Annotated in this window: 41 protein-coding genes and 1 pseudogene; 21 read left to right on the top strand and 21 right to left on the bottom strand. The window is 67.0% G+C overall.

Features of this window, described 5'->3' with window-relative positions; all coding sequences use genetic code 11:
• The coding region (locus tag CXZ05_RS21430) for an enolase C-terminal domain-like protein (protein WP_308411013.1) at nt 1-676 on the top strand (676 nt) is incomplete at its 5' end.
• Nucleotides 677-708: 32 nt separating this feature from the next.
• On the opposite strand, the gene CXZ05_RS21425 is transcribed toward CXZ05_RS21430, so the two are convergent.
• The 3 genes from CXZ05_RS21425 to CXZ05_RS21415 all read right to left on the bottom strand — a co-directional run bounded on the left by CXZ05_RS21425 (nt 709) and on the right by CXZ05_RS21415 (nt 2,989).
• Nucleotides 709-2,295, bottom strand: coding sequence for an alkaline phosphatase (locus tag CXZ05_RS21425; protein WP_102974475.1), 1,587 nt, complete (start codon nt 2,293-2,295; stop codon nt 709-711).
• Nucleotides 2,296-2,422: 127 nt separating this feature from the next.
• On the bottom strand, nt 2,423-2,620 hold the full coding sequence (locus tag CXZ05_RS21420; protein WP_076800319.1) for a hypothetical protein: 198 nt from the start codon (nt 2,618-2,620) through the stop codon (nt 2,423-2,425).
• A gap of 126 nt (nt 2,621-2,746) precedes the next feature.
• Nucleotides 2,747-2,989 carry a hypothetical protein gene (locus CXZ05_RS21415; protein ID WP_102974474.1) on the bottom strand — a complete coding sequence of 81 codons (243 nt, stop codon included), beginning with the start codon at nt 2,987-2,989 and terminating at the stop codon, nt 2,747-2,749.
• Nucleotides 2,990-3,113: 124 nt separating this feature from the next.
• On the opposite strand from CXZ05_RS21415, the gene CXZ05_RS21410 reads away from it, so the two are divergent.
• Both CXZ05_RS21410 and CXZ05_RS21405 read left to right on the top strand, forming a co-directional pair.
• Complete coding sequence (locus CXZ05_RS21410; RefSeq protein WP_258006679.1) at nt 3,114-3,890, top strand: phosphatase PAP2 family protein; 777 nt, start codon at nt 3,114-3,116, stop codon at nt 3,888-3,890.
• A 4-nt stretch (nt 3,891-3,894) separates the two neighbouring features.
• The gene (locus CXZ05_RS21405) at nt 3,895-4,200 is read left to right on the top strand and encodes an MmcQ/YjbR family DNA-binding protein (protein ID WP_102974473.1); all 306 of its coding nucleotides are present in this window, start codon (nt 3,895-3,897) and stop codon (nt 4,198-4,200) included.
• Between the two features lie 10 nt (nt 4,201-4,210).
• On the opposite strand, the gene CXZ05_RS21400 is transcribed toward CXZ05_RS21405, so the two are convergent.
• Complete coding sequence (locus CXZ05_RS21400; RefSeq protein ID WP_102974472.1) at nt 4,211-4,525, bottom strand: MerR family transcriptional regulator; 315 nt, start codon at nt 4,523-4,525, stop codon at nt 4,211-4,213.
• A 139-nt stretch (nt 4,526-4,664) separates the two neighbouring features.
• Here CXZ05_RS21400 and CXZ05_RS21395 point away from each other — a divergent pair, with 139 nt between their 5' ends.
• The 3 genes from CXZ05_RS21395 to CXZ05_RS21385 all read left to right on the top strand — a co-directional run bounded on the left by CXZ05_RS21395 (nt 4,665) and on the right by CXZ05_RS21385 (nt 5,940).
• A complete protein-coding gene (locus CXZ05_RS21395) occupies nt 4,665-5,087 on the top strand; it encodes an Hsp20/alpha crystallin family protein (RefSeq protein WP_102974479.1) in 423 nt (140 codons plus the stop codon).
• Nucleotides 5,088-5,178: 91 nt separating this feature from the next.
• A complete protein-coding gene (locus CXZ05_RS21390) occupies nt 5,179-5,517 on the top strand; it encodes a J domain-containing protein (protein ID WP_102974471.1) in 339 nt (112 codons plus the stop codon).
• A 33-nt stretch (nt 5,518-5,550) separates the two neighbouring features.
• A complete protein-coding gene (locus tag CXZ05_RS21385) occupies nt 5,551-5,940 on the top strand; it encodes a hypothetical protein (RefSeq protein ID WP_102974470.1) in 390 nt (129 codons plus the stop codon).
• 44 nt (nt 5,941-5,984) lie between these two features.
• Here the strand turns inward: CXZ05_RS21385 and CXZ05_RS21380 are convergent, their stop codons facing one another.
• Nucleotides 5,985-7,496, bottom strand: coding sequence for an ATP-binding protein (locus CXZ05_RS21380; protein ID WP_102974469.1), 1,512 nt, complete (start codon nt 7,494-7,496; stop codon nt 5,985-5,987).
• Between the two features lie 367 nt (nt 7,497-7,863).
• On the opposite strand from CXZ05_RS21380, the gene CXZ05_RS21375 reads away from it, so the two are divergent.
• Nucleotides 7,864-9,432 carry a GH1 family beta-glucosidase gene (locus tag CXZ05_RS21375; protein ID WP_102974468.1) on the top strand — a complete coding sequence of 523 codons (1,569 nt, stop codon included), beginning with the start codon at nt 7,864-7,866 and terminating at the stop codon, nt 9,430-9,432.
• A gap of 14 nt (nt 9,433-9,446) precedes the next feature.
• On the opposite strand, the gene CXZ05_RS21370 is transcribed toward CXZ05_RS21375, so the two are convergent.
• The 3 genes from CXZ05_RS21370 to CXZ05_RS21360 are packed head-to-tail and all read right to left on the bottom strand — an operon-like array spanning nt 9,447 to nt 12,007.
• Nucleotides 9,447-10,520: an App1 family protein gene (locus CXZ05_RS21370; protein WP_180987490.1), complete on the bottom strand. Its 1,074-nt coding sequence runs from the start codon at nt 10,518-10,520 to the stop codon at nt 9,447-9,449.
• A 52-nt stretch (nt 10,521-10,572) separates the two neighbouring features.
• Nucleotides 10,573-11,310, bottom strand: a complete 738-nt coding sequence (locus CXZ05_RS21365; RefSeq protein ID WP_102974467.1) for a DUF72 domain-containing protein — start codon at nt 11,308-11,310, stop codon at nt 10,573-10,575.
• A 10-nt stretch (nt 11,311-11,320) separates the two neighbouring features.
• Nucleotides 11,321-12,007 (bottom strand): GAF and ANTAR domain-containing protein, encoded by a 687-nt coding sequence (locus tag CXZ05_RS21360; RefSeq protein WP_102974477.1) that lies wholly within the window; start codon nt 12,005-12,007, stop codon nt 11,321-11,323.
• 195 nt (nt 12,008-12,202) lie between these two features.
• Here CXZ05_RS21360 and CXZ05_RS21355 point away from each other — a divergent pair, with 195 nt between their 5' ends.
• The 3 genes from CXZ05_RS21355 (at nt 12,203) to CXZ05_RS21345 (ending at nt 15,179) form a co-directional block, all read left to right on the top strand.
• A complete protein-coding gene (locus CXZ05_RS21355) occupies nt 12,203-14,008 on the top strand; it encodes a glycoside hydrolase family 15 protein (RefSeq protein ID WP_102974466.1) in 1,806 nt (601 codons plus the stop codon).
• A 120-nt stretch (nt 14,009-14,128) separates the two neighbouring features.
• Complete coding sequence (locus CXZ05_RS21350) at nt 14,129-14,464, top strand: hypothetical protein (RefSeq protein WP_102974465.1); 336 nt, start codon at nt 14,129-14,131, stop codon at nt 14,462-14,464.
• Nucleotides 14,457-15,179, top strand: coding sequence for an HAD family hydrolase (locus CXZ05_RS21345; protein WP_102974476.1), 723 nt, complete (start codon nt 14,457-14,459; stop codon nt 15,177-15,179). Before CXZ05_RS21350 ends, CXZ05_RS21345 begins: the two co-directional genes overlap by 8 nt.
• 17 nt (nt 15,180-15,196) lie before the next feature.
• Here the strand turns inward: CXZ05_RS21345 and CXZ05_RS21340 are convergent, their stop codons facing one another.
• Nucleotides 15,197-15,484 (bottom strand): hypothetical protein, encoded by a 288-nt coding sequence (locus CXZ05_RS21340; RefSeq protein ID WP_102974464.1) that lies wholly within the window; start codon nt 15,482-15,484, stop codon nt 15,197-15,199.
• A 196-nt stretch (nt 15,485-15,680) separates the two neighbouring features.
• Between CXZ05_RS21340 and CXZ05_RS21335 the strand changes: the two genes are divergently transcribed.
• Complete coding sequence (locus tag CXZ05_RS21335) at nt 15,681-16,856, top strand: zinc-dependent alcohol dehydrogenase (protein ID WP_102974463.1); 1,176 nt, start codon at nt 15,681-15,683, stop codon at nt 16,854-16,856.
• A gap of 121 nt (nt 16,857-16,977) precedes the next feature.
• On the opposite strand, the gene CXZ05_RS21330 is transcribed toward CXZ05_RS21335, so the two are convergent.
• The 6 genes from CXZ05_RS21330 to CXZ05_RS21305 form a co-directional block, all read right to left on the bottom strand.
• The gene (locus CXZ05_RS21330; RefSeq protein WP_102974462.1) at nt 16,978-17,775 is read right to left on the bottom strand and encodes an SDR family oxidoreductase; all 798 of its coding nucleotides are present in this window, start codon (nt 17,773-17,775) and stop codon (nt 16,978-16,980) included.
• A 17-nt stretch (nt 17,776-17,792) separates the two neighbouring features.
• Nucleotides 17,793-18,149, bottom strand: a complete 357-nt coding sequence (locus tag CXZ05_RS21325) for a VOC family protein (RefSeq protein ID WP_102974461.1) — start codon at nt 18,147-18,149, stop codon at nt 17,793-17,795.
• Nucleotides 18,150-18,285: 136 nt separating this feature from the next.
• Nucleotides 18,286-19,098 (bottom strand): bifunctional allantoicase/(S)-ureidoglycine aminohydrolase, encoded by an 813-nt coding sequence (locus tag CXZ05_RS21320; protein ID WP_102974460.1) that lies wholly within the window; start codon nt 19,096-19,098, stop codon nt 18,286-18,288.
• Nucleotides 19,099-19,109: 11 nt separating this feature from the next.
• A complete protein-coding gene (locus CXZ05_RS21315) occupies nt 19,110-20,384 on the bottom strand; it encodes an aldolase (protein ID WP_102974459.1) in 1,275 nt (424 codons plus the stop codon).
• A 3-nt stretch (nt 20,385-20,387) separates the two neighbouring features.
• Nucleotides 20,388-21,986, bottom strand: a complete 1,599-nt coding sequence (gene aceB / locus CXZ05_RS21310; RefSeq protein WP_102974458.1) for a malate synthase A — start codon at nt 21,984-21,986, stop codon at nt 20,388-20,390.
• Nucleotides 21,987-22,009: 23 nt separating this feature from the next.
• Complete coding sequence (locus tag CXZ05_RS21305; protein ID WP_258006678.1) at nt 22,010-23,485, bottom strand: NAD-dependent malic enzyme; 1,476 nt, start codon at nt 23,483-23,485, stop codon at nt 22,010-22,012.
• Between the two features lie 212 nt (nt 23,486-23,697).
• On the opposite strand from CXZ05_RS21305, the gene CXZ05_RS21300 reads away from it, so the two are divergent.
• Nucleotides 23,698-24,453: an IclR family transcriptional regulator gene (locus CXZ05_RS21300; protein ID WP_102974457.1), complete on the top strand. Its 756-nt coding sequence runs from the start codon at nt 23,698-23,700 to the stop codon at nt 24,451-24,453.
• Nucleotides 24,454-24,571: 118 nt separating this feature from the next.
• On the opposite strand, the gene CXZ05_RS21295 is transcribed toward CXZ05_RS21300, so the two are convergent.
• Entirely contained in the window at nt 24,572-26,053 is a 1,482-nt protein-coding gene (locus CXZ05_RS21295; RefSeq protein ID WP_102974456.1) for a nucleobase:cation symporter-2 family protein, read from the bottom strand.
• A 260-nt stretch (nt 26,054-26,313) separates the two neighbouring features.
• Nucleotides 26,314-27,222 (bottom strand): factor-independent urate hydroxylase, encoded by a 909-nt coding sequence (pucL, locus tag CXZ05_RS21290; RefSeq protein ID WP_102974455.1) that lies wholly within the window; start codon nt 27,220-27,222, stop codon nt 26,314-26,316.
• Between the two features lie 372 nt (nt 27,223-27,594).
• On the opposite strand from pucL, the gene CXZ05_RS23230 reads away from it, so the two are divergent.
• Nucleotides 27,595-27,768 (top strand): hypothetical protein, encoded by a 174-nt coding sequence (locus CXZ05_RS23230; protein WP_172411654.1) that lies wholly within the window; start codon nt 27,595-27,597, stop codon nt 27,766-27,768.
• A 109-nt stretch (nt 27,769-27,877) separates the two neighbouring features.
• On the opposite strand, the gene ligD is transcribed toward CXZ05_RS23230, so the two are convergent.
• Together ligD and CXZ05_RS21280 are read right to left on the bottom strand one after the other, a co-directional pair.
• Nucleotides 27,878-29,134 carry a non-homologous end-joining DNA ligase gene (gene ligD, locus CXZ05_RS21285; RefSeq protein ID WP_102974454.1) on the bottom strand — a complete coding sequence of 419 codons (1,257 nt, stop codon included), beginning with the start codon at nt 29,132-29,134 and terminating at the stop codon, nt 27,878-27,880.
• Nucleotides 29,135-29,179: 45 nt separating this feature from the next.
• The gene (locus CXZ05_RS21280) at nt 29,180-30,568 is read right to left on the bottom strand and encodes an 8-oxoguanine deaminase (protein ID WP_102974453.1); all 1,389 of its coding nucleotides are present in this window, start codon (nt 30,566-30,568) and stop codon (nt 29,180-29,182) included.
• A 417-nt stretch (nt 30,569-30,985) separates the two neighbouring features.
• On the opposite strand from CXZ05_RS21280, the gene CXZ05_RS21275 reads away from it, so the two are divergent.
• From CXZ05_RS21275 to CXZ05_RS21245, 7 genes are all read left to right on the top strand, one after another.
• Nucleotides 30,986-31,480: a nucleoside deaminase gene (locus CXZ05_RS21275; protein WP_003806330.1), complete on the top strand. Its 495-nt coding sequence runs from the start codon at nt 30,986-30,988 to the stop codon at nt 31,478-31,480.
• 15 nt (nt 31,481-31,495) lie between these two features.
• Nucleotides 31,496-33,052 (top strand): NCS2 family permease, encoded by a 1,557-nt coding sequence (locus tag CXZ05_RS21270; RefSeq protein WP_180987489.1) that lies wholly within the window; start codon nt 31,496-31,498, stop codon nt 33,050-33,052.
• 165 nt (nt 33,053-33,217) lie between these two features.
• The gene (locus tag CXZ05_RS21265) at nt 33,218-34,468 is read left to right on the top strand and encodes an XdhC family protein (protein ID WP_102974451.1); all 1,251 of its coding nucleotides are present in this window, start codon (nt 33,218-33,220) and stop codon (nt 34,466-34,468) included.
• Complete coding sequence (locus CXZ05_RS21260) at nt 34,459-35,370, top strand: xanthine dehydrogenase family protein subunit M (protein WP_102974450.1); 912 nt, start codon at nt 34,459-34,461, stop codon at nt 35,368-35,370. Before CXZ05_RS21265 ends, CXZ05_RS21260 begins: the two co-directional genes overlap by 10 nt.
• A gap of 2 nt (nt 35,371-35,372) precedes the next feature.
• Complete coding sequence (locus tag CXZ05_RS21255) at nt 35,373-38,249, top strand: molybdopterin-dependent oxidoreductase (RefSeq protein WP_102974449.1); 2,877 nt, start codon at nt 35,373-35,375, stop codon at nt 38,247-38,249.
• 56 nt (nt 38,250-38,305) lie between these two features.
• Entirely contained in the window at nt 38,306-39,286 is a 981-nt protein-coding gene (locus tag CXZ05_RS21250) for an aldo/keto reductase (RefSeq protein ID WP_102974448.1), read from the top strand.
• A 3-nt stretch (nt 39,287-39,289) separates the two neighbouring features.
• On the top strand, nt 39,290-39,940 hold the full coding sequence (locus tag CXZ05_RS21245; protein WP_102974447.1) for a uracil-DNA glycosylase: 651 nt from the start codon (nt 39,290-39,292) through the stop codon (nt 39,938-39,940).
• Nucleotides 39,941-40,009: 69 nt separating this feature from the next.
• Here the strand turns inward: CXZ05_RS21245 and nboR are convergent, their stop codons facing one another.
• Entirely contained in the window at nt 40,010-40,615 is a 606-nt protein-coding gene (nboR, locus tag CXZ05_RS21240) for a nicotine blue oxidoreductase (RefSeq protein ID WP_102974446.1), read from the bottom strand.
• 141 nt (nt 40,616-40,756) lie between these two features.
• Between nboR and CXZ05_RS21235 the strand changes: the two genes are divergently transcribed.
• The gene (locus CXZ05_RS21235; protein WP_102974445.1) at nt 40,757-40,942 is read left to right on the top strand and encodes a YegP family protein; all 186 of its coding nucleotides are present in this window, start codon (nt 40,757-40,759) and stop codon (nt 40,940-40,942) included.
• 202 nt (nt 40,943-41,144) lie between these two features.
• Here CXZ05_RS21235 and CXZ05_RS21230 read toward each other — a convergent pair.
• A pseudogene (locus CXZ05_RS21230) lies at nt 41,145-42,097 on the bottom strand (pyruvate dehydrogenase (acetyl-transferring), homodimeric type); the annotation flags it as partial.

Raw genomic sequence — 42,097 nt, 5'->3', positions numbered from 1 at the left:
GGAGGACTGGGACACCCGGGCGTACCTGCGCCACCTGCCCGGCGTGTTCGAGGCGGTCCGGAATGAATTCGGCCCGGAACTGCCTTTGCTGCACGACGGCCACCATCGGATGACGCCGATCCAGGCCGCGAAGCTGGGCAAGGCGCTGGAACCGTATGACCTGTTCTGGCTCGAGGACTGCACCCCGGCCGAGAACCAGGAGGCATTGCGCCTGGTCCGCCAGCACACCACCACGCCGCTGGCCATCGGTGAAATCTTCAACACCGTGTACGACTACCAGAGCATCATCAAGGAACAGCTGATCGACTACGTCCGCGCCGCGTCCACGCACTTCGGCGGGATCTCGCCGCTGAAGAAGGTGATGGACTTCGCCGCGCAGTACCAGATCAAGTCCGGCTTCCACGGCCCCACCGACATCTCCCCGGTCGGGTTCGCCGCGCAACTGCACGTGGGCCTGGCCATCCACAACTACGGCATCCAGGAATACATGCAGCACTCGGACGCCACCAACACGGTCTTCGAGCAGTCCATGACCTTCACCGACGGCTACCTGCACCCCGGAGACACGCCCGGCATCGGCGTCGAATTCAACGAGGAAGCCGCAGCCGCCTACCCGTACCAGCAGGCCTACCTGCCCTACAACCGCCTCGTCGACGGCACCGTCCACGACTGGTAGCGCTAAGTCCGCCGTTGCTGGAAAGCGGGTGGCTAGGCTCGGGGCTGGAGGCCGGGCACGCCGTCGTCGATCCGGAAGGACGCCTTGGTGCTGACCGCCGCGCCCGGAGTGTTGACGTAGTCCAGCACCCGGAAATCTGCGGTCAGGGAATCCTTCGTGATGCTGGTCCGGACGTAGCCGCGCTGGTCGTTGAAGAACTTCAGGTGATCGTTCCAGGCCATGGTGGGGTCCGTGACGGAGCCCGTGCCGTTGCCTGTGGAGGTGACGGACGTGCACACCAGCTCAGAGCCCACCACCGGTGCGTCCGGATCCTTGTAGTCGACCTTGACGTTGTTGGCCCAGTTGCGGTGGACGTCGCCGGTGAGGACGACGGCGTTGCGCACCTTGGCGTCCACCCAGCCCTGGGTGATGCGGCGGCGGGAGGATGCGTAGCCGTCCCAGCCGTCCATGGACACGTCGTCGATGTCGGCGGCCTGGTTGCGGTCCCGCTCGGCGAAGAACACCTGCTGGCCCAGGAGGTCCCAGCGCGCCTTGGACTTCCGGAAACCGTCCAACAGCCACTGCTCCTGATCGGCCCCGGTGATGGTCCGGTTCTCCGCCAAGCGCTCCTGGACGTTCTTCCGCCAGCCGTCCCCCGCCAGCTGGTCGTCGCGATACTGGCGGGTGTCCATCATGTGGAAGTTGGCAAGCTGGCCCCACTGAACCGTGCGGTAGATCTTCATGTCTGCCCCGGCGGGCATGGACGGAGCGCGGAGCGGCATGTTCTCGTAGTACGCCTGGAAGGCGGCGGCCCGACGCTTCCTGAAGTTGGCCGCAGTGTCGTTCAGCTGGGCCGGGTCCGCGTTTTCCGGGACCTCGTCCGCCCAGTTGTTATCCACTTCGTGGTCATCCCAGACCACCAGCCACGGCGCCGCGGCATGCGCAGCCTGGAGGTCGGCGTCGGCCTTGTACTGGGCGTGGCGCTGGCGGTAGTTCTCCAGCGTCACCGTCTCCGGGCCCTCGTGGTCGCGGACATTCCCGCCGCCGGTCACGTAGGAGCCCTTCTTGTACTCGTACTGGTAGTCGCCGAGGTGCAGCACCAGGTCCGGCTGGTCCTCGGCGAGGCGGCGGTAGGCCGTGAAGAAGCCGTGCTCGTACTGGGCACAGCTGGCGAAGGACATGGACAGGGCCGCGGGCGTTTCGTACCAGGCCGGGCTGGTCAGTGTGCGGCCGACAGGACTGATATGGCGGCCGGCGCGGAACCGGTAGAAGTACTCGCGCCCGGGCTTCAGGCCGCGCAGTTCCGCATGGACCGAGTGGGCACTTTCCGGCAGGGCCTGCTCCACGCCGCGCTGGACGACGTTCCGCATCGCAGCGTCCTCAGCAACCTCCCAGGCCACGGCGACAACGCGGGAGGGCATGCCGCCCAGCCCGTCTTCTGCGAGCGGGTTGAGCGCGAGCCGGGTCCAGAGCACGAAGCCGTCGGGCCAGGGGTCGCCGGAGGCGACGCCGAGGGTGAAGGGATCTGTCGGGAGGCTCGCTTCTGCGTTCCGGGAATCGGCGATGGCGGTGCCGGGCAGGGCGATGATGAGGCCGGCACCGAGGCTGCTGGTGATGAGTGTTCTGCGGGTGATGTCCATGGCCCCGAACCTAACGGGGCAGCTTGGACAGGCGAGGACGCGCACGTGAATCGCGAGTGAACGGTAACATGCCGTCGGGCGAAGCGGCGGACCGCTCCCTGGGAGGCTGCGTTTGCTTGGCCGCTGCCTACTTGGACGGCTGGGGCACTTCGCAGGTCAGCTTGGGGTTGGCGCCCATGTAGTTCAGCGGTCCGGCGGCGATGGTGATCGCCACGGTTCCGGCCTCCGTGCACGAGTCCGGGGAGCCGCCGAAGTAGCCCCGCTGAAACGCAGCAAATACACCGATGATGAGCCAGATGACCACAAGTAGTCCGATGATCCTCACGGCAGCCTCCGTAGCCCCGTTGCCACTTCAATGTGTGACTAATTATCCACGGGGCCTGCCATTGAGGACAGGGTTACCGGAACGGGCCTTGCGGTTCTGCGTGCGGCTCGGGGGCCGCACGCCAGGTCAGCTGGGTTCGGTGGTGTCCACCGGTGTTTCCTCGACGTCCGGGGTGTCCTCCGCCGTGGCAATCTGGTCGTTGCCGGGCGTTCCGGCCCGCGTGCTGTCCGTGCCCTCTTCCGGTTCGAACGTGTTCGGCTCGCCTGCGCCCACCGCGACGCCGTCGCCGGAGTCCGGGACGCCGTCCCCTTGGGTCTGCGGTGAAGTTCCGCTGTTCTGGTCATCCTGGCCGGTTCCTTCAGTGCTCATGTCGTCTCCTGAGACCTCGTGGGGCTGGAAGTTTTACCGTAACAGCGGGAAAGGACATCCGTAAGGGGGCTTAGGATTTCACTTCTAAGGCGGTTTTCCTCGGCGCACACAGGCGGTCTTTAAAGTGGCAGAAGAATCAGCAGGCAGGCAGGGCTGGTGGCGCGTCTTCCACGACAAGTTTGTGGTTGAAGAACGCTACATGGAGCCCAGTGCGCGGAAGGCGCTCTACGTGACGGCGATCGTCCTCGCAGTTGTGGGGGCAGCCGTCTTCTTCTTCGCTCTCTCAGGTGTTCAGGATCATGACGGGCTGGCCAGTGCCGATGACGCGTCGTGGAAGTGGCTCCTGACGACGCGCTCGCAGGTGCTGACCGTGGTGATGATTGTCCTGGCTGTCATCTTCGGGCCCGTGGCGCTGCCCATCATCGTCCTCGTTGTCACGGTGGCATGGGGCATTCTGGCGAAGCATGCCTGGCGGCCGATTCTGTTGGCGGCGGCAATGTTGACCGGCGTGGGACTGGCGCAGCTCATCGGCAGGTCGGTCGACAGGCAACGCCCTCCAGTGGACCAGATGCTGTTCGGCGCAGACCACACCTTTTCGTTTCCGTCGGGCCACGTTCTGGGGGCCTCCGACTTCCTGCTGATAACGGCGTTCCTGGTCTTTTCCCGCCACCGGAAACCAAAAACAACTGTGGTCGGTTTTGTCGGGGCCATCATCGGAGTAATCCTGGCGTCCGTCAGCCGGCTGTACCTCGGCTATCACTGGGTGAGCGACGCCGTGGCTTCCGTGGCACTATCGCTGGTGGTGCTCGGTGCCGTGATAGCCGTCGACACCTGGCGCACCGCCCGGGTGCCGGGTGAAGAAGTTACGGGCGAGCTTTCCCGGGCCGACGCCCCGGACTGAAAGCATGGCCACCGAAGCCGATGTCCGCAGGATCTGCCTGGCACTGCCGGGCGTGACCGAGCGCGCCAGTTGGAACCAGCCAGCCTGGTTCGCTAAAACCCTGATGGCCCGCATCTGGGAAACGGACGTGCTCACGGTCAAAACCGCGGAGCGCGAGGCTCTCGCGGGCACGGATCCGGAGACGTATTTCTGGACGCCGCACCATGAGCGTTCACCGCAGTTGGTCCTCGTCCGGCTTTCAAGGGTCGACGGCGGCCTGCTCGCCGAACTGCTCGAGGATTCCTTCCTGCTCGCCGGCGGCCGGCTGTAGCCCGCAGGGATCAATCGCCGTCGTCCGGGCGGGCGTTCCGGGCCCTGGCAAGCTTCAGTTGCCGCCGGAGACGCGCGTTGTCCATTTCGAGTTCCAGCACCTTCGCCACGCCTGCCAGGTTGAGTCCTTCGTCCAGGAGTTCTCCGATGCGGCGCAGGACGGCCAGGTCAGATTCGCTGTATTGGCGGGTGCCGCCGTCGGTCCTTTCCGGGGTCAGCAGGCCGCGGCGCTCATACAGCCGGATGTTTTGCTGGCCTGTTCCCACGAGCTCCGCCACCACCGAGATGGCGTATAACCCGCGCCCGGTGCTGTCCCGGTTGGCCATGTGATTCCCCGTCCAGATTTTTCTTGATTTTCCCCTTGCCCCAGTTTGTCACCGGTGCTATAAAAAATCTATACCCACCACCATAGATAAGTGGTGATGGGCAGCCATAGAACCTACATGCTGAAGGGAGTGGGAAATGATGCTAATCCGTACTGACCCGTTCCGTGAGCTGGACCGGCTCACCCAGCAGGTCTTCGGAACAGCAGCCCGTCCGGCGGCTATGCCGATGGATGCGTGGCAGGAAGACGGGGAGTTTGTGGTGGCCTTTGACCTGCCCGGGATTTCGCCGGACGCCGTGGATCTGAACGTTGAAAGGAACGTCCTCACTGTCCGCGCCGAGCGCCGGGATGCCACCCAGCCAAATGTCGAGCTGGTGGTTTCCGAGCGGCCACGCGGCGTCTTCAGTCGGCAGCTTATTCTCGGTGACACGCTGGACGCGGACAACATCAAGGCCAGCTACGACGTCGGAGTGCTGACACTCCGGATCCCGGTAGCCGAGCAGGCAAAGCCACGGAAGATCGAGATCGAAAGCAAGGGCCAGCTGCATCAAATCGGGACGTAGCCGGCCGCCGCGCTGGCAGGGGCGGCCTTCACGTACCCGAAGGCCGCCCCAGCCGCGCTAACAGGAACAACCACTTCGACAGGCTTCAGTGATGACCAGACCCGCACCGGATTACTATTCGGTGCTGCAGATTCCGCACCGCGCGTCGCAGCAGGAAGTCGCCCGCGCCTACCGCGCGCTGATGCGCCGCCACCATCCGGATGTTGCCAACGGTGAAGCGGTACCAGCCGAACTGCAACTCGTCATGCAGGCCTTCTCCGTTCTTCGGGACCCAAAGCGCCGCGCCGCCTACGATCGCGAGGTACTTTGTGCCGGAGCTCCCGACCCATCCGCCAGCCAGCCACAAAGCATTCCAGTCCACGTAGTCCGGCACCCTGAACCGCCGCTGCGCGTCACCTCCGTCCGGTGGGAAAGCGGACCGTGGGCCTGAATCCGACCTGAACGTCAGAGGAGAACCACTGCCATGAGCGATTGGCGCCGCTACGACTCCCACCTGATCCCGGCCTTCCATGAGCGCTTCGAGCAGCGCTGGGGCAAGGGCACAGCGCCGTTCCTGGATCCCGAGGCCCATGAGGAGCCACTTCCCCGCGCACAGTGGATCAATCCCACAACCGGTGCCGCGCTGGCCGTGGTGCCCATCTGGTCCGACGACGACCAACAGCACCGTACGTTCGGAGTGTTCTACCTGCCGCCGGCTGGGGACATTTGGGTGCTTCGCCCTGGCCGCACACAATTCCTGGAGCCTGGCGAGCCCAGCTCCGCGAACCTTGTGGGCCTGCGGAATGATGCCTTCCGCAAGGCCGTGTCCCACGCCAACGAATTCCTCTTCGGGCCGCCACCGCTGGTGGACTGACCCGTAAGTGGACCCGCCCGTGAGTGGACTAACCCGTTGGTGGACTAACCGGGCCCGGCGAAACCAACGCTGCCAAAGTCGGGCCCGGGGAAGAAGCCCGGCCGGGGGAAACCCGGCCCGCCAAATCCGGGCCCGGGAAGGCTAGGGCCGCCGAAGCCGCCCTGCCCGTCCCCGCCGCCGGCGGGGCTGCTGCCCAGCAGGCTCCTGGTGAGGGTCTCGCCGTCGGCCATCAGTTCTTCCACCGCCGCGAGCAGGTGGCTGTCCGACACTGGTGCGCCGTCCAGTGCGGCACGCACGACGGCGCGGCGGACCAGTTCGCGGGCGAACGACGCCGTTGTTCCTTCGGTGCGGGCGGCGGCGTCCCGGACAGCATCCGGGCTGAACGGAATGCCGCGCGCGTACAGCGTCACCAGCCCGATGCGCTCGTCCGCGGCCGGCAGCGGAATATCCACGGCCAGGTCAACCCGGCCGGGGCGCTGGGCAAGGGCGCGTTCGAGCATGTCCACGCGGTTGGTGGTGAGGACGAACGCGACGTCGGCGTCGTGGTCCAGGCCGTCCATGGCGTCCAGCACCTCGAACAGCAGCGGCTGCGGCCCGTGCCCGAAGCTCCGGTCCTCAGCGATCAGGTCGCAGTCCTCAAGCACAACGATCGAAGGCTGCAGGGCCCGGGCCATGGCGGCGGCCTCGGAGATCCTGGCCAGGGAACCTCCCGACAGCAGGATCGCGGTGATGCCGGCGCTCTGGCTCAGCAGGTACCGCACCGTGTGCGTCTTGCCCGTCCCCGGCCGGCCGTACAGCAGGATGCCCCGCTTGAGGTGCTGGCCGTACTCGTTTAGCGACTCCCGGTGTGCGGCGATGCCCAGGGCGTGATCGGCCACCCTCTGGAGCAGCCCCTGGGGAAGGATGACGTCGGAAGCGGTGAGCTCCGGCCGGGCGTGGAACGTGACGCCTCCGCTGCTGGGCCCGTACTCACCCATGACCAGGGAAATCACTTGGCCTTTCAGGATGCTGCCGCGCTGCATGCGCCTGCGGAATTCGGACAGGAAGTCCGCCGCGTTTTCCGCATCAGCGGCCAGGACCTCGAGGCACGCCGTCTGCCGCCCGTACCGCGGCGCCGCGTCCCGCTGCAGGACGGCAACAGGGCTGCCCGCGTGCCGGAACAGCCACAGGCCCAGTGCCACGGCCTGCCGCTGCTCTTCCGGTCCCACAGCGAGGTTGATGTAATCGGGCTGGGACAACGGAAACTGCGGAAAGAACTGCGACTGCTGCAGCATGTCGCTCAGGGACTGGTGGTGGCGCTGGTCGCCGCCGCCGATGCCCACCAGCCGGAACTGCTCGTCCTCGGCGGCGAGTTCGGCCATCAGGATGTCTGCGTCCACGAACCGGTGCGCCGGCACCTCCTCCACCACCACAGCGAGTGATTCGGCCGGCACCGCCAGATGTTCGGTGATTGTTGTCAGCAGCTGCGTTCCGGCCTTCACGCGGTGCGGCCCGGACTGGGCGATCTGCACCAGCTGCGCGAAATCATCGATGAACTTCCCCAATTTTTCATCCATGCCGCAGACCCTACCAGCGCCGGTCAAGACCCTGCCGGGGCCGGAGGCGGGGTGACGCCAGGAACCCCGTTCAGGCCCCTCGTCAGCGGCCCTGGCCTGTGCCATTCTGGGAGGTACCGCAGTCCAGAGGTACCCCAGTCCTCTTGAGCTGTTGAAGGATCGGAGCTGTGGAAGGACCGGAGCCGTCGAAGGAGAAGGCCATGTTTGCGCCCAAGGGTTCGTTTTCCAGCTTTAGCGTGGACGAACGTGATGTCCGTGATTAATCCTGACAGCGCTTAATCCGGGCAGTGCGGCGCCCTGAGCGGTAGACTCCGGCAATCTGAAGTTTTGGCCTAACGGCCTTTCGCAACGTCACAGAGGTCCAGCGATGCATCCTTCCGCCAAAGAATTGGCAGCCATGGTTCCGGCCGATTTCACCCTGGGGGTAGCTACAGCCGCCTTCCAGATTGAAGGGGCGCTCGATGAGGACGGCCGCGGACCCGCCGGCTGGGACGTCTTCGCCGCCAAACCCGGGACCATCGTGGACGGCCACAGCCCCGCCGTGGCGTGCGACCACTACCACCGCATGCCGCAGGACGTGGCCCTGATGAAGGAACTGGGCATCGATTCCTACCGGTTCTCACTGGCATGGCCGCGGATCCAGCCGGACGGCCGCGGGGCGGTGAACCGGGCCGGCCTGGACTTCTATGACCGGCTGCTGGATGAGCTGCTGGCCAACGGAATCGCCCCGATGGTCACGCTCTACCACTGGGACACTCCGCTGGCTCTCGATGAGGACGGCGGCTGGCTCAACCGGGACACCGCCTACCGGCTGGGGGAGTTCGCCGCCATCGCCGCTGCCGCCTACGGGGACCGGGTGGCGCGCTGGGTGACCATCAATGAACCCGCCACCGTGACCACCAACGGCTATGCCCTGGGCCTGCACTCCCCGGGAAAGGCCGACTTCGCCAACGGCCTGCCCACCGTGCACCACCAGCTGCTGGGCCACGGCCTGGCACTGCAGGCGCTGCGGGCCGCGAAGGTGCCCGGCGAAATCGGCATGACCAACGTGTACTCGCCCGTGGTCCCGAACTCCGGCAACCCCCTCGACTGGATCAGTGCCGGAGCCATGGATGTGGCACAGAACCGGCTGTACGCGGACCCCGTGCTGACGGGAAAGTACCCGGACCTGATTCGCGCGGCGAAGTTCTTCTCGTCCTTCGAGCACCCCGAAGAGGACATGGCCGTCATCTCGCAGCCGCTGGATTTCTACGGCATGAACTACTACATGCCCACCCGGGTGGCTGCCGGCGGCGGGGACAGCCCCGTTCCGGCGGCCATGGCGGAGGCGATGGGGGATGACCTCAAGGGGGCCACTCCCGGTGCGCCGCTGCACATTGAGCCGTGGCCGGACACCGAAACCACTGCCTACGGGTGGCCCGTGAAGCCCGAGTACATGGCCGTGGCGCTCAAGGAAATGGCCGAACGCTACCCGAACCTTCCGCCGGTGATCATCACGGAGGGCGGGGCGAGTTTCGAGGACATCAGGGTCCTCGACAAGTCCACCAACCGGGCCTTCATCCCCGACGAGCGGCGGGTCCGTTACCTCTCCGATCACCTCGGCACCGCCCTCCGCGCCACGGCCCCCGGCGGTGAAGCCGAGGCGATCGACCTGCGCGGCTATTACGTCTGGTCCTTCATGGACAACTTCGAATGGTCGGGCGGGTACAAGCAGCCGTTCGGCCTGGTGCACGTGGATTTCGAGACACAGGTGCGCACGCCGAAGGCTTCGTTCTACTGGTTCCAGGAACTCCAGGAGGAACGGAAGCTGGCCGCCTCCGCGGACGCCGCCGTCGCGGCTGCGGCAGCAGGACCGGACGGAGCCGTGGCTGATGGCATGTTGACAGACGTAGGGATGTCCGACGGCGGAACGTCCGACGGCGGGCCGGTCACCTGAAGCAGTTCGCGCACCTAGAGCAGCTCGAGCTCCCTGAGCTGGCGGGCTATGCCCGCCCCGTCGGGGGAGTAGATCCACGGCACCGTTGAGGCGCTGTGGTCCCCGTCTTCGGAGTGGCCGCCGGCGAAGACGGCCTCGCTCACGGACAGTTGCCGGATGGCGATGGCCGCCACCTTGTGCGCGTTGTGCTGTGTGAACTGCGAGTAGATCTGCTCGTCATGCTGGCCGTTGTCGCCAATCAGCAGCCAGCGCATGTGCGGGAATTCCGCCGCCAGCCGCTCAAGGTTGCGGCGCTTGTGCTCCTGGCCGCTGCGGAACCACCGGTCCTGGGTCAGTCCCCAGTCCGTGAGCAGCAGCGGGCCCGCCGGATACATGTTCCGGGTCAGGAACCGCGCGAGCGTGGGCGCTGCGTTCCAGGGGCCGGTTGAGAGGTAGATGACCGGCGCGTCGGGATGTTCAACGGTGAGCCGGTCCAGCAGCACCGCCATGCCCGGGGTGGCCATCCTGGCCCGCTCGCTCAGCACAAAGGTGTTCCAGAGCGCCAGGAACGGGCGGGGCAGTGCCGTCACCATGACGGTGTCGTCAATGTCGGAAACGATGCCAAATTTTGTGTCCGGGGCAATCACGAAGATGCTGGCTTCTGCCGGCTCGGTGCCGTCGGAGCGGAGGATGGCGGTGTGCCAGCCGGGGGCCAGGGACACCGGAATATCGATGTCCACCAGCCCGCCGCGGTCTGCCTTGACCTTCGTGACTGTTCCGCCGATTTCGATCTCCACGTCGGAGCCCGGAATGGGAACGCTGGTGAAGGCACGCCAGCCGCGCACATTCTCGGTGCCGTTCCGGGCGGCATGGTCGGCGCGGCTGCCGGGCACGGGCTTGCTGGCCAGCACTACCCTCCCCAGGACCCGGACCCATTCCGTGGAGCCGTAGCCCTGGTAGGCGATGGTCTTGGGCTCGAACTTCCAGCGCCGGGCGACCTTCAGGCGCGACGTATTGATCGCATCCGAAAGCCGGTGGGCCAGGCGGAAGACGCGCGTCCCTGACAGACTCGCCCCTGACAACGGTGATTCCTGTGACGCCATGTCCATGCCTTCACTCTGCCACAGGGCGGGGGCCCTTGGGTTGCCGTCCTGCTCTCTGTTACTCGCCGCTGTCTCCCAGCATGCCGCGCAGGGTGGCGGCGTTACGCACGGCGTTGCCGCCGCCGTCGTTGTTGAAATACGCGAAGACTTCCCGTCCGGAGCTGCGCCACTCCCGGATCCTGTCCGCCCACCAGCCCAGTTCCTCGTCCGAGTAGGAACCGCCGTACAGGTGCTGGTGGTCGGGCCCGTGCAGCCTGACGTAGACGAACGGTGCGGTCGCCTGGAGGTTGCAGGGTAGGCTGGCGCCGCTCATCACGGTGTACGCAGCCTGGTGCCGTTCCAGCAGTCCGTACACCTCCGGCTGCTCCCAGCTCGGATGACGGAACTCCACAGCCACCCGGATCCAGTCCGGCATGGCACCCAGGAAATAGTCCAGCCGGGCGTCATCCCTGGCCATGCCGGGAGGCAGTTGGACCAGCAGCACCGCGCGCTTGTCGCCGAGTTCGTGCCAGCACCGCGAAATGCGTTCGATCCAGACTTCCGGGCCGTACAGCTTCTTGCCGTGGGTGAGCCCGCGCGGGGCTTTGACGGACAGCGAAAAACCGGCCGGCAGCCTGGTCCGCCAGCCGGCGAACGTGGTGTCCCGCGGCCAGCGGTAGAAGCTCGCGTTCAGCTCCACCGTGCTGAACCGTGCCACATAGTGCTGTAGCCTGTCCCGGGCGGGAAGCCCGGGCGGGTACAGCACATTTTCCCAGTGGTCGTAGCTCCAGCCGGACGTACCGATGTGGGTCCTCACCTCGCGGACGTCACTCGAAGTGGGTTGCTACGGGGCCGCCGCCGGCAGACTCCACAATGGCCGCAGCGACATCGCGCAGCTTCAGGTTGCGCGTGCTTGACGCCGACTTGATCAGGTTGATGGCGTCCTCCTGGCTGCAGCGGTTCTGCGCAATGATGATCCCGACAGCGGTGTCGATGATGGTCCGTGACTCCATCGCCCGCCTCAGGTTGGCGGCGTTGTCATTGCGTTGCGCCAGCAGGACCGCGAGCCGGAGACCCTTGGACGCCTGCTGGACGTAGCTGATGGCGCTGTCAATGGCGGTGGTGTCAAAGACGTTCGGCTTCTCCGAGTACAGGTTGAGTCCGGCCCGTGCGTCGGCGCCGGGCAGGTCGAAGGGAACCGCCAGTACCGAGCGGATGCGATTCTGCAGCACGGTGTCGTTGTATTCCGGAAACTCTGTATCGAGCTCGAAGTCCGGAACGTGGACAATCACACCCTCGCGGCAGGACCGCAGGCAGGGGCCGTCGCCGAACTGGTACTGAAGTTCGTCCACGGCCTGGGCATGCTCGCTGCTGCTGGCCACCGTGGCCGCGGAACGGTGCCGCAGGAGGGTGATGCCGCAATAAATCCCGCCTTGCGGCCCGGACATGCGCTCAGCCGAGTACCGCGCCAGCTCCTCCAGGAAATCCTGCACATCCTGCGTGTCCAGCAACATGTCCTGGACGCGCCCCACCACGTCGGCCTCGTTCACGCGAACATCCACTCAAGGCTCCAATTCCGCCGTACAAACCGGCTGTGCCGGGCAAGTGGGCAATGCTGGCTGGGTAGGCTCCGGCGGCCGCTCCGCCTAACTTCAGGCTACACCCGGGCACCCCTCGTGCCACGGGGCCTGCTGTGGCACTGTAAGGGCATGGTACGCATCGAGGATTATGCGGTGGTCGGGGATCTGCACACGGCGGCCCTGGTCAGTACTGAAGGGTCGATTGACTGGCTGTGCCTGCCGCGGTTCGATTCGCCGGCCTGCTTCAATGCGCTCCTGGACACCCCCGAAGCCGGCCGCTGGCTCCTCGCCCCGGCAGCTGGGGGCGGCTGCACGCGGCGTCGCTACCGCCGACACACCCTCATCCTGGAAACCGAGTGGGAAACTGACGACGGAGCTGTCCGGGTTATCGACTTCATGCCGCCCCGCGACGAGGTGGCGGACATCGTGCGGATCGTGGTGGGTCTGCACGGACACGTCCGGATGAGAAGCGAGCTGGCCCTGCGCTTCGACTACGGCCACATCATGCCCTGGGTGCGCCGGGACAGCCACGGCCTCCACGCCATCGCGGGACCTGATTCTGCCTACCTGGTGACCACCGCCCCGCTGCGCGGCGAACGCATGCACACCGTCAGCGATTTCACCGTGAAAGCCGGTGAACGGGTGCCGTTCGTGCTGACCTGGGCGCCCAGCCATGTGCGGCGGCCCCGGTCCGTGGACGCCGAGGAAGTCCTGGAATCCACCGAACGGTTCTGGCGGGAATGGACGGATAAATGCAAGGTGTCCGGGCCCTACAAGGATGCGGTGCAGCGCTCGCTGATCACCCTCAAAGCCCTTACCTACGCACCCACCGGAGGCATCGTTGCGGCCGTGACCACGTCATTGCCTGAACAGTTGGGCGGGCCTCGGAACTGGGATTACCGCTACTGCTGGCTCCGTGATGCCACCCTGACGCTGCAGGCGCTGCTGGCCGCCGGCTACACCTCCGAGGCGGCGGCCTGGCGGGACTGGCTGCTGCGGGCCGTGGCAGGGGACCCTGCCGACCTGCAGATCATGTATGGAATCCACGGCGAGCGCAGGCTGCCGGAACTGGAATTGCCCTGGCTGGCCGGCTACGAGAACTCGGCGCCGGTCAGGGTGGGCAACGCGGCCGCGGGCCAGCTGCAGCTGGATGTGTGGGGTGAGGTGCTGGACTGCCTTGCCCTGACCCGCAACTCACTGCTGAAGCACACCGACGAAGCGTGGGACGTCCAGGTGGCACTGATGGAATACCTGGAAGGGGTCTGGGACCAGCCGGACAACGGGCTGTGGGAGATGCGCGGGCCGCGGCGGCATTTCACCCATTCCAAGGTCATGGCATGGGTGGCAGCGGACCGGATGGTCAAAGGGGTCCGGGATGCCAGGCTTCCCGGACCCGCCGACCGCTGGGAGGCGCTCCGCGACACCATCCACGCCGAGGTCATGACTAAGGGCTTTGACGCCGACCGGAACACCTTCACGCAGAGCTATGGCCGACCCGAACTCGACGCCAGCCTGCTCCTCATTCCCCGCGTGGGCTTCCTCCCGCCCGACGACCCCAGGGTGATCGGCACCATCGAGGCCATCCAGCGCGAACTGACCGAGGACGGGTTCGTGCTCCGGTACCGGCCCCAGGTAAGCGATGACGGACTGCCAGGGGGTGAGGGGGTTTTCCTCGCCTGTTCCTTCTGGCTCGTGGAGGCGCTACTTGGGGCCGGACGGCACAGGGAGGCCACGGAACTGTTCGAGCGGCTGCTGTCCCTGCGGAACGACGTCGGCCTCCTGAGTGAGGAATGGGGCGTCCAGAGCGGACGGCATCTCGGGAACACCCCGCAGGCCTTCAGCCATTTCGCGCTGGTGACCAGCGCCTTGGAACTGAACCAGCGCCGGCTCCGCCGGAGCGACAAGCCACTCCCGTCCAAGGCTCACACTGCCTGAGGGCTCGGCGCCGCAGGCCTTGTTCGCACCGGAATTTGGGTGACACCTCTCACCTTCGGTTTGTAAGTAAGTATACTTACTAAACACCTCAGCGAAGGGGTGAAGAAGGAGGAAGCCAAAATGGCTGGATATTTCGAGTTGGTGGACGCTCCCGACGGCGGTTACAGGATCCGGCTGCTTGACGGGACGGGGGCACTGATGGCGGTGTCCGTCACCTTCCCGACGAAGCGCGCAGCAGTTGCCGGGGTTGCCCAGGCCAGGGAGATTGCCGGTACGGGCCTGATCCGCGACTGCTGCAAGGATGCAGTAAAGCGGCCCGCGCAAAAGCGCCATGCCAGGCCCCCGCTTCAGGCGGTGAAGTCCACCGTTGATGCCGGCTACGGCTCCCCGAAGAGCTTCCGGCAGCGGAAGCCTGCGCCGCAACTGGCCGATGTTGGCGCGGTTGTCCGTGGATAAGGCGGCGGATGGGGAGTCGGGGCGGTTGCCGGCAGGGCTGCGCCGGGAGAGTGGTGTCCTGTTCGATGTTGACGGGACGCTGATTGACTCCGCCTATATCCACACCCTCGCCTGGTGGCAGGCCTTCCGGCAGTCCGGTTTCGACGTGCCCATGGCCCGGATCCACCGCTGTGTGGGAATGGGCGGGGCGCGTTTGGTGGACCATTTGCTGCCGGAGTCCCGGAACAGGGAAGTGGACGAGGATATCCTGTCCGCCCATTCAGGGGTTTTCGGCACGTTCTGGCCGTCGCTCCGCGCTTTCGACGGTGCCCGGGACCTGCTGGCCAAATGCAGTGAGAGTGGCCTGGCGGTGGCCCTGGCCTCGTCCGCGAGGGAACAGGATCTCGAGGCGTTGCGGTCCGCCCTGGCGGCGGATGACTTCATTGATGCCGCAACGAGCTCCAATGATGCGGAGAACAGCAAGCCCGAGCCGGACATCCTGGTGGCAGCGCTGGAGGCTGTGGGGGTTCAGGCCTCCGCCGCAGTCTACGTCGGGGATGCGGTGTGGGATGTCATGGCGGCCAGCAGGCTCGGCATCCCCACCATCGCCCTGACCTGCGGCGGCACCAGCGAGGCGGAATTGCGCGACGCGGGGGCCGTCGAGGTCTACGAGGGTCCGCGGGAGCTGCTGGACAACCTGGGCCGCAGCGCGATCGGAAAGCTGCTCGCGGGCTAGGGAGGCCTCCGGCGGAGTCAGGCCCCGGCCGTGTCCACCCTGGATTCGGTGTTGGTGGACTCGGTGTTCGTGAACCCGCCACCCTCAGGCTCGTCTGCGTAGGACCCCTTGTTCCACGACACCGCAACCGCCACGGAGCCGTCGTCGTTCCTGACCACCTCGGTGAGCACCTCTGAAACCGCCGCCCCCATGGCGAGGATCTTTGCGCGGTAGGTGGTCACCAGTTCCTCGAGGCTGGCCTCCGTCCATTCGCCGGGGCGCATGCGCGTGGAGATTTCCACCGGCTCGGGCTGGTACAGCGACATGATGGGCGCCTTTCCTTAGGGGCAAGAACAGTTCCTACGCTAGGAGCGTTCTCCGGCTGAAACAAGACAAAAAGCAAGGATGCTTACTTTCCAATCCTGAATCCCGAAAAATTGATAAGCATACTGATCTTCACATCGAAGCCGGATCGGGCTACCGTCGAAAGGACGCGACGTGCAGCTACAGGAAGGGACTCCATTGAAGGCACTGACTTGGCAAGGCAAGCGCTCGGTGAGCGTGAAGGAGGTACCGGACCCGGTCATCAAGGAGCCCACGGATGCGATCGTGAGGATCACGTCATCCGCGATCTGCGGCTCGGATCTCCATCTGTACGAGGTGCTGGGCCCCTACATGCACAAGGACGATGTGCTGGGTCACGAACCCATGGGCATCGTGGAGGAAGTGGGGAGCGCCGTCACCAACCTGGCAAAGGGAGACCGCGTGGTCATTCCCTTCAACATTTCCTGCGGTCACTGTTACATGTGCTCGCAGGGCCTGCAGTCGCAGTGCGAAACCAGCCAGGTCCGGGAAAAGAATTCCGGGGCCGCGCTGTTCGGCTTCTCGGAGCTGTACGGCTCCGTTCCCGGCGGACAGGCGGAGTACCTGCGGGTGCCGTTCGCGGACTACGGCCCCGTCAAGGTGGGGCAGGAGTTGCCGGACGAGCGGTATCTGTTTCTCTCGGACATACTCCCCACCGCCTGGCAGGGCGTGAAATACGCCGATGCTCCGGCCGGCGGCACGCTGGCGGTCTTCGGGCTCGGCCCGGTGGGGCAGTTTGCCTCCCGGATCGGCACCTACCTGGGCCAGCGGGTGATCGGCGTGGATCCGGTTCCGGAACGCCGCGAGATGGCGGCACGGCACGGCGTCGAGGTCCTGGACTACGCGAAGGGCGTCGTTGACGAACTGCGCGAGATGACCGGCGGCCGGGGACCGGACGCGGTTGTGGACGCCGTCGGCATGGAGGCGCACGGCTCGCCGGTGGCGGCATTTGCGCACCAGGCGCTGGGGCTCCTTCCCGACAAGGTGGCGCAGAAGGCCATGGAAACCGCCGGAGTGGACCGCCTTGCGGTACTGCACACGGCCATTGACGTGGTTCGCCGCGGCGGCACGCTGTCCCTGAGCGGTGTGTATGGCGGCACGGCCAGTCCCATGCCGCTGTTGACCATGTTCGACAAGCAGATCCAACTCCGTATGGGCCAGTGCAACGTCCGCCGGTGGACGGACGAGCTGCTTCCGCTGGTGGAGGACGACGCCGATCCGCTGGGTGTGATGGATCTGGTCACCCACACTGCGGGGCTGGCCGAAGCGCCGGAGCTCTATGAAAAGTTCCAGAAGAAAGAGGACGGCTGCATCAAGGTGGTCCTCAAACCCTGACGGGTCACTGGATACCCGGGCTTTAGCAGCGAGGCCCGGGGCGGAGGCCGGCGGGGGACTTACCCCGCCGGCCGCTTTCCGTTTCCGGGGCCGGTTCCGAGTGGCTCGCCTACGGGCCCGCTCAGCCCTCGCGCCACTCGTGGCCGGTGATGTGGGAACCGGCCTGCGGCCCCATCTGGAGCATGCCGCCGTCGACAGCCCAGGACGCCCCGGTGACGTAGCTCGACGCCGGAGAGGCAAGGAACGCGATGACGGCGGCCACCTCCCGGGCATCGCCGGGCCTGCCGAGGGGAACGCCGGGCCGGTCCTTGGCGCGGGGGTCCTCGTCGGTCTGGCCCGTCATCGGCGTCGCTATCTCGCCGGGCGCCACGGAGTTGGCCGTGATGCCGTGGGTGGCCAGCTCCAGCGCGATGGTCTTGATCAGTCCGCCCAGCCCGTGTTTGGACGCGTCGTACGCCGACGAGCCCACCCGCGGCTGCGTCTCATGGACGCTCGTGACGGCGATGATGCGGCCGCCCCGGCCGGCGTCGACCATCCGGCGGGCTGCCGCCTGGATGCAGAGGAAGGCGCCGTTGAGGTTGGTATCCAGGGTCTTGGCCCAGGTCTCATAGTTCAGCTCGAGGAACTTGGTGCCGTCGCCCGTGCCGGAGTTGTTGACGAACACGTCGACGCCGCCCAGGTCCTCTGCCAGGCCGTCAATGACACCGGCGCACGTCAGGAGGTCGGTGGTGTCGAGCTGCCGGACCACAGCGTTTCGGCCCTCTGCGCGGACCTCCTCCGCCGTCCGCTCGGCACCGTCCCTGTCCGAATGCCAGGTGATGCCGACGTCCAGTCCGGCCCGGGCCAGGGCTACCGCGGTGGCGCGGCCGATCCCGGAGTCGCTGCCGGTGACGATGGCTGTGGCGGGCGAGAAGTTCATGGTGCGTCCTTTCAGTGTCAGGCTGCCGCATCCACAACGCAGAAGCGATTTCCGTCCGGGTCTTCGAGCACGATGAAGTCCGGGTCATCCGGATAAGAGTCCCAGTCCACCCTGGCTGCGCCGAGCTCGACGAGGCGTTCCACCTCGGCGGCCTGGTCATCGGCGTAGAGATCAAGGTGGAGGCGCGGATGGGGCTGCACCGGGGTTTCGCTGAGCATGAGGGCGAGGCGGGCGCCGTCACCTTTCTGCGGGACGAGTACCACCCACGTTTCATCGCCGTCTTCCCGCGGGACATAGCCGAGGGCGTCGCACCAGAAAGCGGTGGCGCGGACAACGTCGTTGACACCGAGGACAGTCGTTCCGATGGTCAGCATGCCCCCATGCTTCCGCGCGGCCAGTTGTGATGCAAGGGGTTCCGGAAGCCGGAGACGCCGGAAACGCGCGAAATCGCCGGAAGCGTCCAGCGTGCTGCCAGGCTTCCGGCGATCTCGGCGATTCGGGGCGGAGGCCCTACGTCAGGCGGATCTGGCGGTTCATGTCCTTGTACAGCAGGTAACGGAACTGGCCCGGGCCGCCGGCGTAACAGGCCTGCGGGCAGAAGGCGCGGAGCCACATGAAGTCGCCGGCCTCAACCTCAACCCAGTCGTTGTTGAGCAGGTACATGGCCTTGCCCTCCAGGACGTACAGGCCGTGCTCCATGACGTGCGTCTCCGGGAACGGGATGACCCCGCCCGGCTGGAACGTCACAATGTTGACCTGCATGTCGTGGGCAAGGTCGCTGGAATCCGTGAAGCGGGTGGTCTTCCAGGCGCCGTCGGTATCCGGCATCGCGGTGGGTTCCACCTCGGCATCACTGGTGACAAAGGACTTTGCCTCGTAACCCTCAAGCCGCTCGTAGGCCTTGCGGATCCATTGGAAGGAGACAATGTCATCCGAGACGTTCTCCAGGCCCCAGGTGGCGCCGGCGGCAAGGTAGGCGTAGCCGCCTTCCTCCAGCTGGTGAAGTTCGCCGTCGAGGGTCAGGTTGACCTTGCCCTTGGTGACGAAGACGACGCCTTCGACGCCGGGTTCAAACTCGGCCTTGGGAGCGCCGCCGCCCGGGCCGATCTCCACGATGAGCTGTGAGAACGTGGTGGCAAACCCGGCGATCGGGCGGGCCAGGATCCAGGAGCGGGTGTTGGAGAAACCCGGCAGGGTGCTGGTTACGATGTCGGTCATGACACCCTTGGGGATGACCGTGTAGGCCTCCGTGACGATGGCCCGCTCCGTGGTGAGGTGGGTCTGCGGCGGCAGGCCGCCCTGGGGGTAGTAGTACTTGCCCATGATTGGATCCTTTACTTCGAAGTGGAGTGGGCCAGCCGCGGGTGCGCGAGGCCGGTCAGTTGGGGGATTCCGACGCCGGCAAGCGCCAGCACCTCGTCGGCACCCACCGCGCCGCACTGGACGCCGCGCCGCACGAACGCCGCAAGCGCGCGCGCGGTGGCGGGCTCGTCCATGACTCCGCCTTCGGTGCGTTCCACATAGTTGCGGAGCCGTACCGCCGCGGCCGGCAGGCCCTGGCGGTAGAAGGCGTACGTCGCCGCGAAACGGCTGGGCAGCTGGGCCGGGTGCAGGTCCCAGCCCTGGTAATAGCCGCGCTCCAGGGAACGCCGCACCAGGCGGCCATGCAGCTGCCACGCGTTTTCGACGTTGTCGCCCACGGGAATGATGTTCGTGGAGCCGTCGGACAGCCGGATGCCGGTGCCAGCCACGGCCAGCTGCATGACTTCTTTGGCGAAGTCAGCCACCGGGTGTTCCATCGACTGGTACTCGGCGGAGATCTGCAGGGAAGCGGAGTAATCGTAAGTGCCGTAGTGCAGGCCGCTGATCCGGCCGGGAACGGCGTGCGGCAGCTGTGCCACCGGGGATGTCCCCTCCGGGCCGAGGATGAGCTGCGGCGTCTCCACCTGCACCTCGAACCGGAGCCGGCCGGCGGGGAGGGAGTGGATTTCCTCGAGCCGGGAGACCGCGTAATCCATGGCCTGCACCTGCGCCACGGTGGTGACCTTGGGCAGCGTCAGAACCAGGCCTTCGGGCAGTTCGCCCGCCGCGGCCAGGCCGGAGACGAACAGGTCGAGGGTGCGCAGCCCGCGGGCGCGGGTGGGGGCCTCGAAGCACTTGAACCGGATCCCGATGAACGGCGGCGCGGAGCCGGCCGAAACAGCGGTTGCCACGGCGGACGCCGCGGCAACCGCGGCGGCGTCCTCGGCGTCGTCGCCCCTGTCCCCGAACCCGTCCTCGAAGTCGAGCCGGAGGTCCTCGATCGGCTCGCTTCCCAGCTTCATCTCCACACGGGAAGCGACGGCGCCGGCAAGGTCGGCGTCCTGGCCCAGCAGCGAACCGAGCCGGGCCAGCCCGCCGTGGGCGGCCGCCGTCGCCAGCGCCTGGGTTCCCCAGTCGGCGGCCAGCGACGGCGTGAAACGGTCAGCCGGAACGTACACGGTGTGGACGGGCTGGCGGGAGCCGTCGTCGCCCGGGTAGTTCTGCTCGAGCAGCCGGTCGGTGTCCGCCAGCTGCCCGTCGATCCGGGCCAGGTCCGCCGCGGTCAGCGATGTTTCGGGTACCGCCATGCCTCAGCCCACCAGTTCGTAGGCAGGGGTGGTGAGGAAGTCCGTGTAGTCCTCGGACAGGCAGATGTCGCCGATCAGGGCGCTGGCGGGCTGGTAGTAGCGGGCGAACGCTTCTTCGCCCACCTCGCCGCGCAGCTTTTCGGTTTCCTCGGCCAGGATCCGGGTGACCAGCTCGCGGGTGACCTTGTTGCCGGTGTCCGCGAGGACCACCTCGTTGCGGATCTGCTGCCAGACCTGCGAACGGGAGATTTCCGCCGTCGCGGCGTCCTCCATCAGGTTGTGGATGGCCACCGCGCCGTTGCCGGAGATCCAGACCGCGGTGTAGGCCACCGCGACGTAGAGGTTCAGGCGCAGGCCGGCTTCCGTGACCTGGCCTTCGGCGGAGGCAATGTCCAGCAGCTGGCCGGCCGTGACCGAGACCTCCGGGCGCTGCTTGTCCAGCTGGTTGGGCCGGTCGCCGAGCACCGAATCGAAGACCTCCTGGCACACGGGCACCAGGTCCGGGTGGGCCACCCACGAGCCGTCGAAACCGTCGTTCGCCTCGCGGGTCTTGTCCGCGCGGACCTTCTCGAAGGCCTGCGCGGTGACCTCGGGCTCGCGCCGGTTGGGGATGACCGCAGCCATGCCGCCCATCGCGAAGGCGCCGCGGTGGTGGCAGGTCTTCACCAGCAGCTCCGTGTAGGCCCGCATGAACGGCGCCGTCATGGCCACGGTGGCGCGGTCCGGCAGCACGAAGCTGGCACCGGCGTCGCGGAAGTACTTGATGATGCTGAACAGGTAGTCCCAGCGGCCGGCGTTCAGGCCCGAGGCGTGGTCCCGCAATTCGTAGAGGATCTCGTCCATCTCGAACGCCGCCGGGATGGTCTCGATCAGCACGGTGGCGCGGATGGTGCCCTGGCCGAGGCCGAGGAAGTCCTGGGCGAAGACAAAGACGTCGTTCCACAGCCGGGCCTCGAGGTGGCTCTCCATCTTCGGCAGGTAGTAGTACGGGCCGTGGCCGTTGAGCACCAGCTGCTTGGCGATGTGGAAGAAGTGCAGGCCGAAGTCAACCAGCGCGCCGACGGCGGGTTCGCCGTCGAGCAGCAGGTGCCGCTCCTCCATGTGCCAGCCGCGGGGGCGGGCGACGACGACGGCCAGCGGGGCGTCGGTGCGGAGCCGGTACTCCTTGCCCTCGGGGGAGGTGTAGCTCAGCGTCCCGGTGGCGGCATCGCGGAGGTTGAGGATGGCGTCGATGACGTTGTCCCACGTGGGTGTGCTCGCGTCCTCAAGGTCTGCGAGCCACACCTTGGCGCCGGAGTTCAGGGCGTTGATGGCCATCTTGGCCGGCGAAGCCGGCCCGGTCATCTCGACCCGGCGGTCCTGCAGGGCCGCCGGTGCCGGCGCAACCTTCCAGTCGCCGTCGCGCACGTTCTTGGTCTCCGGCAGGAAATCCAGGCTGCCGGTCCGGGCCACCTGTTCACGCTTGGCCTTGCGGGCGGTGAGCAGTTCGCCGCGCCGGCCGGCGAAGCGCTTGTGGAGCTCCTCCACGAACGCGAGGGCCTTCGGGGTGAGAATCTCCTCCGCACGCTCGATCGGCCGGGGGTCTGTGACTGTGATAGCCATTGTGGGTCCTTTCCAGGGCTGATTCAGGCGTTGGCGAGAGCCGCTGTGTCTGCCGCAGCAGAAGCTGCTTCTTCTGTTGAGTCTTCCGCTGTTGCCTTCGCGATGCCAGTACCCGCTGCGGCGTGGGCTGCGGCGGCGACTGCTGCCGCGACGTCGGCGGCAACGTGGGGGTCGAAGACGCTGGGGATGATGTAGCTGGCGTTGAGCTCGTCGTCAGCAACCCGGTTGGCGATCGCTTCTGCGGCGGCCACCAGCATCTCCGGCGTGATGTCCGATGCCCCGGCGTCCAGCAGCCCGCGGAAGAAGCCCGGGAAGGCCAGGACGTTGTTGATCTGGTTGGGGAAGTCGCTGCGGCCGGTGGCGACGACGGCGGCATGCTTGGATGCCACTGTCGGGTCGATTTCCGGCGTCGGGTTGGCCATGGCGAAGACGATGGCTTTGTCCGCCATCGAGGCAACCTGCTCCTCGCCGATCACGTGGGGTGCGCTCACGCCGATGAAGACGTCGGCACCTTTGAGGGCCTCGTGCAGCGTGCCGTCAAAGCCTTCCGCGTTGGTGTTGGCCGCGATCCAGGTGCGGTGTTCGTCGTCGTACTTCTCACCCGAGTGGATGGCGCCGGAGCGGCCGGCGGCGACGATGTGCTGCGCGCCCTGGGCCTTGAGGAGTTGGATGATCGCGGAGCCGGCAGCGCCGACGCCGGAGACCACGATCTTGACCTCGGAAAGCTTCTTGCCCACGACGCGGAGGGCGTTGACCAGGGCGGCCAGCGTGACGATCGCAGTGCCGTGCTGGTCATCGTGGAACACCGGGATGTCCAGTTCCTCGCGGAGCCGGTTCTCGATCTCAAAGCAGCGCGGTGCGGCGATGTCCTCGAGGTTGACGCCGCCGTAGACCGGGGCGAGGGCCTTGACGATTTTGATGATTTCCTCGGTGTCCTGGGTGTCCAGGCAGACCGGCCAGGCATCAACATTGGCGAACTGCTTGAACAGCGCGGCCTTGCCCTCCATGACCGGAAGCGCGGCTGCGGGGCCGATGTTGCCGAGGCCCAGGACGGCAGAACCGTCGGTGACCACGGCGATCGTGTTCCGCTTGACCGTCAGGTTCCGGGCGGCGTCGGGGTTTTCGGCGATGGCAAGGCAGACGCGGGCGACGCCCGGGGTGTAGGCGCGGGAGAGGTCGTCACGGTTGCGCAGCGCCACTTTCGGCACCACTTCGAGCTTGCCGCCGAGGTGCATCAGGAAGGTCCGGTCCGAAACGTTGCGGACGGTGACGCCGTCGAGTGCGTTGAGCGCGTCCTTTACGCGGTCCGCGTGGTCCTGGTCGGTGGTGTTGCAGGTGACGTCAACAACCAGCGTCTCGTGGTGGGACTCGGTGACGTCCAGCGCGGTGATTGCCGCTCCGGCCGCACCGACAGCTGCCGCGAGCTCGCTGGTGGCCGTGAAGCTCGACGGTGCCTCCACACGCAGGGTGATTGAGTTTCCGGGGCTCGGGTTCGCCATTGAATGTCCTCCTGATTGGGCCCATCGCTACGCTGGGCTCTTCTGCTGACGGTTTTCGTATTATGGATATTATTATCTACTTTGTGGAAACACAAGCCCTCGACGGTTCCATCGACGCGGCGCCGGAGCGTGCTGTATCTTTGGCTGTCTAAGCAACTTTTTTCACGATGCGGATAAGAGTTGTCGTATTCGAGACAACAGGAGAGTGCTACATGGCTGAGAAGGCCTCCGGAGGCGTGCAGTCCGTTGAGCGCGTCTTTGAACTTTTGGAACTGATCACCGACGCCGGCGGCGACGTGACGCTCAGCGAGCTCTCCTCCTCCACGGACCTGCCCCTGCCGACGATCCACCGCCTGCTGCGGACGCTCGTGGCGCTGGGATACATCCGGCAGCTGCCCAACCGCCGCTACGCCCTGGGCCCGCGGCTGATCCGGCTCGGCGAAGGCGCCAACAAGCAGCTCGGTGCCCTGGCGCGGCCGCAGCTGAAGTCCCTCGTCGACCGGCTGGGGGAGACCTCCAACATGGCCGTGCTGGACTCGGACATGGTGATCTACGTGGCGCAGGTGCCGTCGCTGCACTCGATGCGCATGTTCACCGAGGTGGGCCGCCGCGCCCACACGCACGACACCGGAGTGGGCAAGGCCATCCTGGCGCAGCTGGACGACGACGTGGTGCGCGGCATCGTGACCCGCACCGGCATGCCTACGCCCACGGCCAAGAGCATCGGCGACTTCGATGCCCTGATCGCGGACCTGAACCGGATCCGGGAACGTGGGTACTCGATCGACGAGGAGGAGCAGGAGCTCGGCGTGCGCTGCTTCGCCATGGCCGTGCCCAACGCGCCCACGCCCACCGCCATCTCGGTCTCCGGGCCGGTCTCCCGCGTGGACCAGGCCTTCGCCGACCGCGCCGTGCCGCTCCTCCGTGAAGCAGCCCAGGCCATCTCGGACGAACTCAACCAAAACTAACCTCCCGCCGTCGTTCCTTCAACCGCGGATACCGGCGGTTGGAGCGCGAACGGACACTTGTGGCCCCGTTTCTCTGCAGAAACGGGGCCTTAAGTGTTCGTTCGCGCTTATTGGATGATCAGTGCTCGGATGCGGATGATGCCTGGATGGGGACTTCCTTGCCGTCGCAGTCGATCAGTTTCCCGCCTTCGAAGCGGTCGCCGTCGGCCAGGCACTGCAGCTCCTCCTCCTTGACGACGCGCCCGGTGCCCGCCACGAACACGGACTGGTTCTCCGAGTTACCAGCCTTGAGGTGGTTGAAGAGCAGGTTCAGCAGGATGGCCATGATCGCTGCGGAGCTGATGCCGGAGTGGAAGATGGTGCTGAACCAGGACGGGAACTGGTCGTAGAAGGCCGGCGCCGCGATCGGGATCATGCCGAAGCCGATGGACGCGGCCACGATGATCAGGTTCATGTTGTTGCGGTACTCCACCTTGGAGAGCGTCCGGATACCGCTGGCGGCAACCGTTCCAAAGAGTACGACGCCGGCACCGCCCAGGACGGGCGTCGGCACCGCCGCCACCACCCGGCCAAGGACCGGAAGGAGGCCGAGGATGACCAGGATGAGGCCGCCGGCGCTCACCACGAACCGGCTCTTCACGCCGGTGATGGCCACGAGCCCCACGTTCTGGGCAAAGGCGCTCTGGGTGAATGAGTTGAACAGCGGGGAGATGGCGCTGGAGAGCATGTCCGCCCGCAGCCCGTCGCCGATCCGCTTCGAATCGACCTTGGTGCCTACGATCTCGCCGACGGCGATGATGTCCGCGGAGGTTTCCGTGAGCGTCACCAGGATGACGATCAGCATGGAGATGATCGCTGCGATCTCGAACGTCGGCGGTCCGAAGGCGAACGGGGTGGGGAATGCGACGATCTCGCCCGTGCCCACCTTGGAGAAGTCCGCCATGCCGAAAGCGAAGGCGATCAGGGTCCCGAGAACCATCGCGAGGAGGATGGAGAGCCGGGAGATGGCGGCGTTGCCCACCTTGCTCAGCAGCAGGACGATTGCCATCGTGGCGGCGGCCAGGCCGATGTTGGCCATGCTGCCGTAATTGGGGGCCGCCTTGTTGCCGCCCATGGCCCAGTTGGCCGCCACCGGCATCAGGGTAAGGCCGATGGTGGTGATCACCGTGCCCGTGACAACAGGCGGGAAGAACTTGATGATCTTGGAGAACAGGGGAGTGATGAGCAGCCCGATCAGCGAAGCCGCGATCACCGAACCGAAGACGGCCTGGATGCCGCCGCCGCCGTGGACAATCGCCACCATCGTGGAGACGCCGGCGAAAGAGACGCCCTGGACGAGCGGGAGCTGGGAGCCGAAGAAGCGGATGCCGACGGTCTGGAGGATGGTGGCCAGGCCACCGACGAACAGGCAGGCTGCGATCAGCAGGCCGATGTCCTGGGATGACATGCCGGCCGCGGCGCCGATAATCAGGGGCGGGGCAATGATGCCGCCGTACATGGTGAGGACGTGCTGGAACCCGTAGGCGAAAGTGCTGCCGATCGAGAGGCGCTGATCTTCCGGGCGGGTTGCCGCTGGGCGGCTTTTCTTGGTGATGTTCATGGCAGACTTTCTTGGTTCATGGCAGACGCCTTCGTCTGGCTAACGATGTCTGGCTAACAATTTGAATCTTGTGGCGTGGAGCCCGGGCCCAGCTGGTGGGAATCGTGGCCCGGTGTATGGGCCGAAGCCTGGAGTTTTTGTCCACTTATTGGGGGGCTGAGGGGTGCTCAAGTCGCGATATCTGGACAAAAACTCGGAACCGGTGGGGGTGTGCCGGCGGGCCCGCGGACCTTGGTTTCCGCGGGCCCGCCGGCTGGGGTCTAGCAGAAGCCGGCGATGCCTGACCAGGCGGCGTCGGCTGCTTCGGCGTCGTCGCGCAGGACGGTGGCCTCGATGAGCCCGTACGGGCGATCGGCCGCGAAGAAGACCTCGTTGGGGTTGTCGAGCCCGAACGGCGAGAGATCCACCAGGAAGTGGTGCTTGTTGGGCATCGAGAACTTGATTTCCTCGATCTCGCTGTGGGCTTCCAGGACCTTGGTGCCCATGTCGAAGAGGGTCTGCTGCAGGGCGTGGGAGTAGTTCTCGGTGAAGCCTTCAAGCAGGAGGCTCTTGACGTCCTCGTAGCTCTTGTTGAAGTCCAGCGAGCTGAAATCCGTGCCGGCCTTGAAGCGCCAGCGGGCCGAGACGTCGGTGGCCAGGATGCGGTCGGTGGTCTCCGGCAGGGTGGTGTACTTGTCCTTGGGGTACCCGACGAAGCCGGACTGCGTGGACTTCAGGACGGTCAGGTCCTTGAGTCCGGAGATCAGGTGGGTGGCAGCCCCGTCCCGGACCAGGACGGCGGTGCGGACTTCCTGGCCCTTGCGGACGAAGGAGTGGTCGTGCGCGCTGCCATGTGCCTGGATGCGTTCCCACGCGTAGGACTCGGCTTCCCAGCGGCCGCCGGTGACCCAGTCGAAGCTGGAGGTGAAGTGCTCGCCGAGACGCAGCAGGAATGCCTCGGGGGAGCCGACCCCATCGCGGGCGAAGGCATAGATGGTGTTCTTCTGGGTGTCGGTGGCCACCACGTGGGCGTTGTCGCCCTCGAGGTGGGCGGCTTCGAAGTCACCGCGGAGCTGCGAGGTGACGTTCAGATCCTCGATCTCATGGCGGTCGGTGTCGCGGGTGATCTTGACGACGCGGACTTCGGCTTTGCCGTACTGGTTGTGGCCGAGGACGATCTTGTTGCTCATGGTCTGTTCCCAACTTCCGGTATGTGGAACGAAAGTCCCACATAGAAATTAAGTGCTTGTTTCCCACGCATTTCGTGTGGCGTCGACCCAAACAAAAAATGAGCCGACATCAGTTGATGCCAGCTCATTACGACCCTGCCTGCTGCTCCCAGGTTACGTGACGTGCGCCACGAATTGACTTCAAGCGTAGCGCAGCATGCCGGTGGTGTACATCACAAATTCAAAAAACCGAATGTGACCAGGTTGGGGCGGAGCGGCACGGCCGGGGTATTGACGCACCATGCAGTCCCTCCGTAAGATTTCACATATCAAAAACTAATTTCCGCTCTGCGAAAATATGGAGCGGGCAAGGCAAGAAACGAGGAGGAACAGATGGACTCGCAGGATCAGAACAACGTCGCGGAATTCCCGGCACCCGGCCAGGAGCTGTACCTGCCGTTCGGCGCCACGGATCCCGACTTCTACATCCCGGCCGACTGCGACCGGCGCTCCGGCAGCCTGTCGCGGTGGCTCCGGGCGCTTCCGGTCTTCGGCAGGCGGCCATAAGACGCAGCCAAAGACGCAGTATTCGCCGCGCGACGCGCAAATGGTCCGGCGACACCCGCATTCGGGTGTCGCCGGACCATTTCTGTGTCGCCGGTCCTTTTCTGCGTCCTCAGGCCGTCTGCGGAGAATCCGGGCGTCCCGGCCACTCCTTGCCGGCCCACGGGTCATAGTCGGCGATGAGCTCCTCCTGCGGCGGGCGCTCCGCCTCCGGGACATGCTGCAGGTTCACCCGCACCCTGTACCAGAGCGAGCTCGACCCGCGCATTCCATCAACCAGCACGTCGGCCGGGTGCAGGGCGGGGACCACGTCCGCGTGCAGGGACTTCCATTGGTCGAGTGCGGCGAGTGCTTCCGGCTTGGTTTTGGTGCGGGCCACCTCAATGAGCGGCATCACCGACTGCCGGCGGCCGGAGCCGTTACCCCCGCGCGGTGCCTTCTCGGCGGGTCCGAGCTCGGCAGCCAGGGCGAGAAGCCCGTCAAGCGTTCCGACGGCGTCGTCGATGCCGGTGTGTGCGTCACCCAGCTCGGCGAAGCGCTCCGGCACTGTGAGTACCGTGAACTGTTCCGGCCTGGCGGAGCGGACCTCGTCCCAGGTGAGCGGCGTCGAGACCCGGGCGTCGGGCAGTGGCCTGATCGAGTACGCCGATGCCACGGTGCGGTCCTTCGCGTTCTGGTTGAAGTCGACGAACACACTCTCGCCGCGCTCCTCCTTCCACCACCGCGCGGTGGCCAGGCCGGGAGCGCGGTTTTCGACCTCCCGGGCAAGGGTCTCCGCAGCGAGCCGAACGTCGCGGTAAGACCACTCCGGCGCGATGCGCACCAGAATGTGGAGGCCCCGCGATCCGCTCGTCTTCGGCCAGCCCACGAGCCCGACGTCGTCGAGTACCTCCCGCGCCACATACGCGACGTCAACGATCTGGGACCAGTCGACCCCAGGCATCGGATCCAGGTCCACCCGCAGCTCGTCCGGGTGCTCGAGGTCCTCGGCGCGGACCGGATGCGGGTTGAGGTCGAGGCAGCCAAGATTCACCACCCACGCCAGGCCCGCGGCATCGCGGATGACCGCTTCCTCCGCCGACGTCCCCGACGCGTAGTGCAGCGTCGTCGTGTCGATGAAATCGGGATGGTTGTCGGGCACGCGCTTCTGGAAGAACGCCTCCGCGTCGATGCCCTTCGGGAAGCGCTTGAGCACCATCGGCCGGCCGCCTGCGCCGCGCAGCGCACCGTCCGCGACGGCCAGGTAGTAGCGCACCAGGTCGAGCTTGGTCAGCCCGGGCTCAGGAAACACCACCTTGTCCGGGCTCGAGATGCGGACCTCGAAGCCGGCAATGTCCAGGATCTCGGCCGGCGTCTTCGACGGAGTCATGCCGCCACGCTAGCAGTTGGCAAACCTCATCGGAACGGCGGGGCGTCAGCCGTTCACCAGCCGCCGCGCCGCCGCCGAATGCTCCGCGATCAGGCCGGCCACGTCCAGTCCCGGAATTTGCCCATCGATCACGCGCCACTCGCCGCCCACCATCACGCGGTCGGCGCGGTCGGCGGCGCACAGCAGCAGGGCGGCAACCGGATCGTGGCTGCCGGAGAACCGCAGGTCGTCGAGCCGGAACAGGGCCAGGTCCGCTTGCATGCCGGGCGCCAGCTGGCCAAGGTCCGGCCGCCCCAGCACCGCCGCCGACCCGCGGGTGGCCCAGCCGAGCGCGCGCTCCACCGGCACGTGTGCGCCGTAGTGGAGCCGCTGCAGGTACAGCGCCTGCCGCGCCTCGAGGATCATGTTGGAGGCATCGTTCGACGCCGATCCGTCCACTCCCAGCCCCACGGGCACCCCCGCTTCCTCCAGCTCGAGCACCCGGGCGGTGCCGGACGCGAGGCGCATGTTCGACGTCGGACAGTGGGCGACGGCGGTTCCCGCCGCTCCCAGCCGGACAATTTCGGCGTCGCTGAAATGGATGCCGTGGCCCAGCCATGTCCTGTCGGTCAGCCAGCCCACACTGTCCAGGTAGTCCACGGTGCGCAGCCCGAACGTCTCGAGGCAGAACTGCTCCTCGTCGAGGGTCTCCGCGAGATGGGTGTGGAGCCGGACGTCATGCCGCTCCGCCAGCGCGGCGCTCTCCGCCATGATCTCCTTGGTGACGGAAAACGGGGAGCAGGGCGCCAGCGCAATCTGGATTACGGCACCGTCGCCGCGCTCGTGGTACTCCCGGATCAGCCGTTCGCTGTCCGCCAGCACTGTCTCCGGCGCCTGTACCGTCGACTGCGGCGGCAGCCCGCCGTCGTCCTCTCCCAAAGTCATGGAGCCCCGGGTCAGCGTGGCCCGCATGCCCAGACGCCGGACGGCACCGATTTCGACGTCGACCGCGTCCTCCATCCCTGCGGGGAAGAGGTAGTGGTGGTCGGCGGCGGTGGTGCAGCCGGAGAGCAGCAGTTCGGCGAGGGCCACGGTGGCTGCGAGTTCAAGGTCCCGCGGGGCGAGCCTGGCCCAGACCGGATAGAGGTTCTGCAGCCAGGGGAACAGGGGAGCGTTGGCTACGGGGCCCCAGGCGCGGGTGAGCGTTTGGTAGAAGTGGTGATGGGTGTTGATCAGGCCGGGGAGCACTACGTGGCTGCCGGCGTCGAAGGTCTGCTGGCAGGGGGCGGAGGGCGTCTGGCCGGCGGCAAGCACCTCCACAATTCTGCCGCCGCTGACCACCAGGCCGCCCGATGCGTCGAGGCTGTTGGCGGTGAAGGCCGCCAGCGGGTTCCGGATCCAGAGCCGGGATTCGGCGGCGGGGTGCGTTGATGGAAGGTTGAAGGGCTGGGTCATGAGGGTCCTTGTCTGAGCGTGCTGATACTTTCCAGCTCAGTGGTCCTGTCTGCTGATCCAGGGGACACGCTGCCCGACGGCGGCGAGTCGGCACCAGCGTAGGGCGGGCGCGGGAGGGCGGTCTATGGGCGCGGTTTGTGACAGCGCGGGAGGCGACCCCGCGGGAAGCAGTCAGACGTGAGCCGCCGGAAACATGCATTTCACATTGCGAAATTAAGTTTCCAGAAAACTATGGCGCGGACCACATTCCGGTGCTAATCTCGAGTTGCCAAAGGCGGGCACCCGGACATCGGGAAGCTATCTACCAGGCGCAACTTAACCTTCAAAAGCACATGCTGAAGCCTGGTAACCGTCGCACTTGGTCCTTTTCCGTTCCGCCCGCGGGGTACCGGCTTCCACAGCAAAGGGAGTCGCATCATGAGTACCACCGTCACGGCCGAGGCATTCCTGGCCAGGTCCATCCGGTTGGCAACCGCCAACGTCCTGAACAGCGGCGGCCCGTTCGGCGCCGTGATCGTCACCGCCGACGGTCAGGCGTTCGACGGCGTCAACCGGGTCACCGCCGACAACGATCCCACCGCCCACGCCGAGGTCACGGCCATCCGCCGCGCCTGCAGCGGGCTGGGCACCTTCGACCTCCGCGGGGCCACCCTCTACAGCAGCTGCGAGCCATGCCCCATGTGCCTCGCGTCGGCGCTCTGGGCCCGCATCGACCGCGTGGTCTTCGCCGCGGACCGGCACGACGCCGCCTCCGTGGGCTTCGACGACGCCGTCTTCTACGAGTACTTCGACAACGAGGACCGGCACGCCCTTATGCCGGTCTCCAAGCTCGAGCTGGGCCACCCTGAAGCCCCGGCCATCCTGGAACCGTTCAACACCTGGAACACGCTCGACTCCAGGATTGACTACTAGGGCCCGGTGGCTGACATGACAATCCTGGACAATACCGCTGAACAGCAGGCTGCGCTTCCGGGCACAGGGCAGACAGCGGCACCCGAAAAGAACCCGGCAACCGGCAAAACGCAGCGGGGCAACGGCTTCAAGCCCCCGGCGTCGAACTCGTTCCTTGACCGCTTCTTCCACATCACTCGGCGCGGTTCCACCGTGGCCCGCGAGGTGCGGGGCGGACTGGTCACCTTCTTCACGATGGCCTACATCGTCATCCTGAACCCGCTGATCCTCGGCGGCTTCAGTGCGGATAACGCCCCGACAGACGTCGCCGGCGGCTGGCTTTCCGCCGCGCAGGTGGGCGCGGTCACCGGGCTGACAGCCGGCGTCATGACCATCGCGTTCGGCCTGATCGCCAACCTGCCGTTCGGCCTGGCCGCGGGACTGGGCATCAACTCCTTCCTCGCGGTGGCGGTGATCCAGGAAGTCACCTGGGCCGAGGCCATGGGCCTGGTGGTCATCAACGGCATCCTGATCGTCCTGTTTGGTGTCACCGGCGCGCGGACCGCGATCTTCCGGGCCGTGCCCAAGGAACTGAAGGCCGCCATCACGGTGGGCATCGGCCTGTTCATCGCCTTCATCGGCTTCGTGGACTCGGGCTTCGTCAAGGCCACCACCGGCGGGCCGCCCGTCCAGCTCGGCGACAACGGCTCCATCACCTCCATCCCCACCATGGTGTTCATCGTGGGCCTGCTGGTCATGGGCATTCTCGTCGCACGGAAGGTCCAGGGCGGCCTGCTCATCGGCATCGTGGCCACCACAGTCCTCGCGGCCGTCGTTGAAGCGATCCTGCACATCGGCCCCGCCAGCGAAGCCAACCCCGGCGGCTGGCACCTGAACACGCCAGTGCTGTCGGGCCACCTTGTCTCCGCGCCGGACCTCGGCCTGGTGGGTCAGTTCGACCTGTTCGGCGCCTTCGGCCGGATCGGCGGCCTCGCCGCCACGATGCTGGTATTCACGCTCGTGTTCACCAACTTCTTCGACGCCATGGGCACCATGACCGGGCTCGCGAAGAGCGCAGGCGTGGCGCACAAGGACGGCACGTTCCCCCGGCTCAAGTCCGCCTTCATCGTCGAAGGCGTGGGCGCAGTCGTGGGCGGCGCCACGTCCGGGTCCTCGAACACCGTGTACATCGACTCCGCCGCGGGGATCGGCGAGGGCGCGCGCACCGGGCTGGCCTCGGTGGTCACCGGCGCACTGTTCCTGGGCTCCATGTTCCTCACCCCGCTCACCAGCGTGGTGCCGCTCGAGGTGGCGGCCGCTGCCCTGGTGGTGGTGGGCGCGATGATGATGGCGCAGATCCGCGAGATCAAGTTCACCAAGTTCGCGGTGGCACTGCCGGCCTTCCTGACGATCGTCACCATGCCGCTGAGCTACTCGATCGCCAACGGGATCGGCGTGGGCTTCGTGAGCTGGGCTGTGATCGGCGCGGCCTCCGGCAAGGCGAAGAAGATCCATCCCCTGATGTGGGTGGTCACCGTCGGCTTCGTGGTCTACTTCGCGCGGGGTCCGGTCAGCGCACTGCTCGGGGCATAGGGACGCGGAAAACGCCCCGCGACGCGCAAATGGCCGAAGGATACGGAAATCCGCGCATCCCCGGACCGTTTGCGCGTCGCTGGGCCGGACCGGCGTCGAACGCTTTCAACTACGAACGATAGGAACGAGAATGGGCACCATCGCACGGGAAGAGGGAGTGCTGCCATGCTGGATCTGATGCCTTCTCTGGCCGGCTGGCGCCCGGCGGCGTCCGGGGAACGGTGCGCCGTCGCCACCATCATCACCGCCAGCGGCTCCGTGCCGCGGCCGCCCGGGACCTCCATGCTGGTGTCCGAGTCAGGCGAAATCCTCGGCAGCCTCTCCGGCGGCTGTGTTGAGGGTGCCGTGGTTGCCTCTGCGCTGGAAGTGATGGCCGACGGCGGCACCCGCCTTGAGGCTTTTGGCTTCAGCCGCGAGGACGCGTTCGCCGTCGGGCTCACCTGCGGCGGTGAGCTGGAGGTCCATATCCAGCCCCTGGACGGCAGCGCCGCAGGGCTCGGAGCCCTCCAAAAGTTCGCGAGCGGCGACCCCGAACGGCCGCTGGCACTGATCCGGCGAATCGACGGTGTTTCCGGCAGGAGCATGTCTGTGGTTCCTGATCCGTGCACTTTTGGGATTGCGGGATCGGCCGAGCTCGCGGCACTGCTGGGACTGGACGCTCTGAATCTGGACACTGAGTCCCGGAAGGAAGTGCTCCTGGCGGCCGCCGCCCAGCTCGAACCGCTGCTGCGCGGCGGCAGGACGGGGCTGGTCCGGCTGGCGGCGCCGCAGGGCTGTGGCGGCGTTTCCTCCGGGACCGCCCACGGTGCGGAGGGTGGGAGGACCTCGCCCGAGCCCGTGACGTTGCTGGTGGAGAGCCGCCTGCCGCAGGCCCGGTTGCTGGTGTTTGGCGCCAACGACTTCGGCGCGGCGCTGGTGCCGGCCGCGAAGCTGCTCGGCTACCGCGTCACGCTGTGCGATGCCCGGCCGGCGTTCTCGGCACAGGAGCGCTTCGCAGCCGCGGACGAGGTGGCCACCGACTGGCCGCACCGGTACCTCGCCGCGGAAGCCGCGGCGGGGCGCATCGACTCCCGCACGGTGATCTGCGTCCTGACACACGACCCCAAGTTCGACATTCCCTTGCTGCGGGAAGCCTTGGAGCTTGATGTTGCCTTCGTCGGCGCCCTGGGCTCGCGCCGCAGCCACCGGCAGCGCATCGACGGGCTGCTCGAGGCAGGCGTGGCTCCGGAGCGGCTGGCCCGCCTGCATTCGCCGATCGGTCTGGATCTCGGCGCCGTCACACCGGCGGAAGTGGCCGTCTCCATCACCGCCGAGCTGATCGCGGCTCGCACCGGTGCCGCCGCCTGCACTCCGTTGCGGGACGGCAGCGGACGCATCCATTCAATTCCCGCATCCCAGGAGATCGCATGGACATGAACACCATCGAGGCGGTGGTCCGCACCACCGACCCCGCCGACTGGCGCGACGGCGACGCCTGGCTCGCGGGCGGCACCGTCCTCTTTTCCTACGGCAGCACGGCCTTCGGTCCCGAGCCGCTGCGGCGCCTGCTGGACCTCGGCTCCGCCGGCTGGTGGCCCATCACCGTGACGGCGGACGGCATTGAGCTCGCCGCCACCTGCACCGTTGCCGAACTGTACGCGCTCCCGGAAAAGCTGGCAGAAGAGGCCACGCGGGACTGGCCTGGCCTGGACCTCATCCGGCCCTGCTGCGACTCCTTCGTGGCGTCCTTCAAGGTCTGGAACATGTCCACCGTGGGCGGCAACCTGTGCACATCCCTGCCGGCCGGCCCCATGATCTCCCTGTGCGCCGGGCTGGACGGCACGGCCACGGTCCTCGGCCCGGGAGGCTCCCGCCGGGAACTGCCGGTGGCCGACTTCATCACCGGGGACGGGCAAAACGCACTGGCACCCGGCGAGCTGCTCCGCAGCGTCAGCCTGCCGGCGTCGGCCCTGTCCTCCAAGGTGGCGTTCCGCCGGCTCTCGCTGAGCAACCTCGGCAGGTCGGGAGTGCTGCTGATCGGAAGGCTCGACGGCGGCGGCCGGTTCACGCTCACCGTCACCGCCGCCACCAAACGTCCCGTGCAGCTCCGGTTTGCATCCCTGCCGGGCGCGGCGGAGCTGGCGGACGGACTTGGGGCCGCCATCCCGGCGGGCCAGTACCACGACGACATCCACGGGCTGCCGGAGTGGCGCCGCGACATGACGCACCGCCTGGCCGAGGAAATCCGGGCGGAACTGCGCACGCCGGCAGGAGCGCCGGCAGCAGTGTCCGGCGACTTCTGGCCGCCGCAGACATTGAAGACGAAGAGAGGGGCCTGAGCATGGCCATGGAAATCAACGGCGCGCCGGTACAGGCGCAGCCGCGGCCCGGCCAGTGCCTGCGCACGTTTCTCCGGGAGCAGGGCAACTTCGGCGTGAAGAAGGGCTGCGACGGCGGCGACTGCGGTGCCTGCACCGTGCACGTGGACGGCACCCCGGTGCACAGCTGCATCTATCCGGCCGTGCGCGCCGAAGGCCATGCCGTCACCACCATCGAAGGCCTCGCAGCCACGACCAAGGGAGCTGACCTGCACCCGGTGCAGCAGCAGTTCCTGGAGCGCCAGGGCTTCCAGTGCGGCTTCTGCACGGCGGGCATGGTGATGACGGCCGCCACGTTCGACGACGCGCAGAAGGAAAACCTGCCGCGCAACCTGAAGGGCAACCTGTGCCGCTGCACCGGTTACCGGGCCATCGCGGACGCCGTCTGCGGCCACGAAGGCCACCCGGCCCCGGAAGGCCCCGGGTCGGGAATTGCCGGCGAGGGGCAGCCCGCCCCGGTGCCCGGCCGGCTGGGCGACGACGTTCCGGCCCCGGCCAGCCGCGCAGTGGTCACGGGGCAGGCGCGCTACACGCTGGACGTCCCGGCCGAGGCGCTGCCCGGCCTGCTGCATATGAAACTCGTGCGCTCACCGCATGCGCACGCGCGCGTCGTGTCCATCGACACCGCGGCGGCCATGGAGGTGCCCGGAGTGGTAGCCGTCTTCACCGCCGAGGACGCCCCGGACCAGCTGTATTCCAGCGCCCAGCACGAGCTCTACACCGACGACCCCGACGACACCCGTCTGCTGGACACCGTGGTGAGGTTCCGCGGGCAGCGGGTGGCCGCCGTCGTCGCCGAATCGGTGGGGGCGGCGGAGGCGGGCGTCCGAGCCGTCCGCGTGGAATACCAGGAGCTCGAAGCGGTGTTCACCCCGCAGGACGCCATCGCGCCCGGCGCGCCTGCCCTGCACGGGGACAAGGATGCCGGCTCGGCACGGATCGCCCAGCCGGAGCGGAACATCGTGGCCGAGCTGCACTCCGAACTCGGCAGCGTCAGCGACGGCTTCGCGGCCGCCGACTTCATCCACGAGCAGACCTACCGCACCCAGCGCGTCCAGCACGTCGCGTTGGAAACCCATGCGTCCATCGCCTCGGTGGACGACGACGGCAGGCTGCAGGTGCGCACGTCCAGCCAGGTCCCGTTCCTGGTGCGCCGCACGCTCTGCCGCCTGTTCGGGCTGCCGGAGGACAAGGTCCACGTGGTGGCGGGCCGGGTGGGTGGCGGCTTCGGCGGAAAGCAGGAAGTGCTGACCGAGGACATCGCCGCGCTCGCCGCCCTGAAACTGCGGCGTCCCGTGCAGCTGGAGTTCACCCGGACCGAGCAGTTCACCGCCAGCACCACACGGCACCCGTTCACCATCAAGCTCAAGGCGGGCGCCAGCAGTGACGGCAGGCTCACGGGGCTGCAACTGGACGTCCTCACCAACACGGGCGCCTATGGCAACCACGCCCCCGGGGTCATGTTCCACGGCTGCGGCGAATCCCTGGCCGTCTACAAATGCGCGAACAAGAAGGTCGATGCGCTGGCCGTCTATACCAACACCGTGCCGTCCGGGGCGTTCCGGGGCTATGGGCTCAGCCAGATGATCTTCGCCATCGAATCGGCCGTCGACGAACTGGCCGCCGGCATTGGCATGGACCCGCTGGAGTTCCGCCGCCGCAATATGGTCCGCGAGGGCGACGACATGCTCTCCACCCATGCGGAACCGGAGGAGGACGTCCACTACGGCAGCTATGGGCTGGACCAGTGCACGCGCCTGGTGCAGGACGCGCTGGAACGCGGCCGCGAACGCTACCGGTCCGCCGGGCTGGATGACCTGGGACCGGACTGGGTCACGGGGGAGGGCACGGCTCTGTCCATGATCGACACCGTGCCGCCGCGGGGCCACTTCGCCCATTCCAAGCTCCGGCTCCTGGCCGACGGAACTTACGCCGCCGACGTCGGAACCGCCGAATTCGGCAACGGCACCACCACGGTGCATGCACAGCTGGCGGCGACGGCGCTGTCCACGGTCGCTTCGCGGGTCGCCGTCCGGCAGTCCGACACGGACCTGATCGAGCACGACACCGGCGCCTTCGGATCGGCCGGCACCGTGGTGGCCGGCAAGGCCACGCTGGCCGCGGCCGAGGAACTGGCCGTCCGGATCCGGGCGTTCGCCGCCGGCGTCCGGCAGATCCAGTCCTCCGGCTGCGTGCTCGACGGCGACGCCGTCGTCTGCGAGGGAATCCGGGTACCGCTCACTGAACTGTTCGCCGCCGCCCGGCAGGCCGGCGTCGAACTCGAGGCCGAGGGCCGCTGGGGCGGCACACCGCGTTCGGTGGCCTTCAACGTCCACGGCTTCCGCGTGGCCGTGAACACCGGGACCGGTGAGCTGCGGATCCTGCAGAGCGTGCAGGCTGCCGATGCCGGCGTCGTGGTGAATCCGCGGCAGTGCCGGGGCCAGATCGAGGGCGGGATTGCCCAGGCCCTGGGTGCCGCCCTGTACGAGGAGGTCCGCGTGGACGACGCCGGCCGGGTCACCACTGACATCCTGCGGCAGTACCACATCCCGTCCTTCGCCGACGTGCCGCGCAGTGAGGTGTACTTCGCCGATACCAACGACGCGATGGGACCTCTCGGGGCCAAGTCCATGAGCGAAAGCCCGTTCAACCCCGTGGCACCCGCGCTGGCCAACGCCATCCGGAATGCCACCGGCGTGCGGTTCGCCGAGCTGCCGATAGCCCGGGACAAGATCTACCTGGGGCTGAAGGAGGCGGGACTCGTTCCTGCTGACAGCGTTCCTGCCGGCGCGAGCGTTTTCGCTGGTCCAGGCAACGCACAGTCACTTTGCGCTCCATGAACCGCGACGGGCGCGCGAAGTGAGCCTGCGTGGGCTCGGCAACATATAGTCGGGGGATGGAACAGCGCATCTTAGGCAAGACCGGACGGAACGTTTCAGTCGTGGGACTGGGAACCTGGCAGCTCGGCGCGGACTGGGGCAACGTTGACCCCGCACAGGCGCAGGCCATCCTCGCGGCGTCTGCTGAGGCCGGCGTGACCTTCTTCGACACGGCGGACGTCTACGGGGACGGCCGCAGCGAACAGGCCATCGGAGCGTTCCTCGCCGACAACCCGGGCACAGGCATCACGGTGGCCACGAAGATGGGCCGCCGGCTGGAGCAGCGCCCGGAGAACTACAACCTCGCCAACTTCCGCGAGTGGGTGGACCGTTCGCGGCGCAACCTGCGGACTGAGGCCCTGGACCTGGTCCAGCTGCACTGCCCACCCACCGCGGTGTACAGCCGGGCGGAGGTTTACGACGCCCTGGACACCCTCGTCGCCGAAGGGGCCATTCGGAACTACGGCGTCAGCGTGGAACGGACCGACGAAGCCCTCGAAGCCCTTCGGCACGAAGGAACCGCGTCCGTGCAGATCATCCTGAACGCGTTCCGGCTTAAGCCGCTGGAGGAGGTGCTCCCCGCCGCGAAGGCCGCAGGCGTGGGCATCATCGCCCGGGTTCCGCTCGCCTCCGGCCTGCTGTCCGGGAAGTACACCAAGGAGACCGTCTTCGCCGCGGACGACCACCGCAACTACAACCGCGCCGGGGACGCCTTCGACGTCGGCGAAACCTTCTCCGGAGTGGACTTCGAGCTGGGGCTCAAGGCGGTGGCTGAGTTCGAACAGCTGGTGCCGGAGGGCTCGGGGACCGCGCAGGCCGCGATCGCGTGGGTCGCCGCGCAGGACGGCGTCACGTCCGTCATTCCCGGCGCCCGTTCCGTGGAGCAGGCCCGGGCCAACGCCGCCGCGGCCGCCACCGTGCTCAGCCCGGAGTTCGACGAAGGCGTGCGCTGGATCTACGACCACTACTTCCGCGAGGCCGTCCACCCCCGCTGGTGAGTCATGACCTCACCGCCGATTGAGGCCTTTGTTGACCGGCTCGCGGCCGTCGAAACGCCGCCGGGATGTACCAACTTCTTCGACCACTCGGTTCCAGGGAACGCCCTGCGCCGGCAAAATCTGGCGGCCTATCTGGGGGACATGCTGGACCGGGCACCGAAGGTGCTCCTGCTGGGGGAGGCACCAGGCTTCCGAGGCATGAGGATTACCGGTGTTCCGTTCACCAACCGCACCATGTTCCAGGGCCCTCCTAATTCCTTTGGGCTGTTCGGTTCCGGAAAGGGGTACGTGCTGCCGCCGGAGGCTGCCGGCGTCGCTGCCGAGCCGACGGCCACCGTGATGTGGGAGGTGCTGGCCGAGCTCGACTTCCTTCCTCTGCTGTGGAGTGCCTGCCCCTGGCATACGCATGTGCCGGGACAGCCGCTGTCCAACCGCACGCCAACACCCGCGGAAGCGGCGCTGGGAACCCCGTTCTGGCAGGCCCTGACGCGGATCTTTCCCATCGAAACCGTGCTGGCCGTGGGAAACATTGCCCACACCAGCCTCCGCCGCAGCGGCCTGGACGTGCCGAAAATCAGGCACCCGGCCCATGGCGGGAGGGCCCGCTTCAAGCAGGGACTCGAGGACCTTCTCGCGGCGGGAATGGTTCAGTGACTGCCGGCCGCACCGCCCTCGCCCGCCGCTGAACTAGCCCAGCTAGCTGAACTAGCCCAGCTAGCTGAACTAGCCGAGCAGGTGCAGCTGGTCCGGGGTGTCGAGGTCTTCGCCGCCGGACTGGTCGGAGCAGTCCACCAGGTCGATCAGCTCCGGGTGGGCCTGCAGGAAAAAACGGGCACCGGCGTCTCCGCCCGCAGACGCCGCGGCTTCCGCGCGCAGCGATGCGTCGAGCAGCAGCGGGTGGCCCCGCCGGAACTGGCCGGAAGCATCGGCGTACGCTGCGGCCGTCACCCGGCCCGGCCTATGCGCCCGCAGCAGCCGGGCGACGGTTTCGGCCGTCAGCCCCGGCTGGTCAACGAGGGCCACCAGCACATGGTCTTCCTGGCGCGCGCCGTCCAGCCCCGCCTGGAAGGAACTTCCCATTCCGCCGGCCCACGCCGGGTTCTCCACCACGGTGTGCCGGGCCAGGTCGGTCCGCCCGCGGACGTCCCCGGCACCCGCGCCGAGCACCACCACAACTTCCCGGCAGCCGCCGTCGAGCAGCACGTCGGCCAGGACCTCCACGAGGGTGCGGCCCCGGAACGGAAGCAGGGCTTTCGGGCCCCGGCCCAAGCGGGTGCCGGCGCCCGCTGACAGCAGCACACCGGTGGTGGACGGAAGGAAAGAAACCATGCTTACTACCCTAGGGCGCACAGGCTACCCGGTAGTAGGGGTGGTTTGCCCAGTGAATGGCGGCTAACGTCGGATATGTCGTGTTGGCAATTGGGGGTCGTAATGGCAGCTGCAACGGTGCAGTTGGCGGAAGGAGCATCTATGGCAGGCACATTCGTAATTGAGACGGCAGGCGCAGGGCAGTACCGGTTCAGGCTGACGGCTGATGACGGAACCGTGGTGGCGGTATCGCCCAGCTTTTCCAATATCAAGGCTGTCACTGCCGGAATCACGGCGGTCCGGGAGAGCGCAGCAACAGGCTTCGTCGTCGACCGCAGGCGTCCCTGACCTGACCCAAAGAAGCAGGACGGCGGCCCCCACCATCCGGTGAGGGCCGCCGTCGTTTTTTAATGTGTTGCCAGCCGGGTGGTTGAGCTTGCCGCAACCACCCGTAGAGTTTTTGTCCAGATATCGCGACTTCAGCGGCCTTTTGCGGCCATTATCTGGACAAAAACTCGGGTTTCGAGGGGTTCAACCGGCGGGCGGATGGTCAGGAGTCGCCGCCGGCTCCTCCTGTGGTTCCCGCCGTGACGTCCAGGAGTTTGTAGCGGTCCATGGCGTACGACGGCGCGCCCTCCTGCACCTCGCCCCTCGCCGCCAGCAGCTGGAGGGTTTTGACGACGACGGAGTGGATGTCGTTTTTGAAGAAGCGGCGGGCGGCGGCGCGGGTGTCGGAGAAGCCGAAGCCGTCGGCGCCGAGGGTGGCGAACTCGTTCGGGACGAACTGCCGAATCTGGTCCGGGACGGCCTTCATGTAGTCCGAGACAGCGACGACGGGTCCCTGGGCACCGGCGAGCTGCTTGGTGACGAAGGGCTGGCGCGCTTCCTTGCCGGGGTTGAGGAAGGCTTCCTCTTCGGCGGCGAGGCCGTCGCGGCGCAGTTCGTTCCAGGAGGTGACGGACCAGACGTCGGCGGAGACGCCCCAGTCTTCGGCGAGGATCCGCTGGGCTTCGAGGGCCCAGGGGACGGAGACGCCGGAGGCGAGGATCTGGCTCTTGGGGCCTTCGGTGGTGGAGGCCGCGAGCTTGTAGATGCCCTTGATGACGCCTTCGACGTCGAGGTTCTCCGGCTCCGCGGGCTGGACGATCGGCTCGTTGTAGACCGTGATGTAGTACATAACGTTCTTATCGGGTGCAGTTCCGGTTCCGTCTTCGCCGCTTGCGGCGACCCCGTACATGCGTTCGAGGCCGTCGCGGACGATGTGGCCCATTTCGTAGCCGTAGGCGGGGTCGTAGGTGACCACGGCGGGGTTGGTGGAGGCCAGCAGGGGGGAGTGTCCGTCGGCGTGCTGGAGGCCTTCGCCGGTGAGGGTGGTCCGTCCTGCGGTGGCGCCGATGATGAACCCGCGGGTCATCTGGTCGGCGGCGGCCCAGAAGGCGTCGCCGGTGCGCTGGAAGCCGAACATGGAGTAGAACACGTAGACCGGGACCAGGGGCACGCCGT

Origin of the sequence: Arthrobacter sp. AFG20 (assembly GCF_002892795.1) — a bacterium.
Classification (GTDB): domain Bacteria; phylum Actinomycetota; class Actinomycetes; order Actinomycetales; family Micrococcaceae; genus Arthrobacter.
The sequence above is the reverse complement of the archived record's forward strand: the minus strand, read 5'-3'. Positions and strand labels throughout refer to the sequence as shown.

What these genes read in the sequence shown, in the direction of transcription:
- CXZ05_RS21425 (WP_102974475.1), bottom strand. Translation starts at nt 2,295, where the DNA reads ATGGACATCACCCGCAGAACACTCATCACCAGCAGCCTCGGTGCCGGC.
- CXZ05_RS21415 (WP_102974474.1), bottom strand. Translation starts at nt 2,989, where the DNA reads ATGAGCACTGAAGGAACCGGCCAGGATGACCAGAACAGCGGAACTTCA.
- CXZ05_RS21405 (WP_102974473.1), top strand. Translation starts at nt 3,895, where the DNA reads ATGGCCACCGAAGCCGATGTCCGCAGGATCTGCCTGGCACTGCCGGGC.
- CXZ05_RS21400 (WP_102974472.1), bottom strand. Translation starts at nt 4,525, where the DNA reads ATGGCCAACCGGGACAGCACCGGGCGCGGGTTATACGCCATCTCGGTG.
- CXZ05_RS21395 (WP_102974479.1), top strand. Translation starts at nt 4,665, where the DNA reads ATGCTAATCCGTACTGACCCGTTCCGTGAGCTGGACCGGCTCACCCAG.
- CXZ05_RS21390 (WP_102974471.1), top strand. Translation starts at nt 5,179, where the DNA reads ATGACCAGACCCGCACCGGATTACTATTCGGTGCTGCAGATTCCGCAC.
- CXZ05_RS21385 (WP_102974470.1), top strand. Translation starts at nt 5,551, where the DNA reads ATGAGCGATTGGCGCCGCTACGACTCCCACCTGATCCCGGCCTTCCAT.
- CXZ05_RS21380 (WP_102974469.1), bottom strand. Translation starts at nt 7,496, where the DNA reads ATGGATGAAAAATTGGGGAAGTTCATCGATGATTTCGCGCAGCTGGTG.
- CXZ05_RS21375 (WP_102974468.1), top strand. Translation starts at nt 7,864, where the DNA reads ATGCATCCTTCCGCCAAAGAATTGGCAGCCATGGTTCCGGCCGATTTC.
- CXZ05_RS21370 (WP_180987490.1), bottom strand. Translation starts at nt 10,520, where the DNA reads ATGGACATGGCGTCACAGGAATCACCGTTGTCAGGGGCGAGTCTGTCA.
- CXZ05_RS21360 (WP_102974477.1), bottom strand. Translation starts at nt 12,007, where the DNA reads ATGTTGCTGGACACGCAGGATGTGCAGGATTTCCTGGAGGAGCTGGCG.
- CXZ05_RS21355 (WP_102974466.1), top strand. Translation starts at nt 12,203, where the DNA reads ATGGTACGCATCGAGGATTATGCGGTGGTCGGGGATCTGCACACGGCG.
- CXZ05_RS21350 (WP_102974465.1), top strand. Translation starts at nt 14,129, where the DNA reads ATGGCTGGATATTTCGAGTTGGTGGACGCTCCCGACGGCGGTTACAGG.
- CXZ05_RS21340 (WP_102974464.1), bottom strand. Translation starts at nt 15,484, where the DNA reads ATGTCGCTGTACCAGCCCGAGCCGGTGGAAATCTCCACGCGCATGCGC.
- CXZ05_RS21330 (WP_102974462.1), bottom strand. Translation starts at nt 17,775, where the DNA reads ATGAACTTCTCGCCCGCCACAGCCATCGTCACCGGCAGCGACTCCGGG.
- CXZ05_RS21325 (WP_102974461.1), bottom strand. Translation starts at nt 18,149, where the DNA reads ATGCTGACCATCGGAACGACTGTCCTCGGTGTCAACGACGTTGTCCGC.
- CXZ05_RS21320 (WP_102974460.1), bottom strand. Translation starts at nt 19,098, where the DNA reads ATGGGCAAGTACTACTACCCCCAGGGCGGCCTGCCGCCGCAGACCCAC.
- CXZ05_RS21315 (WP_102974459.1), bottom strand. Translation starts at nt 20,384, where the DNA reads ATGGCGGTACCCGAAACATCGCTGACCGCGGCGGACCTGGCCCGGATC.
- aceB (WP_102974458.1), bottom strand. Translation starts at nt 21,986, where the DNA reads ATGGCTATCACAGTCACAGACCCCCGGCCGATCGAGCGTGCGGAGGAG.
- CXZ05_RS21305 (WP_258006678.1), bottom strand. Translation starts at nt 23,485, where the DNA reads ATGGCGAACCCGAGCCCCGGAAACTCAATCACCCTGCGTGTGGAGGCA.
- CXZ05_RS21300 (WP_102974457.1), top strand. Translation starts at nt 23,698, where the DNA reads ATGGCTGAGAAGGCCTCCGGAGGCGTGCAGTCCGTTGAGCGCGTCTTT.
- CXZ05_RS21295 (WP_102974456.1), bottom strand. Translation starts at nt 26,053, where the DNA reads ATGAACATCACCAAGAAAAGCCGCCCAGCGGCAACCCGCCCGGAAGAT.
- pucL (WP_102974455.1), bottom strand. Translation starts at nt 27,222, where the DNA reads ATGAGCAACAAGATCGTCCTCGGCCACAACCAGTACGGCAAAGCCGAA.
- CXZ05_RS23230 (WP_172411654.1), top strand. Translation starts at nt 27,595, where the DNA reads ATGGACTCGCAGGATCAGAACAACGTCGCGGAATTCCCGGCACCCGGC.
- ligD (WP_102974454.1), bottom strand. Translation starts at nt 29,134, where the DNA reads ATGACTCCGTCGAAGACGCCGGCCGAGATCCTGGACATTGCCGGCTTC.
- CXZ05_RS21280 (WP_102974453.1), bottom strand. Translation starts at nt 30,568, where the DNA reads ATGACCCAGCCCTTCAACCTTCCATCAACGCACCCCGCCGCCGAATCC.
- CXZ05_RS21275 (WP_003806330.1), top strand. Translation starts at nt 30,986, where the DNA reads ATGAGTACCACCGTCACGGCCGAGGCATTCCTGGCCAGGTCCATCCGG.
- CXZ05_RS21270 (WP_180987489.1), top strand. Translation starts at nt 31,496, where the DNA reads ATGACAATCCTGGACAATACCGCTGAACAGCAGGCTGCGCTTCCGGGC.
- CXZ05_RS21265 (WP_102974451.1), top strand. Translation starts at nt 33,218, where the DNA reads ATGCTGGATCTGATGCCTTCTCTGGCCGGCTGGCGCCCGGCGGCGTCC.
- CXZ05_RS21260 (WP_102974450.1), top strand. Translation starts at nt 34,459, where the DNA reads ATGGACATGAACACCATCGAGGCGGTGGTCCGCACCACCGACCCCGCC.
- CXZ05_RS21255 (WP_102974449.1), top strand. Translation starts at nt 35,373, where the DNA reads ATGGCCATGGAAATCAACGGCGCGCCGGTACAGGCGCAGCCGCGGCCC.
- CXZ05_RS21250 (WP_102974448.1), top strand. Translation starts at nt 38,306, where the DNA reads ATGGAACAGCGCATCTTAGGCAAGACCGGACGGAACGTTTCAGTCGTG.
- CXZ05_RS21245 (WP_102974447.1), top strand. Translation starts at nt 39,290, where the DNA reads ATGACCTCACCGCCGATTGAGGCCTTTGTTGACCGGCTCGCGGCCGTC.
- nboR (WP_102974446.1), bottom strand. Translation starts at nt 40,615, where the DNA reads ATGGTTTCTTTCCTTCCGTCCACCACCGGTGTGCTGCTGTCAGCGGGC.
- CXZ05_RS21235 (WP_102974445.1), top strand. Translation starts at nt 40,757, where the DNA reads ATGGCAGGCACATTCGTAATTGAGACGGCAGGCGCAGGGCAGTACCGG.